The sequence below is a fragment of the Bosea sp. ANAM02 genome, from assembly GCF_011764485.1.
GTDB lineage: Bacteria > Pseudomonadota > Alphaproteobacteria > Rhizobiales > Beijerinckiaceae > Allobosea.
In genome coordinates this window covers 4,903,126-4,955,300 of record NZ_AP022848.1, presented here as the reverse complement: position 1 = coordinate 4,955,300, position 52,175 = coordinate 4,903,126, and the positions used below count along the sequence as shown (strand labels likewise).

At 67.3% G+C, this 52,175-nt stretch carries 53 protein-coding genes and 1 riboswitch (1 of these 54 running past the window's edge); of the genes, 25 read left to right on the top strand and 28 right to left on the bottom strand.

Going from position 1 to position 52,175, the window contains the following annotated elements; translation table 11 throughout:
• Positions 1–681: 681 nt before the first annotated feature.
• The 3 genes from rpsT to OCUBac02_RS23595 all read right to left on the bottom strand — a co-directional run bounded on the left by rpsT (position 682) and on the right by OCUBac02_RS23595 (position 3,006).
• Positions 682–948, bottom strand: a complete 267-nt coding sequence (rpsT, locus tag OCUBac02_RS23605) for a 30S ribosomal protein S20 (protein ID WP_047581773.1) — start codon at positions 946–948, stop codon at positions 682–684.
• A gap of 181 nt (positions 949–1,129) precedes the next feature.
• Positions 1,130–2,110, bottom strand: a complete 981-nt coding sequence (locus tag OCUBac02_RS23600; protein WP_173049168.1) for a threo-3-hydroxy-L-aspartate ammonia-lyase — start codon at positions 2,108–2,110, stop codon at positions 1,130–1,132.
• A gap of 122 nt (positions 2,111–2,232) precedes the next feature.
• A complete protein-coding gene (locus OCUBac02_RS23595; protein ID WP_173049166.1) occupies positions 2,233–3,006 on the bottom strand; it encodes an enoyl-CoA hydratase in 774 nt (257 codons plus the stop codon).
• A 189-nt stretch (positions 3,007–3,195) separates the two neighbouring features.
• On the opposite strand from OCUBac02_RS23595, the gene OCUBac02_RS23590 reads away from it, so the two are divergent.
• Positions 3,196–3,759 (top strand): lipocalin family protein, encoded by a 564-nt coding sequence (locus tag OCUBac02_RS23590; RefSeq protein WP_244639034.1) that lies wholly within the window; start codon positions 3,196–3,198, stop codon positions 3,757–3,759.
• A gap of 2 nt (positions 3,760–3,761) precedes the next feature.
• Here OCUBac02_RS23590 and mutM read toward each other — a convergent pair whose 3' ends face one another.
• A complete protein-coding gene (gene mutM / locus OCUBac02_RS23585) occupies positions 3,762–4,658 on the bottom strand; it encodes a bifunctional DNA-formamidopyrimidine glycosylase/DNA-(apurinic or apyrimidinic site) lyase (protein WP_173049826.1) in 897 nt (298 codons plus the stop codon).
• 114 nt (positions 4,659–4,772) lie between these two features.
• Here mutM and ubiE point away from each other — a divergent pair, with 114 nt between their 5' ends.
• Complete coding sequence (gene ubiE / locus OCUBac02_RS23580; RefSeq protein ID WP_173049164.1) at positions 4,773–5,534, top strand: bifunctional demethylmenaquinone methyltransferase/2-methoxy-6-polyprenyl-1,4-benzoquinol methylase UbiE; 762 nt, start codon at positions 4,773–4,775, stop codon at positions 5,532–5,534.
• Positions 5,535–5,664: 130 nt separating this feature from the next.
• Complete coding sequence (gene ubiB, locus OCUBac02_RS23575; RefSeq protein ID WP_173049824.1) at positions 5,665–7,221, top strand: 2-polyprenylphenol 6-hydroxylase; 1,557 nt, start codon at positions 5,665–5,667, stop codon at positions 7,219–7,221.
• A gap of 120 nt (positions 7,222–7,341) precedes the next feature.
• On the opposite strand, the gene OCUBac02_RS23570 is transcribed toward ubiB, so the two are convergent.
• Positions 7,342–8,796 carry an AMP nucleosidase gene (locus tag OCUBac02_RS23570; protein ID WP_047581417.1) on the bottom strand — a complete coding sequence of 485 codons (1,455 nt, stop codon included), beginning with the start codon at positions 8,794–8,796 and terminating at the stop codon, positions 7,342–7,344.
• A 155-nt stretch (positions 8,797–8,951) separates the two neighbouring features.
• Here OCUBac02_RS23570 and OCUBac02_RS23565 point away from each other — a divergent pair, with 155 nt between their 5' ends.
• Genes OCUBac02_RS23565 through OCUBac02_RS23550 form a run of 4 tightly spaced genes read left to right on the top strand, consistent with a single transcriptional unit; the run spans position 8,952 to position 10,886 of the window.
• Positions 8,952–9,299, top strand: a complete 348-nt coding sequence (locus OCUBac02_RS23565) for an ArsR/SmtB family transcription factor (RefSeq protein WP_173049823.1) — start codon at positions 8,952–8,954, stop codon at positions 9,297–9,299.
• A gap of 41 nt (positions 9,300–9,340) precedes the next feature.
• The gene (locus tag OCUBac02_RS23560) at positions 9,341–9,886 is read left to right on the top strand and encodes an SRPBCC family protein (RefSeq protein ID WP_173049162.1); all 546 of its coding nucleotides are present in this window, start codon (positions 9,341–9,343) and stop codon (positions 9,884–9,886) included.
• A 50-nt stretch (positions 9,887–9,936) separates the two neighbouring features.
• A complete protein-coding gene (locus tag OCUBac02_RS23555; RefSeq protein ID WP_047581413.1) occupies positions 9,937–10,419 on the top strand; it encodes a DUF1579 domain-containing protein in 483 nt (160 codons plus the stop codon).
• A 32-nt stretch (positions 10,420–10,451) separates the two neighbouring features.
• Positions 10,452–10,886, top strand: coding sequence for a VOC family protein (locus OCUBac02_RS23550; protein ID WP_052232575.1), 435 nt, complete (start codon positions 10,452–10,454; stop codon positions 10,884–10,886).
• Between the two features lie 122 nt (positions 10,887–11,008).
• Here the strand turns inward: OCUBac02_RS23550 and OCUBac02_RS23545 are convergent, their stop codons facing one another.
• From OCUBac02_RS23545 to OCUBac02_RS23525, 5 genes are all read right to left on the bottom strand, one after another.
• Positions 11,009–11,764, bottom strand: coding sequence for an SDR family NAD(P)-dependent oxidoreductase (locus OCUBac02_RS23545; RefSeq protein WP_173049161.1), 756 nt, complete (start codon positions 11,762–11,764; stop codon positions 11,009–11,011).
• Positions 11,737–12,777 (bottom strand): ketopantoate reductase family protein, encoded by a 1,041-nt coding sequence (locus tag OCUBac02_RS23540; protein ID WP_173049159.1) that lies wholly within the window; start codon positions 12,775–12,777, stop codon positions 11,737–11,739. Before OCUBac02_RS23540 ends, OCUBac02_RS23545 begins: the two co-directional genes overlap by 28 nt.
• Positions 12,778–12,936: 159 nt before the next feature.
• Positions 12,937–13,884 carry an isoaspartyl peptidase/L-asparaginase family protein gene (locus OCUBac02_RS23535; protein WP_173049157.1) on the bottom strand — a complete coding sequence of 316 codons (948 nt, stop codon included), beginning with the start codon at positions 13,882–13,884 and terminating at the stop codon, positions 12,937–12,939.
• Positions 13,885–13,960: 76 nt separating this feature from the next.
• Positions 13,961–15,553 carry an ABC transporter substrate-binding protein gene (locus tag OCUBac02_RS23530; protein WP_173049155.1) on the bottom strand — a complete coding sequence of 531 codons (1,593 nt, stop codon included), beginning with the start codon at positions 15,551–15,553 and terminating at the stop codon, positions 13,961–13,963.
• Positions 15,554–15,577: 24 nt separating this feature from the next.
• Positions 15,578–16,114, bottom strand: a complete 537-nt coding sequence (locus OCUBac02_RS23525; RefSeq protein ID WP_173049153.1) for a MarR family winged helix-turn-helix transcriptional regulator — start codon at positions 16,112–16,114, stop codon at positions 15,578–15,580.
• Positions 16,115–16,282: 168 nt separating this feature from the next.
• On the opposite strand from OCUBac02_RS23525, the gene OCUBac02_RS23520 reads away from it, so the two are divergent.
• The 8 genes from OCUBac02_RS23520 to OCUBac02_RS23485 all read left to right on the top strand — a co-directional run bounded on the left by OCUBac02_RS23520 (position 16,283) and on the right by OCUBac02_RS23485 (position 24,447).
• Positions 16,283–16,984: a creatininase family protein gene (locus tag OCUBac02_RS23520; protein ID WP_173049151.1), complete on the top strand. Its 702-nt coding sequence runs from the start codon at positions 16,283–16,285 to the stop codon at positions 16,982–16,984.
• 160 nt (positions 16,985–17,144) lie between these two features.
• Positions 17,145–18,119, top strand: coding sequence for an ABC transporter permease (locus OCUBac02_RS23515; protein WP_173049149.1), 975 nt, complete (start codon positions 17,145–17,147; stop codon positions 18,117–18,119).
• Positions 18,116–18,994, top strand: coding sequence for an ABC transporter permease (locus OCUBac02_RS23510; RefSeq protein ID WP_173049147.1), 879 nt, complete (start codon positions 18,116–18,118; stop codon positions 18,992–18,994). Before OCUBac02_RS23515 ends, OCUBac02_RS23510 begins: the two co-directional genes overlap by 4 nt.
• A gap of 127 nt (positions 18,995–19,121) precedes the next feature.
• Entirely contained in the window at positions 19,122–20,834 is a 1,713-nt protein-coding gene (locus tag OCUBac02_RS23505) for a dipeptide ABC transporter ATP-binding protein (protein ID WP_173049145.1), read from the top strand.
• 11 nt (positions 20,835–20,845) lie between these two features.
• Complete coding sequence (locus OCUBac02_RS23500; RefSeq protein WP_173049143.1) at positions 20,846–21,751, top strand: polysaccharide deacetylase family protein; 906 nt, start codon at positions 20,846–20,848, stop codon at positions 21,749–21,751.
• 984 nt (positions 21,752–22,735) lie between these two features.
• Positions 22,736–23,818 carry an OmpA family protein gene (locus OCUBac02_RS27395; RefSeq protein ID WP_244639033.1) on the top strand — a complete coding sequence of 361 codons (1,083 nt, stop codon included), beginning with the start codon at positions 22,736–22,738 and terminating at the stop codon, positions 23,816–23,818.
• 110 nt (positions 23,819–23,928) lie between these two features.
• The gene (locus OCUBac02_RS23490; protein ID WP_173049139.1) at positions 23,929–24,201 is read left to right on the top strand and encodes a hypothetical protein; all 273 of its coding nucleotides are present in this window, start codon (positions 23,929–23,931) and stop codon (positions 24,199–24,201) included.
• Positions 24,202–24,249: 48 nt separating this feature from the next.
• The gene (locus OCUBac02_RS23485; protein WP_047572967.1) at positions 24,250–24,447 is read left to right on the top strand and encodes a hypothetical protein; all 198 of its coding nucleotides are present in this window, start codon (positions 24,250–24,252) and stop codon (positions 24,445–24,447) included.
• Positions 24,448–24,498: 51 nt separating this feature from the next.
• On the opposite strand, the gene OCUBac02_RS23480 is transcribed toward OCUBac02_RS23485, so the two are convergent.
• The 3 genes from OCUBac02_RS23480 to OCUBac02_RS23470 form a co-directional block, all read right to left on the bottom strand.
• Positions 24,499–25,041, bottom strand: a complete 543-nt coding sequence (locus OCUBac02_RS23480; protein WP_173049137.1) for a hypothetical protein — start codon at positions 25,039–25,041, stop codon at positions 24,499–24,501.
• Positions 25,038–25,343, bottom strand: coding sequence for a hypothetical protein (locus tag OCUBac02_RS23475; RefSeq protein WP_173049135.1), 306 nt, complete (start codon positions 25,341–25,343; stop codon positions 25,038–25,040). The genes OCUBac02_RS23480 and OCUBac02_RS23475 overlap by 4 nt, the downstream gene beginning before the upstream one ends.
• Before the next feature lie 165 nt (positions 25,344–25,508).
• Positions 25,509–26,630, bottom strand: a complete 1,122-nt coding sequence (locus OCUBac02_RS23470; protein ID WP_173049133.1) for a helix-turn-helix transcriptional regulator — start codon at positions 26,628–26,630, stop codon at positions 25,509–25,511.
• Positions 26,631–26,779: 149 nt separating this feature from the next.
• A riboswitch (TPP riboswitch) is annotated at positions 26,780–26,884 on the top strand.
• 79 nt (positions 26,885–26,963) lie between these two features.
• Between OCUBac02_RS23470 and thiC the strand changes: the two genes are divergently transcribed.
• Together thiC and thiM are read left to right on the top strand one after the other, a co-directional pair.
• Positions 26,964–28,889: a phosphomethylpyrimidine synthase ThiC gene (gene thiC, locus OCUBac02_RS23465; RefSeq protein WP_173049132.1), complete on the top strand. Its 1,926-nt coding sequence runs from the start codon at positions 26,964–26,966 to the stop codon at positions 28,887–28,889.
• Complete coding sequence (gene thiM / locus OCUBac02_RS23460) at positions 28,886–29,626, top strand: hydroxyethylthiazole kinase (protein WP_173049130.1); 741 nt, start codon at positions 28,886–28,888, stop codon at positions 29,624–29,626. The genes thiC and thiM overlap by 4 nt, the downstream gene beginning before the upstream one ends.
• Positions 29,627–29,780: 154 nt before the next feature.
• Here thiM and OCUBac02_RS23455 read toward each other — a convergent pair whose 3' ends face one another.
• Positions 29,781–30,656: a hypothetical protein gene (locus tag OCUBac02_RS23455; RefSeq protein ID WP_173049128.1), complete on the bottom strand. Its 876-nt coding sequence runs from the start codon at positions 30,654–30,656 to the stop codon at positions 29,781–29,783.
• Between the two features lie 320 nt (positions 30,657–30,976).
• On the opposite strand from OCUBac02_RS23455, the gene dnaK reads away from it, so the two are divergent.
• Positions 30,977–32,890 carry a molecular chaperone DnaK gene (dnaK, locus tag OCUBac02_RS23450; protein WP_173049126.1) on the top strand — a complete coding sequence of 638 codons (1,914 nt, stop codon included), beginning with the start codon at positions 30,977–30,979 and terminating at the stop codon, positions 32,888–32,890.
• A gap of 134 nt (positions 32,891–33,024) precedes the next feature.
• Positions 33,025–34,161: a molecular chaperone DnaJ gene (gene dnaJ / locus OCUBac02_RS23445; protein WP_047582188.1), complete on the top strand. Its 1,137-nt coding sequence runs from the start codon at positions 33,025–33,027 to the stop codon at positions 34,159–34,161.
• A 212-nt stretch (positions 34,162–34,373) separates the two neighbouring features.
• Here dnaJ and OCUBac02_RS23440 read toward each other — a convergent pair whose 3' ends face one another.
• Together OCUBac02_RS23440 and OCUBac02_RS23435 are read right to left on the bottom strand one after the other, a co-directional pair.
• On the bottom strand, positions 34,374–34,565 hold the full coding sequence (locus OCUBac02_RS23440; protein WP_047582751.1) for a CsbD family protein: 192 nt from the start codon (positions 34,563–34,565) through the stop codon (positions 34,374–34,376).
• A gap of 79 nt (positions 34,566–34,644) precedes the next feature.
• Positions 34,645–35,460 carry a helix-turn-helix domain-containing protein gene (locus OCUBac02_RS23435; RefSeq protein ID WP_173049124.1) on the bottom strand — a complete coding sequence of 272 codons (816 nt, stop codon included), beginning with the start codon at positions 35,458–35,460 and terminating at the stop codon, positions 34,645–34,647.
• A gap of 127 nt (positions 35,461–35,587) precedes the next feature.
• Between OCUBac02_RS23435 and OCUBac02_RS23430 the strand changes: the two genes are divergently transcribed.
• Entirely contained in the window at positions 35,588–36,013 is a 426-nt protein-coding gene (locus OCUBac02_RS23430; RefSeq protein WP_173049122.1) for a hypothetical protein, read from the top strand.
• 70 nt (positions 36,014–36,083) lie between these two features.
• Positions 36,084–38,285, top strand: a complete 2,202-nt coding sequence (locus OCUBac02_RS23425) for an esterase-like activity of phytase family protein (RefSeq protein WP_173049120.1) — start codon at positions 36,084–36,086, stop codon at positions 38,283–38,285.
• Between the two features lie 341 nt (positions 38,286–38,626).
• Here the strand turns inward: OCUBac02_RS23425 and OCUBac02_RS23420 are convergent, their stop codons facing one another.
• From OCUBac02_RS23420 to OCUBac02_RS23400, 5 genes are read right to left on the bottom strand one after another with little or no spacing between them, the layout of a single operon-like run.
• Positions 38,627–39,427, bottom strand: a complete 801-nt coding sequence (locus tag OCUBac02_RS23420) for a MetQ/NlpA family ABC transporter substrate-binding protein (RefSeq protein ID WP_173049118.1) — start codon at positions 39,425–39,427, stop codon at positions 38,627–38,629.
• Positions 39,428–39,468: 41 nt separating this feature from the next.
• Complete coding sequence (locus OCUBac02_RS23415) at positions 39,469–40,134, bottom strand: methionine ABC transporter permease (protein ID WP_173049116.1); 666 nt, start codon at positions 40,132–40,134, stop codon at positions 39,469–39,471.
• Positions 40,124–41,242 (bottom strand): methionine ABC transporter ATP-binding protein, encoded by a 1,119-nt coding sequence (locus OCUBac02_RS23410; RefSeq protein WP_173049115.1) that lies wholly within the window; start codon positions 41,240–41,242, stop codon positions 40,124–40,126. The genes OCUBac02_RS23415 and OCUBac02_RS23410 overlap by 11 nt, the downstream gene beginning before the upstream one ends.
• A 7-nt stretch (positions 41,243–41,249) precedes the next feature.
• Positions 41,250–41,423: a hypothetical protein gene (locus OCUBac02_RS23405; RefSeq protein WP_173049113.1), complete on the bottom strand. Its 174-nt coding sequence runs from the start codon at positions 41,421–41,423 to the stop codon at positions 41,250–41,252.
• 7 nt (positions 41,424–41,430) lie between these two features.
• Positions 41,431–41,679: a hypothetical protein gene (locus tag OCUBac02_RS23400; RefSeq protein WP_173049111.1), complete on the bottom strand. Its 249-nt coding sequence runs from the start codon at positions 41,677–41,679 to the stop codon at positions 41,431–41,433.
• 412 nt (positions 41,680–42,091) lie between these two features.
• Between OCUBac02_RS23400 and OCUBac02_RS23395 the strand changes: the two genes are divergently transcribed.
• Together OCUBac02_RS23395 and OCUBac02_RS23390 are read left to right on the top strand one after the other, a co-directional pair.
• The gene (locus tag OCUBac02_RS23395) at positions 42,092–42,469 is read left to right on the top strand and encodes a hypothetical protein (RefSeq protein WP_173049109.1); all 378 of its coding nucleotides are present in this window, start codon (positions 42,092–42,094) and stop codon (positions 42,467–42,469) included.
• Between the two features lie 110 nt (positions 42,470–42,579).
• Entirely contained in the window at positions 42,580–43,059 is a 480-nt protein-coding gene (locus OCUBac02_RS23390) for a copper chaperone PCu(A)C (protein WP_173049107.1), read from the top strand.
• Positions 43,060–43,183: 124 nt separating this feature from the next.
• On the opposite strand, the gene OCUBac02_RS23385 is transcribed toward OCUBac02_RS23390, so the two are convergent.
• Entirely contained in the window at positions 43,184–44,113 is a 930-nt protein-coding gene (locus OCUBac02_RS23385; protein ID WP_173049105.1) for a dihydrodipicolinate synthase family protein, read from the bottom strand.
• A gap of 169 nt (positions 44,114–44,282) precedes the next feature.
• Positions 44,283–44,969 (bottom strand): fumarylacetoacetate hydrolase family protein, encoded by a 687-nt coding sequence (locus tag OCUBac02_RS23380; RefSeq protein ID WP_047581043.1) that lies wholly within the window; start codon positions 44,967–44,969, stop codon positions 44,283–44,285.
• A gap of 216 nt (positions 44,970–45,185) precedes the next feature.
• Here OCUBac02_RS23380 and OCUBac02_RS23375 point away from each other — a divergent pair, with 216 nt between their 5' ends.
• Positions 45,186–45,395, top strand: a complete 210-nt coding sequence (locus tag OCUBac02_RS23375) for a cold-shock protein (RefSeq protein WP_047581044.1) — start codon at positions 45,186–45,188, stop codon at positions 45,393–45,395.
• 304 nt (positions 45,396–45,699) lie between these two features.
• On the opposite strand, the gene OCUBac02_RS23370 is transcribed toward OCUBac02_RS23375, so the two are convergent.
• Both OCUBac02_RS23370 and OCUBac02_RS23365 read right to left on the bottom strand, forming a co-directional pair.
• Positions 45,700–46,998 (bottom strand): multidrug effflux MFS transporter, encoded by a 1,299-nt coding sequence (locus OCUBac02_RS23370; protein WP_465247744.1) that lies wholly within the window; start codon positions 46,996–46,998, stop codon positions 45,700–45,702.
• Positions 46,999–47,099: 101 nt separating this feature from the next.
• Positions 47,100–47,735, bottom strand: a complete 636-nt coding sequence (locus OCUBac02_RS23365; protein WP_173049101.1) for a glutathione S-transferase family protein — start codon at positions 47,733–47,735, stop codon at positions 47,100–47,102.
• 128 nt (positions 47,736–47,863) lie between these two features.
• On the opposite strand from OCUBac02_RS23365, the gene OCUBac02_RS23360 reads away from it, so the two are divergent.
• Positions 47,864–48,613 carry a hypothetical protein gene (locus OCUBac02_RS23360; protein ID WP_173049099.1) on the top strand — a complete coding sequence of 250 codons (750 nt, stop codon included), beginning with the start codon at positions 47,864–47,866 and terminating at the stop codon, positions 48,611–48,613.
• 127 nt (positions 48,614–48,740) lie between these two features.
• On the opposite strand, the gene OCUBac02_RS23355 is transcribed toward OCUBac02_RS23360, so the two are convergent.
• The 3 genes from OCUBac02_RS23355 to OCUBac02_RS23345 all read right to left on the bottom strand — a co-directional run.
• Positions 48,741–49,688, bottom strand: coding sequence for a lysylphosphatidylglycerol synthase domain-containing protein (locus OCUBac02_RS23355; RefSeq protein ID WP_197064338.1), 948 nt, complete (start codon positions 49,686–49,688; stop codon positions 48,741–48,743).
• A gap of 189 nt (positions 49,689–49,877) precedes the next feature.
• Positions 49,878–50,444: a hypothetical protein gene (locus tag OCUBac02_RS23350; RefSeq protein WP_197933293.1), complete on the bottom strand. Its 567-nt coding sequence runs from the start codon at positions 50,442–50,444 to the stop codon at positions 49,878–49,880.
• A 43-nt stretch (positions 50,445–50,487) separates the two neighbouring features.
• Positions 50,488–52,175, bottom strand: the 3' portion of a protein-coding gene (locus OCUBac02_RS23345) for an ABC transporter ATP-binding protein/permease (protein ID WP_173049097.1). 31 nt of this gene lie beyond the right edge of the window; the window shows 1,688 of its 1,719 coding nt (coding positions 32–1,719); the start codon falls outside the window, past its right edge; its stop codon occupies positions 50,488–50,490.

Here is a 52,175-nt window from a genome sequence, read left to right as displayed (position 1 = left end):
GACAGGCGCATGGCACCACGACGGGCTTCGGTTCCGGTTCTGCTGATTACGCTTGGAAGGCTCGCCGAGGGACGACGCCACCCTTCATCTCGATCAAGAAAGACAAAGGGTCACATCCTCCAACCTCCATGGTCGCGAGCCAAAACGCTGATCATCTCTGGAAATCCCGCGGCGGTCATTGCTGTCCGCCCGGCGATGAAGGGGACCTTACAGGGCGCTCTCGACGGGCTGCAACACCCCTTTCAGCCGGCTTCGGAGACTCGCCTTTTCGGAGCCGGAGCTGACGATAGGGCAGCCCGCCGCAATTGGTTGGGGAACTTAAGATTTTCTTCATGCTCCCTGCCCTGGGCTTGGCCGAATCTTTTTTTTCGGGCTGCCGGAAAGCCTGCCGCAGAGTCGCCGCGATTCCGTCTTCCAAAATCCTTTGCCCACTAAGATGATGAAAAATCACATCTTTTTATGAGCGACCAAGTCTCTCCCCGCGCGCGATTTCGCGCCCTGAACGGCACCCGAGAGTCAAGCCCGCAAGGCCGTGGAAAGCTTACGAAAATAGCTTGAATGCAGCATTGTTTTGTTCAGTCGAGGCCTGTGGCGAGGGCGCCACAGAGCCCATGAAGCCAACGAAAAAGCCCGGCCTTGCGGCCGGGCTTTCGGGTCGTCGAGACGACTAGAACTTTTGGCTCAGGAAGCCAGCGCACCGATGCGGTGAGCGAGACGCGAGACCTTGCGCGAGGCGGTGTTCTTGTGAACCACGCCCTTCTGCGCGGCACGCATGATTTCCGGCTGGGCGGCCTTCAGGGCCTCGGCGGCGACCGCCTTGTCCCCGGAGGCGATCGCCTCCTCGACCTTGCGCAGGAAGGTGCGCATCCGCGAGCGGCGCGCCTTGTTGACCTCGGTGCGGCGGGCGATCTTGCGCGTAGCCTTCTTGGCCGACGTCGTATTGGCCATCGAAACGTCCTCGTCTCTTCATCGCGACCGGGCGCCTGGCGTCATTGCCGGCGGGGCTGGCCGCATCCTTGCTGGAAAAACGTGCGCGGCGGCCGAGCTTGCGCGGGCCGCCGCGAGTGGTGGGGCTATAGTCGCTTGCCGGCGCTACGTCAACGCCGTAATTGCCGCAAGGCAGCCGATCTCACGCGGAGGGCGCGATAAAGCGCGCGAAGCTCGCCAGATCGACATTGCCGCCGGAGAGGATAATGCCGACCCGCTTGCCTTCGACCGGCACTGCGCCGGTGAAGGCGGCGGCCGCCGCCAGGCAACCGGTCGGCTCGACGACGAGCTTCATCCGTTCGGCGAAGAAGCGCATGGCATCGACGAGCGCGGCGTCGCTGACCGTGACGATATCCTCGACCTCGCGCTGGATGATCGGGAAGGTCAGGTCGCCGAGGAAGGCGGTCTGCGCGCCGTCGGCGATGGTCTTGGGCACGCCGATCGCGACGATCTCGCCCTTGCGCAGCGACTGCTGGCCGTCATTGCCGGCTTCCGGCTCGACGCCGAAGACGCGGCAGCCCGGGTTCAGCGCCTTGGCGACGAGCGCCGCGCCGGCGAGCAGCCCGCCGCCGCCGAGCGGCACGAGCAGGATGTCGAGCGGGCCGGCATCCTCGATCAGCTCCTTGGTCGCGGTGCCCTGGCCGGCGATGACATGCGGGTGATCGTAGGGCGGGATGATCGTCAGCCCGTGCTCGGCCGAGAGGCGTTTGCCGATCTCGAGGCGGTTCTCGGTATAGCGGTCATAGCGCACGACCTGCCCGCCATAGCCCTCGGTCGCAGCGACCTTCGCGGCCGGCGCGTCGTTCGGCATGATGATCGTGGTCGGCACGCCCAGAAGCTGGCCGGCATAGGCGATGGCCTGGGCATGGTTGCCGGAGGAATAGGTGACGACGCCGGCTTTCTTCTGCTCGGCCGAAAGCGAGGCGATCGCATTATAGCCGCCGCGGAACTTGAAGGCGCCCATGCGCTGCAGGTTCTCGGGCTTGAAGACGAGGCTGGCCTGCGTCCGCCGGTTGGCGGTGGCGGAGCTCATCGCCGGCGTGTGATGGGCGATGCCCTTGAGCCTGCCGGCCGCGGCCTCGACATCGGCATAGGTCGGGAGGGCGGGGCTGCTGGCGGTCATGGCGGGAGATCCTGCAGGGCGTCATGGTCGGGCTTGACCCGACCATCTCGTAAACCAGTGTCTTCTCGTCATGAGATTCTCGGGTCAAGCCCGAGAATGACGGAAAACCAAGACGGTGAAACTCAGCCGTTCTTGAAATCGGGCTTCCGCTTCTCGGCGAAGGCGGACATGCCCTCCTTCTGGTCGGCGGTCGCGAAGAGCGACGAGAAGACGCGGCGCTCGAAGCGCAGGCCTTCCTGCAGCGTCACCTCGAAGGCGCGCTCGACCGATTCCTTCGCCATCAGCACGGAGGGCAGCGATTTCGATGCGATCGCCTCGGCCGCCTTGAGCGTCTCGGCCAGGAGATCGGCGAGCGGCACGACGCGGGCGACGAGGCCGGAGCGTTCGGCTTCCTCGGCGCCCATCATGCGGCCGGTCAGGCACAGGTCCATCGCCTTTGCCTTGCCGACCGCCTTGGTCAGGCGCTGCGTGCCGCCGGCGCCGGGAATGACGCCGAGATTGATCTCGGGCTGGCCGAACCTGGCATTGTCGGCGGCGATGATGAAATCGCACATCATGGCGAGCTCGCAGCCGCCGCCGAGCGCGAAGCCCGCGACCGCGGCGACGATCGGCTTGCGGCGCCGGCCGATCCGGTCCCAGTCCTCGAACTTGTCGTCGAGATAGGTGCCGGGGAAGGTGCGGCTCTGCATTTCCTTGATGTCGGCGCCGGCGGCGAAGGCCTTTTCCGAGCCGGTGAGGACGACGCAGCCGATGCCGTCATCCTTCTCGAAGCCGTCGAGCGCCTGGTTGATCTCGCCGATGAGTTGGCCGTTCAGCGCGTTCAGCGCCTGCGGGCGGTTGAGCGTGATCAGCCCGACCTTGCCCTTCGTCTCGACGAGAATGGTCTCATAAGCCATGGCGGCCTCCCGGATGCTCTTGTGATGGCAGGTTTAGCGGGCCGTCGGGCCTCAAGTCCACGGGCAGGAGACGCAAGTTGGGATGCGTGAATGCGACCATCCCGGGATAACCGATGGATCCGGTGTCCGCTTCTGCGCGTACTGTTGGGCAAGTGTCGCATCCACGGTCATTCACAATGGGAGGCGGAAGTGAAGTCGATCTCGATCTTGCTGGTCACTGCGGCGATGCTTGCCGCGGCCGGCTGTGCTGGCGGCGCGGGAGTGGGAGTGGTTGATCAGGCGCCCGAGCCGCGTAAGCCCATCGATGTTGCACGCTTTTATTCCGGCATGTGGCACGAAATCGCGCGGCGTCCGATGGCGATCACGAACGGCTGCGTGGCCGGCGCAACCGAATATGGACGCAGCGGCAAGGGCAGCATTCAAGTGCTCGATTCCTGCCGCATGGGTAGCCCGCAGGGTGAGGTGAAGACTGTCGGGGGAGCCGGTCGCATTCTTGATCCGGGCTTCAACGCCAAGCTGCGTGTGGACTACAAACTTTATGGCTTTGTGCCCGTGCAGCGCGACTACTGGGTTCTGGATCGGGCTGACGATTATAGCTGGTTCATCTCGGCCGACCCGACGCTGCGCGATCTCTATATCTTCACGCGCGACCCACAGATCGGTGCCTCCCAGCGCCGGCGCCTGATCACTCGCGCAGCGGCGCTAGGCTACGATGTATCGAAACTGGAATTTCCGGAGCAGCCGCGCCGCTAAGATCAGCGGCGTGACATGGGCTGGCAACCCTCGCAATAAAACGTCGAGCGTCCCGACTGCACGAGCCGCTTCACCAGTTGCCCGCAGCCCGGCGTGACGCAGGTCTCGCCTTCGCGGTCATAGACCTTGAAACGGTGCTGGAAATAGCCGAGCGAGCCGTCGGCATGAGCGAAGTCGCGCAGCGTCGAGCCGCCGGCCGCGACCGCCTCCTCCAGCACCTCGCGGATGATGCGGGCGAGTTCGTGCGCGGTCTCGCGCGGCCGCCCCGTCGGCGTCGCGATCGTCCCGGCTTCCGCTTCCGGATGGAGCCCGGCCCGGAACAGCGCCTCGCAGACATAGATATTGCCGAGCCCCGCCACGAGCCGCTGGTCGAGCAGCGCGGCCTTCAGGGGCGCGAACTTGCCCGCGAACAGCTTCGCCAGCGTCTCGCCCGACAATTCGTTGCCGAGCGGCTCGATGCCCATCCCCGCGAAATGCTTCGATGTCGCCAGTTCGGCGCGGGGCACGAGATCCATGAAGCCGAAGCGGCGTACGTCGTTGTAAGTGACGCGCGCGCCTGTCCCCATCTCGAACACGACATGGTCATGGATCAGGTGCCGGCCGATCTCTTGATAATAGGAGCCGGGCTCGGTCGGCGGCGTGCCGGGCGCCTCGACGATGAAACGCCCGCTCATGCCCAGATGCATCACGAGCGCCGCGCCGTCGTCGAGATCGGCGATCAGGTATTTCGCCCGCCGCGACAGGGCCTCGATCCGCCGCCCGGTCAGGCGCTCGGTGAAGCGTTCCGGCAGCGGAAAGCGCAGGTTCGGCCGGCGCAGCTCGACGCGCTGGAAGCGCTCGCCCAGCATGGCGGGCTCCAGCCCGCGCCGGACGGTTTCGACCTCGGGTAGCTCCGGCATACCAACGACCTCAAATAAAGCCTGCGTCGAGAGGGCCCGCGACAAGCCCGCCGCCTTTGGCTATTGATCGGCTCAGGCGAATACAAGACAGATTTGCACAAGGCCGGCCCGACCGTGACAGCAGCTTCCGACACCACCCATTTCGGCTTCGAGACGGTGAAGCTTGCCGAGAAGCAGGCCAAGGTCGACGACGTCTTCCACAAGGTCGCCAACCGCTACGACCTGATGAACGACCTGATGTCGGGCGGCCTGCACCGGGCCTGGAAGAGCGCTCTCCTGACCGCGATCAATCCGGCGAAGGACAGGCCCTTCCACCATCTCGACGTGGCCGGCGGCACGGGCGACGTCGCCTTCTCGGTGCTGGAGGCCGGCGGCCCTGAGACCGACGTCACCGTGCTCGACATCAATGCCGACATGCTGCGTATCGGGCGCGAGCGCGCCGACAAGCGCTTCCCGAAAGATGATCGCATCCGCTTCGTCCAGGGCAATGCCGAGGCGCTCGGCCTGCCCGACAACCAGTTCGACTGCTACACCATCGCCTTCGGCATCCGGAACGTGCCGCAGATCGACAAGGCTTTGGCCGAGGCCTGGCGCGTGCTGAAGCGCGGCGGGCGCTTCCTCTGCCTCGAATTCAGCCATGTCGACGTGCCCCTGCTCGACAAGATCTACGAGACCTATTCCTTCAAGGTCATCCCGCCGATGGGCCGCCTGGTCACCGGCGAGGCCGAGCCCTACCAGTATCTCGTCGAGTCGATCCGCAAGTTCCCGAAGCCGCAGGCCTTCGCGAACATGATCGAGGATGCCGGCTTCCGCCGGGCGAAGTTCACGCCGATGACCGGCGGCGTCGTGGCGCTGCATTCCGGCTGGAAACTGTGATGGCTTTCCCCCCGTCATGCTCGGCCTTGTGCCGAGCATCCACGTCTTGCGACGCGGATGAAGGGAAGACGTGGATGGTCGGGACAAGCCCGACCATGACGGGAACGCCTCGCCTGCGAGCGAGCCGCGCATGATCTCGTCCTTCTTCCACATGCTGCGCGGCGCGCGCGTCGGCTTCGTGCTGGCGCGCGAGGGGGCGCTGGCGCTGGTCGACCCGTCCGTGCTGCCGCCGCTGGCGCGCGGCCTGATCCGCGTCGGCCGCCTGATCGAGCGGCGCGGCGCCGGCTCCTCCGCGACCCGCCTCGCGGCGGCGATGACCCGGCTCGGTCCCTCCTATGTGAAGTTCGGCCAGTTCCTGGCGACGCGGCCCGATGTCGTCGGCATGAAGATCGCGCAGGACCTCTCGGCCCTGCAGGACCGGATGCCCGCCTTCCCGATGGCGGAAGCCCGCGCCATCGTCGAGGCCGCCCATGGCGGCAAGCTCGAGGACATCTTCGTCGAATTCAGCGAGCCGGTCGCGGCCGCCTCGATCGCGCAGGTCCACCGTGCCCGGCTGAAGGATGGCCGCGAGGTCGCGGTGAAGGTTCTGCGACCCGGCATCCGCGACCGCTTCAACCGCGACCTCGCGGCGATGCGCTTCGGCGCCGAGCAGGCGGAGGCCCGCTCGGCCGAGGCGCGGCGCCTGCGCTTCACCGGCGTGGTCGAGACCCTGGCGCGCTCGGTCGCGATGGAGATGGACCTGCGGCTGGAAGCCGCTGCCCTCTCCGAATTCGCGGAGAATACCAGGGATGATCCCGATTTCCGCGTGCCGGAGCCGGATTGGCAGCTCACGGCGCGGGAGATGCTGGTCGACGAATGGATCGACGCTGTCCGCCTCTCCGATGTCGAGGGCCTGCGCGCCGCCGGCCACGATCTGCCGGATCTGGCGCGCAAGATCATCCAGTCCTTCCTGAAACATGCGATCCGCGACGGCTTCTTCCATGCCGACATGCATCCCGGAAACCTCTTCGTCGATGCGGAGGGGCGCCTTGTCGCGGTCGATGGCGGCATCATGGGCCGGCTCGGCCTGAAGGAGCGGCGCTTCCTCGCCGAGATTCTGCTAGGCTTCATCACCCGCGACTATGCCCGCGTGGCGCAGGTGCATTTCGAGGCCGGCTATGTCCCGGCCCATCACGACGTCGCCGATTTCGCCCAGGCGATCCGCGCCGTCGGCGAGCCGATCCACGACAAGAGCGCCGACCAGATCTCGATGGCGAAGGTGCTGACCCTGCTCTTCGAGATCACCGGCATGTTCGACATGGCGACCCGCACCGAGCTCGTCATGCTCCAGAAGACCATGGTGGTGGTCGAGGGCGTCGCCCGCACGCTCGATCCGCATTTGGACATGTGGGGCACGGCCGATCCGGTGGTGCGGAGCTGGATCACTCACAATCTCGGTCCGATCGGTCGGCTGGAGGAGGCCGGGCGCGGCGCCCGTTCGCTGCTCGGCTCGCTGGCGGCGCTGCCGGATACCGTCGTCCGCGCCGAACGCGTGCTCGGCCAGCTCGAGGACGCCTCGCGCCACGGCTTCTCGCTCGACGAGCGCAGCGTCGAGGCGATCGGCCGGGCGGAAGCCCGCCGCAACCGCTGGGGCAATATCGCGCTCTGGGTGATCGCGGGGCTCTTGGCCTACGGGGTGTTCGGCTAGGTCGAGCGCTTGCCGTCATTCTCGGGCGAAGCACAGCTTCGACCCGAGAATCTCATGCCGGATAAGGCGCCTTCTCGTCCCGGGATGCTCGGGTCAAGCCCGAGCATGACGTGCATTGATCTACCGGAACGGCGGCTCGTCGAAGCTCCTGAGCTTGCGCGAGTGGATCGTGGCACCCGCCTTCTTCAGCTTCTCCAGCGCGTCGAGCCCGATGCGCAGGTGCTCGCCGACGGCGCGCTCGTAGAAGGCGTTCGCTGCGCCGGGCAGCTTGATCTCGCCATGCAGCGGCTTGTCCGAGACGCAGAGCAAGGTGCCGTAGGGAACGCGCAGCCGATAGCCCTGGGCCGCGATCGTGCCGGATTCCATGTCGACCGCGATGGCGCGCGACAGGTTGATGCGCCGCCGCTCCTTGGTCCATTGCAACTCCCAGTTGCGGTCGTCCTGGGTCACCACGGTGCCGGTGCGCAGGCGCTGCTTCAGCCGGTCGCCTTTCTCGCCGGTGATGTCGGCAGCCGCCTGCTGGAGCGCGACCTGCACCTCCGCCAGCGCCGGAATCGGGATATCCGGCGGCACGAGATCGTCGAGGATGCGGTCCTGCCGGAGATAGGCATGGGCCAGCACGTAGTCGCCGATGATCTGGGTCTGGCGCAGGCCGCCGCAATGCCCGACCATCAGCCAGCAATTCGGCCGGAGCACCGCGAGATGGTCGGTGATGTTCTTCGCGTTGGAGGGACCGACCCCGATATTGACCAGCGTCACGCCCTCGCCGCCGGTCCGGATCAGATGGTAGGCCGGCATCTGGAAGCGGTGCCAAGGCGCCGACATCACCCGCTCGGCGGCCGAGACGTCGATCCCGTCCCTATCGATGCGGATGCCGCCCGGTGCGATCAGCGCCTCGGCCGTGCCGGCCTCGATCTCGGCGAGGCCGAGCCGGACGAACTGGTCGACATAGCGATGGTAGTTGGTGAGCAGCACCCAGGGCTGCACGGCCCGCCAGTCGGTGCCGGTATAGTGCACCAGCCGCCGCAGCGAGTAATCGACCCGAACCGCGTCGAACAGCGAGAGCGGGCGTGGCTCGCCCTCGATCAGATCATAAGTGCCATCGGCGATCTCGTCGCCGACCAGCGCCAAGAGCGGCGTCGGGAAATAGCGCGCCAGTTCCGCCGCGGTGATCTTGCCGCGCCCCAGTTCGTCGCCACCTTCGAGCGCGTAAGGATAGGGGATTTCCTGCGTGCTGATGCCCGTCTCGATCGTCGCGCCGTATTCGGCGGCGAGCGGCTCGAGCTGGTCGAGCAGATAGGCGCGGAACTCGGCCGGCTGCGTCACCGTGGTCGAGTAGATGCCGGGTACCGCGAATTTGGCATAGCCGCGCCGCGTCGCTTCCGGCAGCTTCGAGGGCTCGTAGGTCACGCGCAGCATCGGATAGCGATAGCGCTCCCGGTCCTCGTGCGTCGGCGCCTCGCCGGTCTCGAAGAAGCGCTGCAGGTCGCCGCGCAGGGCCGAGCGCGCCGCGTCATAGAGCCGTTCGAGCCGGTCCACGGCGGCTTCCGGTGTCGCTGCGGTCTCGAAGCTCATGAGCCCTCCTCGTATCGCACTGGTTCTAGCCGCGTGTCCGCGCTCCTGACAACAACCGGCGGGGGCTCGCGCCAGCTTGCGGCCCAACCCGATTGACAGGCAGGAGGAATGCAGTTAGTAAACCGATCAGTTAATTAACTGATCGGTTTTATATGATGTCGACGGACCCGCTCAGCCTGACCTTCGCAGCCCTCGCCGACCCGACGCGCCGTGCCATCCTGGACCGGCTGTCGCAAGGCGAGAGTTCGGTGAAGGAATTGGCCGAGCCCTTCGCGATGAGCCTTCCTGCGGTTTCCAAGCACCTCAAGGTGCTGGAGCGCGCCGGGCTGATCACGCGGGGAAAGGAAGCCCAGTGGCGGCCTTGCCGGCTCGACCCCGGCCCGCTGCAGGACGTCTCGCAATGGCTGGAGCATTACAGCCGTTTCTGGGACCAGAGCCTGGGGCGGCTGGACGAGATGCTCCGCGAGATCAAGGCGAAACCACCCGATAAGCCCGGCGTTTGACGCCAAAGCCATTCCTTCAAGCTCAGTTTCAGGTGCTCGTCATGCTCAAGACCATTCTTCTCAGCCTGCTCGGTATCGTCGCCACCGGCATCGTCGTCGTGCTGATCCTCGCCGCTCGCAAGCCCGACACGTTCCAGGTCACCCGCTCCATCGCGATCAATGCCGCGCCGGAGCGCATCTATCCGCTGATCGCCGATTTCCGGGCCTGGAGCGCCTGGTCGCCCTGGGAGAAGAAGGACCCGGCGATGAAGCGCACCTTCGGCGGGGCCGAGACAGGGGTCGGTGCGACCTATGCCTGGGCCGGCGACAAGAATGTCGGCGAGGGCAGCATGCGCATCACCGAGGCGCAGGCGCCTGGCAAGCTCGGGCTCAAGCTCGATTTCCTCAAGCCCTTCGAGGCGCATAACGACGTCGTCTTCGCGCTGACGCCACAGAACCAGGGTACGAACGTGACCTGGATCATGACCGGCCCGACTCCGTTCATCGGCAAGATCATGCATGTCTTCATGGACATGGACCGCATGGTCGGCGGCGATTTCGAGGCTGGACTCAAGGCCATGAAGGCCGCGGCCGAGCGCACCGCCTGAGGCGGGCATCACCTGATTACCCACAGAACGAAAACCGGAGGAGGGAGACCATGATGGGCGAACCGCAGAAGGAGCATGAGTGGCTCCAGCAGCTTCTTGGCGACTGGACCGCCGAGATGAACTGCTCGATGGGGCCGGACCAGCCGCCCTCAACCTCGAAGGGGACGGAAAGCGTGCGCTCGCTCGGCGGGCTCTGGACTCTCGGCGAGGGGCAGGGTGAAGGGCCCGACGGCAAGCCGGTCACCAGCCTGATGACGCTCGGCTTCGACCCGGCCAGGGGCCGCTTCGTCGGCAGCTTCGTCGCCTCGATGATGACGATGATGTGGACCTATGACGGCGCGCTTTCCGACGACGGCAAGTCGCTGGTCCTCGACACCGAGGGGCCGAGCATGGCGGGCGACGGCTCCATGGCGAAGTACCAGGACGTCATCACCTTCCTGTCGCCGGACCACCGCACCCTGACCTCGCGCGCGCTCGGGCCGGACGGTCAGTGGACCGAATTCATGGCCGCCCAATACCACCGCAAGCGCTGAGCGCTTCCCACAGGCACGCAGGAGGATATGCGATGAAACTGTCGACCTATCTGATGTTCGAGGGCAATTGCCGCGAGGCTTTCACCCATTATCACAAGGTTCTGGGCGGCACGATCCAGGCCATGATGGACCACAAGGGCACGCCGGCCGAGGAGCATGTCCCGGCGGAATGGCGGGACAAGATCCTGCATGCCTGCCTGGAGATCGAGGGCCAGTTGCTGATGGCCTCCGACGCCCCGCCCAACCAAAGCGACGGGCCGATGCGCTCGGTCTCGGTCAGCATCGGCGTGGCGACGCCGGAAGAGGCTGAGCGCATCTTCGCCGGCCTGTCGGAGGGCGGCGCCAAGATCAACATGCCGATGGCCGAGACCTTCTGGTCGCCGCGCTTCGGCATGCTGACCGACCGTTTCGGCACCAACTGGATGGTCGGCGCGGAAATGCCTGCGGATCAGGCGAATTGCGGTTGAGATAGGTGCGGCGTCATTCTCGGGCTTGACCCGAGAATCTCACGCAAAACAAGGCGCTGGAGCCTCCTTCGGGACGATATGCTCGGGTCAAGTCCGAGCATGACGGCGCGCTCCAGCCGCCCCTAAGACCGGCCGCCATCCACGGAGAGCACCTGACCGCTGATCCAGCCGGCCTGCTCGCTCAGGAAGAACAGCGTGGCGTTGGCGATGTCCTCGGGCGTGCCGAGCCGGCGGGTATGGATGCTCTCGACGAGGCGCTTCTGCCCCTCCGGCCCATAGCTCTGCCATTGCCGCTCGCTGGCGGGATTGGAGCGCACGAAGCCCGGCGCCACCGAGTTCACCGTGATGCCGTGCGGGCCGAACTCCCAGGCGAGCTGCCTGGTCAAGCCGACCAGCGCATGCTTGGCGCTGGCATAGGCCTGAATGCCGGTGAGGCTGGGCCGCAGGCCGGCGCCCGACGAGATCGTCACGATCCGCCCATACCCCGCCTGCTTCATCACGGGCGCCGCCGCCTGCGCCAGGAAGAAGGCGGCATCGACATTGGCGGCGAAGATCACGCGCCAGTCATCCTCGGAAATCGCCTCGATCGCCCGGCCGACCTGTCCGCGCACGCCCCCGGCGGCATGGACGAGAAGGTCGAGCCGGCCGTCGACTGCCACGATCTCGCGCACCAGCGCCTGCGCGGCTTCGGGCGAGCCGAGATCGGCGGCGTGCCCGGTCGCGCCAAGCTCTTTCGCGGCGGCCTGCACCCCGGCTTCGTCGATATCGGCGAGATGGACGCGGGCGCCCGCGTCCGCCAGCGCGGCGGCGATCGCGCGCCCGATACCCTGGGCTGCGCCGGTGACGAGGGCTACGCGGCCGTCGAAGCGGATCTGCATTGGTCGATCAATACCTTGAGCGTTTCGAAGGCCATCGGGCGGCGGCCGTCCTCGATGTCGTGGATCAGCGTGACCAGCGTCTCGATCGCGGGCGTTGCGATGCCGACCTCCCGGCCGAGCGTGGCGATGACCCCGATCTGCGGGTCGACCTCGGTCCTGCGCTTGCGCACCGCGAGATCGCGCCAGATGCCGGAATGGGTCTTGGCGGTCTGCGCGGTGTAATGCGCCAGCCAGCGGATCGTCTCGATCTGCGGGCCTTCGGGCCGTCCCGGCGCGAACACCATCGGATCGAACGCGCCGAAGCCGAGCGAGGTCACGCCGCGCTTCGTCGCGACCGCCCCGACCTCGCGCCCCAGCGCGAGCCAGACCGGCAGCCGCTGCGGATCGGCGAAATTCGCCGACATCGAATCGCCGGTCAGCGCCGTCCCGAACAGCATCGCGCCATAGGCGAGCTTGCCCCAGAGATAGCCGAAGATGTTGTCGGTCAGGATCGCATCGGGTTCGAATATCTGCATCAGGCGATGCATCTCGATGGCCCGCTCGCTCATCGAGCCGTCGACCTCGCCGACGACGGTCGCGCCGCGATTGCCGTAGAGGATCTCGCCCGGCCCGAGCCAGTCGGCGCCGAAATTGACGAAGCAGCCCATGGTGCGCCGCTCGCCGACGGCCCTGGCGATGGCGAGTTCGTTCAGCCCGTTCTGGGCGGAGAGCACGAAGCCGTCCTCCGCCAGATGTGGCTTCAGAGCTGCAAGTGCGGCCTCCGTCGCGCCGGCCTTCACCGCGAGCACGATGCGGCTATGGCGGCCGGTCAGTTCGGCCGGCGTCGCGGCAGGCACGACCTGCGTGAAATCCTCGACCGGCCCGGAAATCGCCAGGCCCTTGGTCCGGCAGGCCTCGACATGCTCCGCGACGATATCGACGAGCAGGACCGGGATACCGGCTCGCGCCCAATAGGCGCCGAGCGTGCCGCCGATGGCGCCGGCGCCCCAGATCAGGATGGGTTCAGCGGTCACAACAGAAGCCTTTCCACCACCAAGCCCTCATCCTGAGGAGCAAGCCGGAGGCTTGCGTCTCGAAGGATGCTCCAGCTATCTCCCGCGCCTCCCCGAACATCCTTCGAGACGCCGCTTCGCGGCTCCTCGGGATGAGGGCTGCGGAAGACGAAACCTGCGTCACGCCTGCCCCGCCAGCTCGACATGGTCATGCGTCGCGACATGGATCAGGCCGTCCGCCGTCACCCAGCCGCGATACATGCCTTCGGTATTGTAGGGCGCGACCACCGATCCATCGGAACCGACGGCGACGAGGCCCGCGCCGACCTTGTGCTCGGAAAGCTCGGCGAGGACCGCATCCGTCGCTCCCTCCAGCGAGAGGCCCTTATAGGCGATCAGCGACGCGATCTCGTGGCCGACGCAGTAGCGGATGAAATACTCGCCCTTGCCGGTGCCGGAGACCGCACAGCGCCCGTCGCGGGCATAGGTGCCGGCGCCGATGATCGGGGAATCGCCGACGCGGCCGACCGGCTTGTTGGTATAGCCGCCGGTCGAGGTCGCCGCGGCGAGATGGCCCTGCGCGTCGCAGGCGACGGCGCCGACCGTGCCGTGCTTTTCCGCCTCGCTCGCCTCGGCGGCGGTGCCGACGATCTCGCGCAGCTTCATCGAGGCGAGGTTCTTGCGCCGCCGCTCGGTCGAGAAATGCTCGTTCTCGACGGTGTCCACCCCCTCGTGCTCGGCGAAATCATCGGCGGCGCCGCCGGCGAGCAGCACGGGATCGCCGCGCAGCATCAAGGCCTTGGCGGCCGCGATCGGGTTGCGGATGCGCTTGGCGCCGCAGATCGCGCCGGCGGCCAGCGTCGCCCCGTCCATGATCGAGGCGTCGAGCTCGTGCTCGCCTTCGGTGTTGAAGGCGGCGCCGTGGCCGGCGTTGAAATGCGGGGAATCCTCCATCGCCCGAACGGCCGCCTCGACGGCGTCGACCGCCGCCCCGCCCTTGCTCAGGATCGCCCAGCCGGCCCGCAAGGCGCTGGCGAGGTCGGACCGGGCCTGGGCCCATTCGGCCTCCGTCATCTCGGCTTTCGGCAAGGTGCCGCAGCCGCCATGGATGGCGAGCGCGAGGGTCATGTCTTTATCCTGTCGGGTCTTGAGCGTGCGCGGCCATGGCCGGCCGGGACCGGCCATGGCGTTGAAGGCGGCCCCGTTACTTCTTGGCGGGCTTGATGTCCATCGCCAGCGTGTCCTCGTCGACGCGCGGGCTGATCGTCACCTTGTCCTTCTGCATCGCCCAGGCGGAACCGACGGCGGCGATCGGCAGGCGCGGCCGGTCCTTGGCGATGATCGCAGCCGCGTCGGACAGCATCTTGTTGCGCTTGGCCTCGTCCATCTCGACGGCGGCGTCCTCGATCAGCTTGTCGACCTCGGCATTCTTGTAGCCGAGCACGTTGAAGGCGCCGAGCTTCTTGGCCGGGTCGTTGGAATGGACCACGGAGGAGAGCGTATAGTTCGCCTCGCCCGTCAGCGTACCCCAGCCGGACATCGTCATCGAGAAATCGCCGCGCGTGCGGGCCGGGAAGAACACCGCGCCGGGCTGTGCGTTGGCGTTCACCTCGATGCCGATGCGCGCCAGCATCTGCGCGATCGAGGTGCCGACCTGCCGGTCGCCGGGCAGGCGGTCGCTGGTGAAGGCGAAGCCGACCTTGAAGCCGTTGGGATAGCCGGCCTCCTCCATCAGCTTCTTCGCCCTGGCGAGGTCGGGCTTGAGCGGCGGCAGGCTCTTGTTGAAGCCGGCGATCGTCGGCGTCACCAACTGGTTTGCGGGGGTGCCGAGCCCTTCCATCGCGATCTCCGCCAGCGCCGGCCGGTCGATGGCGAGATCGATCGCCTCGCGCACCTTCGGGTCCTGCATCGGGTTCTTCGGCAGGGCCGAGCCGTCCTTGGCGCTGACCTGCGGGGATTTGTCCCGCATGTCGAGCTCCATGTTGAAGAGATAGACGCTCTCGATCGTGCTGACGGTGAGCTTGGCGTCGCGCTTCAGCGTCGGCACGTCGGAGGCGGGCACGCGCACGATCAGGTCGACCTGGCCCGCCTTGAGCTGGGCGACGCGGGCGGCGTCGTTCGGCAGTTCCTTGCGCACGACCTTGGCCCAGGGCTGCTTGGCGCCCCAATAGCCGTCGAACCGGTCGAGAACCATCTGGTCCTTCGGCGTCCAGGAGACGAACTTGTAGGGGCCGGTGCCGACGGCCGCCTTGCCGGAATTGAAGGCTTCGTTGGCATTGTCCTTGGTCAGGCCGGCGGCGGCCTTGTGCGAGACGATGAAGAGCCGGATGAAATCGTTCGGCAGGTTCGGCGCCGGCCCGTCGGTGACGATATGCACCGTCAGCGGATCGACGATCTTCACCTCCTTGACGCGCCGGACATAGATCGTCGTCGGGTTCGGCCCCGCGACGACCGGGATACGCTCGATCGAGAACTTGACGTCCTCGGCGGTGAAGTCCGAGCCGTCATGGAACTTGACGCCGGGGCGCAGCTTGAATTCCCAGACCGTCGGCTCCAGCGTCTTCCAGCTCAGCGCCAGGCGCGGTTCGATCTGCAGCTTGTCGCCGGACCAGGTCAGCGTGTCGAAGACATGCTTGAGCGCTTCGGCATGGGTGCCGGTCGCGGTGAAATGCGGATCGATCGATTCCGGCCCGGCGCGGACGCCGATCGTCAGCGTCTGGGCGAGAGCCCCGGTCGAGACGGTGGCGCCGAGCAGGGCGGCGAAGGCGGCGAGGCGGAAGCTCTTCACGATTGTCATGACGGTATCCCCTGTTTTTCGTGGTTATGAAGCGAGTTCCTGAGGCCAGGCGGGCGAGGCGATCACGAGCTTGTCCATCAGGGCGCAGAGCTGGCGCTGCTCGCCCTCGCTGAGAGCGGCGAGCATCGTCGTCTGGTGTTCGAGCATCGGCACCATGGTCTCGTCGAAGATCTTGCGCCCGGCCGGCGTGAGATGGAGCACATAGCTGCGCAGGTCGTCCGGATCGGTCTCGCGCTTGAGCAGGCGCCGCTGCAGCAATTTCTGCACGGCGCGCGAGAGCGTGTTCTTGGGCAGGCCGGAGGAAGCCACGATGTTCTTGGCGGCGACGCCTTCCCGGAGGCCCACGGCATAGAGCGCGACGAATTCCGGGCGGACCAGGCCGTAGCGCGTCTCGATCCAGCGATAGACCGGGTCGTTGAAGCGGAAGGCGATGAAGTTCAGGCGGAAGGACAGCCAGCAGGGATTGTCCCAGAGCTTGGTCACGGTCAGCGGATCGAGCTCGGCCAGCGCGGTCTCGCGCTCCGGATCGGCGCGGGAAGGAGAAGTCGGCGCGCGTCGCATCGGGGAAATCTCTCGGCCGATTTAGTTCCAAATGGAACTTGACGCTCCCGAAGCCCAGAGTCAAGGTTGGCCTCGGCAGATGCTCCGCAGGGTCCCTAAAGTCCCTGTCGCGGACCGGCCTCTGCCAGGATTGTCTACCGCTTGTGAAAGCGAAGCAAGGATCGCGCCGTGCGTGTCGCCGATTTGAACTGGATGCAGATCGAGGCCCAGGCGAAGCGGGACGATCGCTGCGTGCTGCCGCTCGGCAGCGTCGAGCAGCACGCCTATCTCAGCCTCGCGACCGACGTGATCCTGTCGGAACGGGTGGCGCAGGAGGCGGCCGAGCCGCTCGGCATTCCCGTCTTCCCGGTCCTCGCCTATGGCCTGACGCCGGGTTTCCTGAATTTCCCAGGCAGCATCTCGCTGCGCTTGAGCACCTATGCCGCGCTGCTGGGCGACATCTTCGACGGCTTCTACCGCTCTGGGTTCCGGCGCATCGTCCTCGTCAACGGCCATGGCGGCAATTCGCCGGCGCTGAACTTCGCGACCGAATGGCTGGATGCGCATCCCGACGCCAGCATCCGCCTGCATAACTGGTGGGCGGCGCCGCAATTCCAGGCGGCGGTCCAGGCGGTCGATCCGGCCGCCTCGCATGCCTCCTGGATGGAGAATTTCCCCTGGACGCGGCTCGCCGGCGTCGCGATGCCGGACACGCCGAAGCCGCCCTTCAACGCCGCCCAGTATCAGGCCGCGAGCCCGGCGAACCGCCGCGAGATCATCGGCGACGGCAATTTCCATGGCCTCTACCAGCGGCCCGACGACGAGATGCTGCGGCTCTGGCAAATCGGCGTCGAGGAGACGCGGGCCGTGATGGTGGAGAACTGGCCGTGAGGCGGTTCATTCGCAACCCTCGTCCTGAGGAGCCGCGAAGCGGCGTCTCGAAGGATGGTCCAGTTCGCATTGATGGCGTTTCCTGGAGCATCCTTCGAGACGCGCCTGCGGCGCTCCTCAGGATGAGGGCTGTACCGCATGTTCTGCCAGGGCCTGCCGCATGCTAGGCCATGTCGCCGTCCGGCTGGCGCAGGCGTTCGTCGTCATGCTCGTCATGTCGGTGCTGGTCTTCGTCGGCGTCTATGCGATCGGCAACCCGATCGACGTGCTGATCGGCCCCGATGTCAGCCAGGAACTGCGCCTCCAGACCATCGCGCAATACGGGCTCGACCGGCCGCTCTGGGAGCAGTACCTGACCTTCCTCTGCCGCGTGCTGCAGGGCGATTTCGGTCGCTCCTTCGTCTTCGGCATGCCGGTGATGGACCTGATCCTGTCGCGTCTGCCCGCGACGCTGGAACTGACGCTGGCCGCAGTCTGCGGCGCGGCCCTGATCGGCATTCCCGCCGGAATCTATGCCGGCTACCGGCCGGACAGCGTCGCCTCCAAGCTGATCATGACGGTCTCGATCCTCGGCTTCTCCGTGCCGACCTTCTGGATCGGCCTCGTGCTGATCATGGCTTTCGCCGTGGAGCTGCAATGGCTGCCGGCCGGCGGGCGTGGCGAGACGGTCTCGATCCTCGGCGTCGAATGGAGCTTCCTGACGCTGAACGGGCTGAGCCATCTGCTGCTGCCGGCGCTGAACCTCGCCTTCTTCAAGCTCGCCCTGATGACGCGTCTCGCCCGCGCCGGCACGCGCGAGACCATGCTGTCCGACACCGTGAAATTCGCCCGCGCCGCCGGCCTCTCGGAATGGACGGTGCTGCGCCGGCATGTGCTCAGGCTGATCGCGATCCCGCTGGTCACCGTCTTCGGCCTCGAATTCGCCTCGACGCTGGCCTTCGCCGTGGTCACCGAGACGATCTTCTCCTGGCCGGGCATCGGCAAGCTGATCATCGACTCCATCCAGTCGCTCGACCGGCCGGTGATGGTCGCCTATCTGATGCTCGTCGCCTTCGTCTTCATCACCATCAATTTCCTCGTCGATCTCGCCTATGTCGGGCTTGATCCGCGGTTGCGGAAAGGGGGCGCGCGATGACGGACGCTTCTCCCGTCGCCCGCTTCTGGGCGGAGTTCCGCGAGAGCAGGACGGCGGTCATCGCGCTGGCCGTCGTCGTGCTGATCATCGGCATCGCCCTGCTGGCGCCGCTCGTCGCCCCGCAGAACCCCTACGACCTCGCCAATCTCTCGCTCTCCGATGCGCGCCGTCCGCCGGGCTATGTCGGCGAAGGCGGCTACACCCATTGGCTCGGCACCGATGCGCAGGGCCGCGACCTGCTCTCGGCCATCCTCTACGGCCTGCGCATCTCCCTGCAGATGGGACTGGTCGCCGGTGCGATCGCCTTCACGCTCGGCGTCGCGCTCGGCATCGGCGCAGCCTATGCCGGCGGGCGCCGAGAAGCCTTCATCATGCGCGTTATCGACCTGCAGCTCGCCTTCCCGGCGATACTGCTCGCACTCGTCCTCTCGGCTCTGCTGGGGCAGGGCAAGATGCAGCTCATCGCCGCGCTCGCCGCCGCGCAATATGCCTATTTCGCCCGCACCGCCCATGGCGCGGCCTCGGCCGAGCGCGGCAAGGACTATGTCGAGGCGGTGCTCTCGACGCCGTTGCCGGGTTGGCGCGTGGTCTGGCGCCATATCTTCCCGAATTGCCTGCCGCCGCTGATCGTGGTCGCGACCGTGCAGGTCGCCAATGCGATTGCGCTGGAGGCGACGCTCTCCTTCCTCGGCGTCGGCCTGCCGGTGACCGAGCCCTCGCTCGGCATGCTGATCGCCAACGGCTTCCAATACATGCTGTCGGGCCGCTATTGGATCTCGATCTATCCCGGCATCGCGCTGATCGTGCTGATCGTCGCCATCAATCTCGTCGGCGACCGCATCCGCGATCAGGTCAATCCGAGGCTGAAGCGATGAGGGTTCAGGAGGCGCTCTGTCCGTCATGGTCGGGCTTGTCCCGACCATCCGCGTCTTCATTGGTCGAGGGCGGTGTTCAAGACGTGGATGCTCGCCACAGGGGCGAGCATGACGGTGGAGGCGGGCGATGAGTGACGCGCCTCTCCTCGCCGTCACCGACCTCGCGACCCATTTCCACGCGCGTGCCGGCGTGGTGAAGGCTGTCGACGGCGTCTCCTTCGCGCTGAAGCGTGGCGAGGTGATGGGGCTCGTCGGCGAATCCGGCTCGGGCAAGAGCATCACCGGCTTCTCGATCATCGGCCTGATCGATCCGCCCGGCCGCGTCGAGCCCGGCTCCTCGGTGAAGCTGGAGGGCCGCGAGCTCACCGGCCTGCCGCCCGCCGAACTGCGCAAGGTCCGCGGCAAGCAGATCTCGATGGTCTTCCAGGACCCGATGATGACGCTGAACCCGATGCTGACCATCGGCACGCAGATCAGACTGGCCCTGGAAGCGCATGAGACTGTTTCCGGTGCCGAGGCGCGCCGCCGTGCCGTCGCGGCCCTGGCGCAGGTTCGCATTCCCGATGCCGAGGCCAAGGTCGATTTCTATCCGCATCAGTTCTCCGGCGGCATGCGCCAGCGCGTCGCCATCGCGATCGCCCTACTGCATCGGCCGAAGCTGATCATCTGCGACGAGCCGACGACCGCGCTCGACGTCTCCGTGCAGGCCGAGATCCTGTCCGAGATGAAGGAACTGGTCGCCGAGCTCGGCACGGCGCTGATCTGGATCAGCCACGATCTCGCGGTCGTCGCCGAACTGGCCGACCATATCTGCGTCATGCGCCACGGCAGGATCGTCGAGGCCGGGCCGACGCTGTCGGTGCTGACCCATCCGCAGCATGCCTATACGCGGGCCCTGCTCGATGCGCTGCCTTCGCGCTCGGAGCCCGGCGCGCTGCTCGCGGGTGGCGTCGGTTCCGACGTCGCTCCGCCGCCGCGCGCCGTGAAACAGGCACTGCCGGACGCGGCGGATACAGCGCATTATGTCCGCATCGAGCATGTCGCCAAGCGCTTCGCTCCCGCGCCCGGTCTCTTCCGCAAGCTGGCGCAGAAGGCCGGCCTGGCGAAGGCGCCGGCCGCGGTGCAGGCGGTCGACGACGTCACGCTGGTGCTGAAGCGCGGCGAGGCGCTCGGCCTCGTCGGCGAATCCGGCTCCGGCAAGTCGACGCTCGGGCGTGTCGCTGCCGGCATCTATGCGCCCGACAGCGGCTCCGTCCGCATCGACGGTGCGCCGGTGATGAGCGCGGGCGAGCCGCCGCACAAGGTCACGACGCGCGTCCAGACCATCTTCCAGGACCCCTTCGCCTCGCTCAACCCGCGCATGACGGTCGGCGACAGCATCGCCGAGGGGCCATTGGCGCATGGGCTGGTCGAGCGTGCGCAGGCGAAGACTTACGTCCGGCAATGGCTGGCGGCGGTCGGGCTCGATCCCGCTTTCGCGGACCGCTACCCGCACCAGTTCTCGGGCGGCCAGCGCCAGCGCGTCGCTATCGCCCGGGCGCTCGCGATGCAGCCCGATGTCGTCGTCTGCGACGAGCCGGTCGCCTCGCTCGATGTCTCCATTCAGGCGCAGATCATCAACCTGCTGATCAGGCTCCGGCAGGAACTGGACCTGACGCTGATCTTCATTTCTCACGACCTCTCGGTCGTCCGCCATCTCTGCGATCGCGTCGCCATCATGTATCGCGGGAAGATTGTCGAAAGCGGCCCGGCCGGCGCGGTCTACGACCATCCGCAGCATGACTACACCAAACGTTTGCTCGCGGCGGTGCCGGTGCTGCCGGGCGTTGCGACGACCTGAGGAGAGCCACCATGACGAGCCAGCCCGATGAACTCCTGCCCTGGCAGTGGCCGGAAGAGCTCTGGCGCGGCAAGGTGGAGCAGGTCCGCGCCGGCCGCAATCTCAAGCCCGCCACATGGAAGAACGGCGCGCGCTGTGCCGTGGCCCTCTCCTTCGACGTCGATCACGAGACCAATGAATTGCGCGACGGCGGCAAGTCGGTCGGGCGCCTCTCCTGGGGCCAGTACGGCAACCGCGTCGGCGTGCCCAAGATCCTCGACCTGCTGAAGCGGCAGGACATCCCGGCGAGCTTCTTCGTGCCCGCCGTCACCGCCCTGCTCTATCCGGAAGAGCAGCGCCGCATCATCGGTGCCGGCCACGAGATCGGCCTCCACGGCTGGATCCACGAGGTCAACACGGCCGTGCCGCCCGAAAACGAGCGCGAACTCCATCTGCGCTCGGCCGATACGCTGGAGAAGGTCACCGGCATCCGCCCTGTCGGCATGCGCACCCCGTCATGGGATTTCTCGGAGGTGACGCTCTCGATCGAGCGCGAGCTCGGCCTGCTCTACGATTCCTCGCTCTTCGCCGATGACGACCCCTACGAGATCGTCGAGAAGGGCGAGCCGACCGGCATCGTCGAACTGCCGGTCGAGTGGATTCGCGACGACGCGCCCTATCTCAGCATGAATCGCTTCCAGGCGCTCCGGCCCTACACCTCGCCGGAAGCGGTCTTCGACATCTTCCGCCGCGAATTCGAGGGAGCCTATGCCGAGGGCGGGCTCTTCCTGCTGACCATGCATCCGCATATCATCACCTATCGCTCGCGCTTCTGGATCCTCGAGGAGCTGGTCCGCCTGGCCAAGGCGAAGGGCGATTGCTGGTTTGCGACCCATGCCGAGATCGCGGCTTACGTGAAGCAGGAGGCCGGCCTCTAAAAGGCCGCGGCAGCGGAACCGCTGCCCGATTCCCGCCGTTTTCGCTTCATCGGGGGTTCAGGCCGTAAGCGGCCTGATACCCGCAGGTTGAAACGAACGACGGGAATAGAGATGCGCACGAAACGCTGGTTGCTGGTCGGGACCGTCCTGCCGGCCCTCGTCCTTTCGCAAGCCGGACAGGCCTTTGCTCAGGCCGGATACCGGGTCGCACAGGCCCCCGCCGCGGGAGACAGGGATGATCCGCGTGGACCGCAGCGCCCGCAGCCGCCGCAAGACGCGCAGCCCGGCCAGCAGCGCGGGCCGGAACGGCCTGCCGCTCCCGCCCGGCCCGAGGCGCCGCGTCCGCCGCAGGCACAGCCCGCCCCGGCTGCCCCCCGGCCGCAACCGCCTGCCGCTCCGGCCCCGCAGCCGCGCGCCGAGCCACCGGCCGCACGTCCGCAGACCGAGCGCCCGGCCACGCCGCGAGAGGCGCCCGCTGTGCCGCGCGCCGCACCGTCTCCAAGCGAGGCTCCCGCTGCCCGTCCGACACCGCCGCGTCCGCCGGCCGCGCCAACCGCGCCGACGGCCCCGCGTGCTGCGCCTCAGCCGGGCGCCGGCGCGCCGCCCTCCGCTGCGCCGCCCCAGTCGCGTCCGACCGGAGCGCCACCGGCGACGGCGCCAGGCGCTCCGTCCCAATCCGGCGCCGGCGCTGCGCCTTCCGCCGTTCCGCGTGGCGGCCCCGCCGTTCCGCCTTCGGCTCAGCCGCCTCAGCAGCGTCCGCCGGCTGCGGCGCCGCAGCCCGGCGCTCCCGCAGCAGCGCCCGCACAGCCGGGAACGGCGGCCCCGACGCCACCTCCACCTACCGGCGCCGCTCCGGCCCGGCCTTCGCGTCCCGCTCCGGGAACGCCTCCGGCCGGTACTCCGGCTCCGACTCAGCCCGGCACGACGGCTCCGACGCCGCCCGCAAGTGCCGCGCCGGTTCAACCGAACCGGCCGGCTCCCGACATGCCCTCCGGCGGCGCGCCCGGTACGGCGCCGCAGCCCGGCGCAGCTCCAGCTCCCGGCCAGCCCCCGGCAGGGGCTCCTGGCCAGCCGCCCCAGCGTGAGGGCCGCCGCGGCGGCGTCTCGCCGGGCGTGGCCGGCGCGATCGGTCTCGGCGCGGGCGTCATCGGCGGCATCATGGCGGCGCAGGGCGCGCAGCGCTTCGAGGATATCCGCAACCGCCGCGAGGAGCGGCGCGAGGGCGACGTCACCATCATCCGCGAGCCCGGCCGCACCATCATCCGCGACGATGACGGCCGCGCCATCATCCGCCGCGACGAGGACCAGCGCTTCCGCGACCTGGGCTGGCAGGGCCGCTCCGAGCGCCGCGGCGACGAAACGCGTACGGTCTTCGAGCGGCCTGACGGCACGCGGATCGTCACCGTCACGGACGAGCAGGGCCGGCTGATCCGCCGCACCCGCATCGACCGCGACAACCGCGAGGTGATCATCATCGACAACACGTTGCGGGACCGCCCGGGCCGCTTCGCCGACGATGTCGTCGTGCTGCCGCCGCCGCCGCTGCGAATCCCGCGCGAGCGCTATATCGTGGATGCGGACCAGGCCGACGAGGACCTGATCTACGAGACGATCACCGCTCCGCCGATCGCCGCGATCCCGCGCCGCTACACGCTGGACGAGGTCCGGTATTCGCCGGATCTGCGTGCCCGGATGCGCAGCGTCGATATCGACACGATCAACTTCGACTCCGGCTCCTGGCAGGTCGGGCAGGATCAGGCGCGGCGCCTCGCGGTGATCGCGGATTCGGTGAAACGCGCGCTGCAGCGCTCGCCCAACGAGGTCTTCCTCGTCGAGGGGCACACCGATGCCATCGGCGCCGATGTCGACAACCTCTCGCTCTCCGACCGGCGAGCCCAGTCGGTTGCGGAAATCCTGACGCGCGACTTCCAGATCCCGCCCGAGAACCTGACGACCCAGGGCTATGGCGAGCAGTACCTGAAGGTGAACACGCAGGAAGCCTCGCGCGAGAACCGGCGCGTTACGCTCCGGCGCATCACGCCGCTGCTGAGCGGCCAGAACCAGTAACGATCCGGCAGGGCGGCTCCCGAAGCAGCCCTGCTCTTCCGCAGGCGCAGGGAACACTCGTTCCCTGCGCCTGTTTCGTTCCCGGGGGATGGTCGAAGGGAGATGCCGCCATGAGGACGCTTGCTCCGATCCTTGCCGGATTGCTCGCCGCGAGCCTGACGGGCGCGTTCGTCGCGCGGGCGCAGACCGTCTCGTCTCCGGCCAAACAGCGGTCCCCCAACGTGCCGATGGCGCCACGAGCGGAAGAGACCGCCCGCCCGGCGTCTCCCAGCGGCGTGGCACCCCGCGAAGAGAAGCGCGGCGGAACCCAGGACAGGGCGCAGGTCCGTCCCGAGCGCGATCCGCCGATGCCGAAGCCGGTGCCCTCGATCATCGCACCTTGAAGGGTCGGATTGAGGATTTGGTAGGGTTGCGGGACTAGGGTGCGCGCCATGAGCGACGCCGTCTCCCTAGCCACCAGCATTCTGACGATGCAGGCCGCCTCGACCCAGCAGGCGCTTTCGATCGAGATGCTCAGGCAGAATGCGCAGGCCGAGCAGGGCCTCCTCGCCATGCTCCAGCAGAGCGCCGATCAGGCGAAGGCGATGTTGCCGGCCGGGCAGGGCGGAAACGTCGACGTCAGCGCCTGACACCTCGCTGATGCCCGTCCTGGACAATCGAGGGCGAGTGCGCGCTGTCGCTCAGAAGGCCTCCTTGCTGCGGCATTTGGGGTTTTTCTTGGACAGGCTGGAGAAATGCGTCAGCGCCGCTTCCAGCCGCGAGAATATCTCCGCCTCCTTTTCGAACGAGAACGGGATGTAGGCGTCGCCATCCCATCGCTGATCCGTGCTGAACTGATCTATCTGGTCGACCTTGACGGTCTTCCTGGTCGTGGCGATGTAGAGCATGCAATAGGAGCTGGAGTTGGCCCCGAGTGGCTTGCGCCGGACAATCCTGAGGTCCCGCATCGGGATCGCATACGTCGTTCTGATCTTGTCGCCATCCAGCCAGACATTGGTCGTCACGACAAGGCGGCACTCGTCGGCCGCAGCCCGCACTGTTTCCGCGTACTCGCCTTCCGATGAACCGTATTTCTGCTTCTTGCCGTTCCTGATCAGTTTGTCGACGATCCAGTCGACGGTTTCCTTGAGGCTGGGAGATGCACCGGCCGGCCCCGGCAGGAGAGCCAGCCCGACCAGCAGCGCGGCGCATAGCCGCCTCGACAGGCGCGCCACCTTCGTCACCAGCTGCCGATCGGCGAGCCGAACGGCTTGCCGAAGGCGCGGTCGACATTGTCGCAGACGCGCGGGTTTCGGAGGCTGGACGTCAGCGACAGCCGCTGGATCGGCGCCCATCGGGCCGGCCGGTCGCGGCGGGGCGGCAGGCAGCGATACTGATAGAGCGACTTCGCGAAGCACAGCGTGCTCCCATGCGAGTAGCGCGCCCCGTTGCTGATGCAGGCGGCGGCCGCCGGAGCCGTCGAAAGCGCCATCGCGCCAGCGATGAAAGCCAGTGAAAGAGCCGAGCAGGCGAGATGGCGATGCATGGTGTTGGACCTTCGGTTGACGGCCGGGCGCGGCCTCGTGCCGCACGTCTCGCGACCGCACGATCGGCCTGCCCCGGGACCGGCCGATATCGCCCTGAAGGGACTTGAGCTCGACCACGCCCCCGGAGCGGGCTTCGCTCAGGCTAGGTCAGGCGGTCGGCCGTTTCATTCCCCAACCAGGGAATGGCGGGCGTGAATTGCCGGCGCGTCCCCGACCATCCGATAGCGCTCGAACATCCTGTGCAACTGCCTTTGCGAGCCCACGTCCAGCTTGGCCAGCGCGGATTTGAGCTGCTTGCGGACGGTGTCGAGATTGACGCGCCTCGTTTCCGCCAGGGCCGCCAGGCCGGTATCCGTCAGCGAAGCATGGATGGCCTGCGCTTCCGCCGGCGTGATACCGCTGCCGCCGCAGAACTCGCGGACATCCGCGAGGGAGACCGGCGACCGGGCCTCGCTGCGCATGACGGACAGGACGAAGCCCCGGGCCGACCCGACCGCCCGGCCTGAAGGCGCATGGCGGCGCAGCAGGTAGCTGCGTCCGCCGCGCGCATCGCGGATGGTCAGCGCATCGATGTCGTCGCCCTGCGCCAGCCGCTCGATCGCCGCGGCTTGGGCGCGGTTCGAGCAGGCGAGCCTGCCCTGCTGCAGGTACAGGAAGCCCTCGCAGAAGATCGCCTCGGCAGCAGCATTGGTCGACACCGCCTCGCCGTCTTGGAAGACGACGATCCCGACATCGACGATGTCCTGCGCATCCCGCGCCCGCTGCCCGGCGAGCGCGAGGTCGCGCTGCGACTTCGCGATCCTGAGCGCGCGGTGGATATGCGGGGCGATCAGCTGGAGCAGGCTCATCTGGCGCTCGCTGAAGGGGGTGTCCCTGCGCGGTGTCGAGATGCCGAACCAGCCGAAGCAGTCGTCGACCCGCATGTTCGCGCCGGCGATGTTGTGGATTCCGAACCGGGGCAGGAACTCGTTATGAATGATGCTCGTCCTGGCGTCTTCGGCGGAAACGTAGCTGCGCTCGTCCCTCATCAGGCCCGGCTGAGCCGGCAGGACGCGGGGCGCCCGGAAATCCGTTGCCGCATAGTCGCGCAGATATTCCTCGGCTCCCGCAGGATCGCTTCGCAGCAGGACGTTGACGTATTGCGTATCGGTCCGCAGATCCGCCAGAACAAGATGCGTATGGCAGCCGCCGACGATCTCGGCGAGCGTCGTCAGTACCTCGGACCAATGATCCTGATCCAGGGAAGCTTCATATATCGCGTGAATCAACCGGTTCACGTCTTCCATGAAGAGGCCTCGTGGTGTCGCGTGGCGTGATCTCCACAATCGATGATCCGGTAGTATTCATCTTGATTCGGGCGATGCAACCGCCGGCGGGATGCCGAGCCCTCCGGGACAGGCGTCTTGTCAGCGCGACCGTCCGCATCTACCTTCCACGCTGTTCCGAGGGGTGCCCGCAAGGGCTGAGACGGCTTTCGAAGCCGAACCCATCGAACCTGATCCGGGTCATACCGGCGGAGGGACTGGAACGCGGTGCAGCCTTGGCCTGCACCCGCATCACAGCGCTTGAACCGCTTCGACGCCGGATCTCCTGACCTGTACCAAGGAGGAGATCCCCTGATGAATGCCCATTCCGAACCCCAGAAGAACAGCGTCAAGACCGCTCCCAGGTTCTCGGCCCCGACCGGCGTCACGACCGGGCCGATCATCGGATCGCGCAAGATCTATGTCGCCGCGCCCGAACACCCCGAGATGCGCGTGCCCTTCCGCGAGGTCGTGCTCACGACCGATGCCGAGCAGCCGGTGCGCCTCTACGACCCCTCCGGCCCCTTCACCGAGACCGATGCGAAGATCGACCTCAATGCCGGCCTCGTCCAGCCGCGCCGTGCCTGGCTCGACGCGCGCGGTTTCGAGCAGGTTCCGGGCCGCGCCGTCACGGCGGCCGATAACGGCAACATCTCGGCCGAACAGCTCGTGCCGGCCTGCCCGGCGCAGCGCCCGATCCTGCAGGCGAAGCCCGGCCAGCTCACGACGCAATACGAATTCGCCAGGGCCGGCATCGTCACGCCCGAGATGATCTATGTCGCCCATCGCGAGAATCTCGGCCGCGCCGCCATGCTCGAAGGCGCGCGCGAGCGCCATGCCGATGGCGAGAGCTTCGGTGCGAACGTGCCGGAATTCGTCACGCCGGAGTTCGTCCGCGAGGAGATCGCCCGTGGTCGCGCCATCATCCCGGCGAACATCAACCATCCCGAGCTGGAGCCGATGGCGATCGGCCGCAATTTCCTGGTCAAGGTCAATGCCAATATCGGCAATTCCGCCGTCACTTCCGGCGCCGCCGAGGAGGTCGAGAAGCTGGTCTGGGCGGTCCGCTGGGGCGCCGACACGGTGATGGACCTCTCCACCGGCCGCAACATCCACAACATCCGCTCCTGGATCCTCCGCAACTCGCCGGTCCCGATCGGCACCGTGCCGATCTATCAGGCGCTGGAGAAGGTCGGCGGCGATCCGATCAAACTCGACTGGGAGGTGTTCAAGGACACGCTGATCGAGCAGGCCGAGCAGGGCGTCGACTATTTCACCATCCATGCCGGCGTGCGCCTCCCTTACGTCCCCCTCACGGCGAACCGTGTCACCGGCATCGTCTCGCGCGGCGGCTCGATCATGGCGCGCTGGTGCCTCGCCCATCATCGCGAGAGCTTCCTCTACGAGCGCTTCGACGAGATCTGCGAGATCATGCGCCGCTACGACGTCTCGTTCTCGCTGGGCGACGGTTTGCGTCCGGGCTCGATCGCCGATGCCAATGACCGCGCCCAGTTCGCCGAGCTGGAGACCTTGGGAGAGCTCACCAAGATCGCCTGGGACAAGGGCTGTCAGGTCATGATCGAGGGCCCAGGCCATGTGCCGATGCACAAGATCAAGGAGAACATGGACAAGCAGCTCCGCGAGTGCGGCGAGGCGCCCTTCTACACGCTCGGACCGCTGACCACCGATATCGCGCCGGGCTACGATCACATCACCTCGGGCATCGGCGCCGCGATGATCGGCTGGTATGGCTGCGCCATGCTCTGCTACGTCACGCCGAAGGAGCATCTCGGCCTGCCGAACCGCGATGACGTCAAGACCGGCGTCATCACCTACCGCATCGCGGCCCATGCCGCCGATCTCGCCAAGGGCCATCCCGCCGCGAAGATCCGGGACGACGCGCTGTCGCGCGCCCGTTTCGACTTCCGCTGGGAGGATCAGTTCAATCTGGCGCTCGATCCCGATACGGCGCGGGAATTCCACGACGAGACCCTGCCGAAGGACGCCCACAAGGTCGCGCATTTCTGCTCGATGTGCGGGCCGAAATTCTGCTCGATGAAAATCACGCAGGATCTGCGCGCCGAGGTGCTGGCGATGAGCGACAACGAGCAGGCGAACCTTGAAGCTATGGCGCGCGATCAAGCGGCGGCGCAGATCGAAATCAGGGAACAGGGCATGGCTGCGAAATCGAAGGAATTCCTCGACAAGGGCGGGAGTATTTATCTACCTGCTGCCGGATGAGCGGTTTCAACGAAAAGCTCGACGCAGGCCGCGTCGCATCGATCCTCGCGCGGGTGGCCAGGCGCCGCCCGCGCGTCCATTGCCTGACCAATACGGTGGCACAGAACGTCACCGCCAACATGCTTCTCGCTCTCGGGGCCGTGCCCTCGATGGCGAGCCATCCCGACGAGGTCGAGGCCGTCGCGGCGGGAGCCGGCGCGATCCTGATCAATCTCGGCACGCTCAGCCTCGAAGGTGAACGCGCCATTCCCAAGCTTGTCGGTGTCGCGCAGGAGCGCCGCATCCCGCTGGTGCTCGACCCGGTCTTCGTCGAGCTCTCGCCCTTGCGGCTGCGGCTGGTCGGCGACGTGCTCGCGCTGTTCGACGTGCTGGTGCGCGGCAACGCCACGGAAATGGCGACGTTGGAGCCGCTTTTCGCGCTGCGGCGCGACATCGTGCGCGTCACCACCGGCGCGGTCGACCGCATCGAGACGGAGGAGCGCAGCCTGTCGCTCGCGCATGGCCATGAATTGATGAGCAAGGTGACCGGCCTCGGTTGCGCATCGAGCGCGCTGATCGCCGCCTGCCGGGCGATCGAGCCCGATCCTGTGATCGCGGCCGCGGCGGCGCTCACCGCCTACGGCATCGCCGGCGAGATCGCGGCCGAACGAGCCGCCGGCCCCGGCAGTTTCGCGATGCACCTGGTCGATGCGCTGGCCGGGCTCGACGAGGCTGCGCTCGCGGTACGGATGGGTTGAAGCTGTCATCCCGCACGCGCTGCGGCACGCAGTGCTGCTGCGCAGATGCGGGACCGTCCTCCGGAGAGGGCGCCTTCTCGTCATGCGGTCCCGTGTCTGCGCAGCGGCATGTCATGCCGCAGCGCGCACGGGATGACAGCGCTTTATGACCCCGCTACTGCGTCGGTGTCAGCGGCAGCGGCGCGGATTTCGGGCGCGGCTTCGGCTTGGCGGCCGCCGGCTTCGGTTCGGTATTGAGCCCGAGCCGGGCGCGCAGCGAAGCGGCCCGCGCCTCGGTGATGCGGGCGCCGCAGAAACCGAACTGGCCCTCGCGCTGGAAATCCCGGCAGATCATTTCGCGCTCGGCGGAAAAGCCGGCCTGTTCGCGGGCGATCACGCGCTGCTCGACGGCATCGGATTTGGCGGTCAGCGTCCGATAGCCCTCGCGCACGGCGCGCTCGGCGCCGCCGCGCGCCTTCTCGATCTCCTTGGCCTGCCCGGCGACGGTGCGGGCATCAGGCCCCCAGAGCCCGCGCGGGTCGATCCGGCACTGCGCGGCCTCGACGATGCAGGGCTCCGCCGGCTCGACCACGAGGAAGGCGCCGTCGAGCACGTCGAAGACGATCGGGCAGATCGGCGCCTCCAGCTTGTAGCGGGGGACGCCGGCCGGTCGCCCGAGCGGGGTGACGGGGACGGGGGCATCGCCGAAGGAGACGGCGCAGGGCTCCATCAAATTCGTGCTCTGGAAGCCGTCGAGACCAAGCTTGAGGCCGTAGCCGGTCGCCGTCTTCGCGAAAACCGCCTCGCCGTGATGGCCGTGGCGATGCAGGATCCTGCCGAGGATGGCGTCCTCGCCCGCGACCTTGATGGCGGGCATGCTCGGCGGCCGCGGGGCCGCCGGCGCGCCGGCCTGGGAGGGCGGCGCCGCCTGCTGGGTTCCCGGCGCGTTGAAGGGCTGGGCGCCCGGCAATTGAAGCGGCTGCGCATGCGCAGCCGTCACGGCGGCGGCGAAGGCGGCTGAGGCGAGGATGAGGCGCGTCGGTCTTGTCATGGCGGCCCAGTGAAGCCGGAACGGCCTTTCTGCATGCAGGCGCGGGCGGGCTGACGCAAGGACGGGAAGGTCACACCGGGTTAGAAAGCACGTTGCGGTGGCGGTCCGGCCGGAACTCCCGATTCTTAATCGGCTCGCCTGTCTTGCAAGGGGTGGAACACCCTCACTATATACGCCGCCAAGGGGCGGTTTAACCACCGTCAAACGTGGAATGCCGGTTTCGTTCGCCGCTGAAGCGGGGGCGATCCGGTCCATGGGCCGGCAGGCGGCGCACAAACGTCGCAGGTCGGCGATCTGCTCAATCGAAAGGGATCCCATCCATGGGTAAAGTCATTGGTATCGACCTCGGCACGACCAACAGCTGCGTAGCAGTGATGGAAGGCTCGACGCCCAAGGTCATCGAGAATTCGGAAGGCGCGCGCACCACGCCTTCCATCGTCGCCATCACGGATGACGGCGAGCGTCTGGTCGGTCAGCCTGCGAAGCGCCAGGCCGTCACCAACCCGGAGCGCACCTTCTTCGCGATCAAGCGCCTCATCGGCCGGACCTTCGAGGACCCGATGACGCAGAAGGACCTGAAGCTGGTCCCCTACAAGATCACGAAGGCCTCGAACGGGGACGCCTGGGTGTCCGCCGACGGCAAGGACTATTCGCCGTCGCAGATCTCGGCCTTCACGCTGACCAAGATGAAGGAGACGGCGGAGGCCTATCTCGGCCAGCCCGTCACCCAGGCCGTCATCACGGTCCCCGCCTATTTCAACGACGCCCAGCGCCAGGCCACCAAGGACGCCGGCAAGATCGCCGGCCTCGAAGTGCTGCGCATCATCAACGAGCCGACCGCGGCTGCGCTGGCCTATGGCCTCGAGAAGAAGTCCTCCGGCACCATCGCGGTCTATGACCTCGGCGGCGGCACCTTCGACGTCTCGATCCTCGAGATCGGCGACGGCGTCTTCGAGGTGAAGTCGACCAACGGCGACACCTTCCTCGGCGGCGAGGATTTCGACATGCGCCTCGTCGAGTATCTCGCCGACGAGTTCAAGCGCGAGCAGGGCATCGACCTGAAGAAGGACAAGCTCGCGCTCCAGCGCCTGAAGGAAGCGGCCGAGAAGGCCAAGATCGAGCTGTCGAGCGCGGCCCAGACCGAGATCAACCTGCCCTACATCACGGCGGATGCCTCGGGTCCGAAGCACCTCGCCATCAAGCTCTCGCGCGCCAAGTTCGAGAGCCTGGTCGACGACCTGATCCAGCGCACCATCGAGCCCTGCAAGAAGGCGCTCAAGGATGCCGGCCTGTCGGCGGGCCAGATCGACGAGGTCGTCCTCGTCGGCGGCATGACCCGCATGCCGAAGGTGCAGGAGGTCGTGAAGCAGTTCTTCGGCAAGGAGCCGCACAAGGGCGTGAATCCTGACGAGGTCGTCGCCATCGGCGCCGCGATCCAGGCCGGCGTCCTCCAGGGCGACGTCAAGGACGTGCTGCTGCTCGACGTGACCCCGCTTTCGCTCGGCATCGAGACGCTGGGCGGCGTGTTCACGCGCCTGATCGACCGCAACACCACGATCCCGACCAAGAAGAGCCAGGTCTTCTCCACCGCCGAGGACAACCAGAACGCGGTGACGATCCGGGTCTTCCAGGGCGAGCGCGAGATGGCGGCCGACAACAAGCTGCTCGGCCAGTTCGACCTGATGGGCATTCCGCCGGCCCCGCGCGGCATGCCGCAGATCGAGGTGACCTTCGACATCGATGCCAACGGCATCGTCTCCGTGACGGCGAAGGACAAGGCCACCAACAAGGAGCAGCAGATCAAGATCCAGGCTTCCGGCGGTCTCAGCGAGGCCGACATCCAGAAGATGGTGAAGGATGCCGAGGCGAATGCCGCCGAGGACAAGAAGCGCCGCGAGGTGGTCGAGGCCAAGAATCAGGGCGAGAGCCTCGTGCACTCGACCGAGAAGTCGCTGAAGGACTATGGCGACAAGGTCTCCGAGGCCGACAAGGGCGCGATCGAGTCCGCCGTCGAGGCGCTCAAGACCGCGCTGACCGGCGACGATGCCGAGGCCATCCAAGCCCGCACCAACGAGCTGATGCAGGCTTCGATGAAGCTCGGCGAAGCGATGTATGCGGCGAGCCAGGCCGAGGGCGCTGCTCCTGAGGGCGAGCAGCCTGAGGAGGCCAAGAAGGACGACGTCATCGACGCCGACTTCAAGGACGTCTCGGACGACAAGAAGAAGAGCGCGTGATCGCGCGCTCGTAACGCAAGCGACGTTGTGGCCGGGCTCGATCCGGCCATCTCGTCCTGGAATTGCAGGCTATACGGATGGCCGGGCTCGCTGCCCGGCCATGCCGCGTCAAAGCTGCGGGGACAGACATTTCGATGTCGAAGCGCGATTACTACGAGATCCTCGGCGTCAGCCGGACCGTGACGGAGGTCGAGCTCAAGACCTCGTTCCGCAAGCTCGCGATGCAGCACCATCCGGACAAGAATCCCGGCAACAAGGAAGCCGAGATCAAGTTCAAGGAAATCAACGAGGCCTATCAGGTCCTCTCCGACGGCCAGAAGCGCTCCGCCTATGACCGCTTCGGCCACCAGGCCTTCGAGAATGGCGGCGGCGGGGGCCCCGGCGGCAATGCCGATTTCTCCGACTTCATGTCGGATATCTTCGATTCCTTCTTCGGCGATGCCCGCCGTGGCGGTGCACGCGGCGCCAATGGCCGCGAGCGCGGCGCCGACCTGCGCTACAACCTCGAGATCGGGCTGGAAGAGGCCTTCACCGGCAAGAACGAGTCGATCCGGGTGCCGACCTCGGTCTCCTGCGAATCCTGCTCGGGCACCGGCGCCAAGCCCGGCTCGAAATCGCGCCAGTGCCCGACCTGCGGCGGCCATGGCCGCGTCCGCGCCAACCAGGGCTTCTTCTCAGTCGAGCGCACCTGCCCGACCTGCTCGGGCCGCGGCGAGGTCATCGACGACCCCTGCAAGAACTGCCAGGGCGCCGGCCGTGTCACGCGCGAGCGCACGCTCTCCGTGAACATCCCCGCCGGCGTTGAGGACGGCACGCGCATCCGGCTCGCCGGCGAGGGCGAGGCTGGCCTGCGCGGCGGGCCTGCCGGCGATCTCTACATCTTCCTTTCGATCAAGCCGCACGCGATCTTCCAGCGCGATGGCGCCGACCTGTTCTGCCGCGTGCCGATCGGGCTGGTCTCGGCCGCGCTCGGCGGCGAGATCGAGGTGCCGACGCTCTCCGGCGAGCAGGCGCGGGTGAAGATCCCCGAGGGCACCCAGACCGGCAAGCAGTTCCGTTTGAAGGCCAAGGGCATGAGCGTGCTGCGCTCGCGCGAGGTCGGCGACCTCTACATCCAGGTCGTGGTCGAGACGCCGCAGAAGCTGACGGCCCGCCAGCGCGAATTGCTGGAGGAGTTCGAGCGCGAGAGCTCGCACAGCAACCATCCCGAGACGGCCGGCTTCTTCGGCCGGGTCAAGGATTTCCTCGGCGGCCTCGGCGGCACAGCCTGAGCCCTTGGTGCAAGCCTCCCAACAAGCGCGGGTCATCCCGGGCGACCGAAGGGAGACCCGGGATCCATGCCTGAAGCTTTGTCGGAGGCGCTCCGGAATGGATCCCGGATCTCCGCTTCGCTGCGTCCGGGATGACACCGTGGTTTTGCATATCGAATCATTAAAGGGCCGCCCGATGGGCGGCCCTTTTCATTTCGAGAGAGGCGGATGCCTCAAACCTTGTCGACGGCCTTCTTCACGGCGTCCTTGCCCTTGCCGAGCGCCTGCTGGGCTTCGCCCTTCAGCTCCTGGGCGGCGCCTTCGGCCTCCCATTCCGGCTTGTTGAACGCCTTGCCGGCGGCCTGCTTGACGTTGCCGGCGGCCTCGTTGGCCATGCCCTTGATCTTGTCGGTCGTGCTGCCCATCGTGCTGTCCTTCCTGAAGAGACGGCCCCCGGCCGTTTTCCGCTGAAAGAACCGGCGCTTCAGGGAAAGGTTCCAGGCCTTAGGCTTTGCCGTCAGCGTGTGCAGCGAGGGCCCGCAAAGCCTCGCCCGTCGCCGCATCGGCAGGAAAGAAGGTCTCCAGCGCCAGCTCCGAAAGAGTGATGTCGACAGGCGTGCCGAACACGGTCGTCGTCGAGATCAGCGACAGCACGGTCTCGCCCAGTTTCAATTGCATGGGTACGACGATGGCCGCTTCCGCCTCGGCTTCATGGCGCGTGCCCGTGCCGGGATGGGGATAGCTCATCAGCTCGCCCAGCAACTCGCCGAGGCGCGCGTCTGCCGTCGCGCGCACCTGCTGGCGCAGCCTGGCGAGCAGATGGGCGCGCCATTCCGCGAGATTGAGGATGAAGGGCGCGAGCCCGTGCGGATGCAGCGACAGGCGCAGCACATTGACGGGCGGCTTGAGCAGCTCCGCATCCGTGACGAGCTCCAGCAGCCGCGTCACCGCGTTGTTATAGGCCAGCAGCGACCAGTGCCGGTCGACGGCGACGGCCGGATAGGGCTCGTGCCCCCTGAGGATCAGGTCGATCGCGCCGCGGGCGGCGTCCAGCGACGGGTCTTCCAGCGAACGCTCCGGATAGATCGGGGCATAGCCCGCCGCCAGCAGCAGCGCGTTGCGCTCGCGCAGGGGCACGCCGAGATGCTCGGCCAGGAGCAGGACCATCTCGCGGCTGGGCCGAGAGCGGCCGCTTTCGATGAAGCTCAGATGCTTCTGCGAGATCTCGGCTTCGAGCGCGAGATCGAGCTGGCTGAAGCGGCGGAGCTGGCGCCAGTCGCGCAGCAGCGCGCCGATCGGGGGAGGCTGATGTGTGTTCATGGCGCAGACGCTAGCGATCCCGGCGGTCGGTTCCAATTACCTCCCGCTTAATCGACGGGCCGACGCGGTTCCGTCAGCATTCCCCTCATCGAAACGGGCTTGAGGCCCATAAAACCGGGAGAATGCCATGTCGCTCATCCAGTCCTCGCCCCTTCTGCGCAACGCTCTCGCCCTCGATGCAGCCGCCTGCGCCGGCTTGGGCCTGATGCTCGCCGCGGCCGCCGGACCGCTCGCCGCCCCGCTCGGCCTGCCCGCGGAATTCCTGCGCGGCGCCGGGCTCGTGCTGCTGCCCTGCGCGGCGCTGCTGGGTTGGTTCGCAGGCCGCAAGAGCCTGCCGCGCCTCGCGGTCTGCGCCGTGATCGGTGTCAATCTGCTCTGGATCGCCGACAGCATCGCGATCCTGCTGATGGGCTGGTTCGCACCGACCGGGTTCGGCATCGCCTTCGTCCTGGCCCAGGCGGCCGCGGTCGCGATCGTGACCGAGCTGGAAGTCATCGGCTTCAAGCGCTCGGACGCGGCCCTGCCTTCAGGCGACGCTGCCGCCCTTCGGTGAAAACCGTCATCTGACTGTCGCATGGGCTGACTAGCCGACGGGTCTCTGTCCCCGTCAGCGGTGAGCACCCATGCGCCAGCCTCTCGTCCTCGCGGCTCTTGCCGCTGTCCTGCTCAGCGGCACGGCCATGGCCGAGCCGCTCTTCAACCGGATCGCCACCTTCTCCGTGCCGCAGAATCTGCCGGCCGATCGCGATCCCAAGAAGAAGACCGTCTCCGAGATCATCGCGGCCAATGGCGACGGCACGCTGCTCGCCTATACCGACGCGGAGCAGAAGGCGCTGGGGATCATCGACATCGCCGACCCCGCCGATCCCAGGCCCGCCGGCTTCGTGCCGCTCGAAGGCGAATCCACTTCGGTGACGATTCTCGGCGACAAGGCCTTCGTCGCCGTCGTCACCTCCGGCGACAATTTCAAGGAGCCGGCCGGCCATCTCGCCACCGTCGACCTCAAGACGAAGCAGGTCGTGGCGAAATGCGATCTCGGCGGTCAGCCCGACTCGGTCACGCTGACCAGGGACAAGGGCAAGATCGTCATCGCCATCGAGAACGAGCGTGACGAGAAGCTCAACAAAGGCGCCCTGCCGCAGCTCCCCGCCGGCAACCTCACCCTGATCGGCATCAAGGACGGCGCCATCGAGTGCGCCACCCGCCAGGTCGTCGACCTCACGGGCATCGCGGCGGTCGAGCCGACCGATCCGGAGCCGGAATTCGTCGACGTCAACCAGGACGGACTCGTCGTGGTGACGCTGCAGGAGAACAATCACCTCGCCATCGTCGACTCGAAGACCGGCAAGCTCGTGACGCATTTTTCCGCCGGCTCGGTCGATCTCAAGGCCATCGACAAGACCCGCGACGGCAGGATCAGCCCGACCGAGGAGCTGAAGGGCGTCGCCCGCGAACCCGACGCGGTGCGCTGGCTCGACAATGACCGCTTCGTCACCGCCAATGAGGGCGACTGGAAGGGCGGCTCGCGCGGTTTCACGATCTTCCGCAAGGATGGCACGGTCGAGTTCGATTCCGGTTCCGATGTCGACCATATCGCCATGCGCCTCGGCCATTATCCCGAGAAGCGCTCGGCCGCGAAGGGCAGCGAGCCCGAGGGCATCGAGGTCGCGACCTATGGCAACGATCGCCTGATCTTCGTCGGACTGGAGCGCGCCTCGCTGGTGCTGGTCTACAAGGACGAGGGGGCGGGCAAGGCGCCGCGCTTCCTGCAGGCGCTGCCGACCGGCATCGGTCCCGAGGGCCTGCTGGCCATCCCGCAGCGCGACCTCTTCGTCTCGGCCTCCGAGACCGATGTCGGCGCAAAGGGCGGTGCTCGCTCGGCCGTGATGATCTATCGCCGCGCCGAACAGGCCGCCGCCTACCCGACGATCCAGTCCGCCGACGAGAACGGCCTGCCGATCGGCTGGGGCGCGCTCTCCGGCCTCGCCGCCGATCGTACGGCGCCGGGCAAGCTCTTCGCGATCACCGACAGCGCCTATTCGCCCTCGCGTATCCTCCAGATCGACGCAACGCAGAAGCCTGCGAAGATCACCGGCGCGCTCACCGTGACAAGGGACGGCAAGCCGGCCTCTTACGATCTCGAAGGCATTGCGACCCGCGAGGGCGGCGGCTTCTGGCTCGCTTCCGAGGGCAATCCCGAGAAGAAGGACGCGGTGCTCGCCGACAAGCTGCTGCGGGTCTCGGCCAAGGGCGAGGTCGAGGAGGAGATCGTCTTGCCGGAGGCGCTCGCCAGGCACGCGGTCCGCTTCGGCTTCGAGGGCGTGACGGTGACCGGCACGGGCGCGGACGAGACCGTCTGGCTCGCCGTCCAGCGCGAATGGAAGGACGACCCCAAGGGCAAGGCCAAGATCCTCTCCTACAAGCCCGCGACCAAGGAATGGGGCGTGCTGCACTATCCGCTGTCGCAACCGGCTGCGGGCTTCTGGATGGGCCTGTCGGAACTCGTGGCGCTCGGTGACGACCGCTTCGCCGTGATCGAGCGCGACAACGGCTTCGGCGCCAAGGCGGTGAAGACGCTGCAGACCTTCTCGGTCAAGAGCCTGAAGCCGGCGGCGATCGGGGCGGCGGAGATCCCGACGGTGACCAAGACCCTGCTGCGCGACCTGACGCCCGACCTGATGAAGGCCGGCGGCTACGGCCTCGACAAGGTCGAGGGCATGACGGTCGACAAGGCCGGCAACCTCTTCGTCGTCACCGATAATGACGGCGTCGACGATTCCTCCGGCGAGACCCAGTTCTTCGCCTTCGGCCCGCTGCCGCGCTGAGCTGCCAGAAGAACCGCGCAGTCATTCCGGGGCGGCCCGCAGGGCCGAGCCTGGAACCCATGGACACGACGGTTTCAGGCGACTCTCCTCGTCATGGTCGGGCTTGTCCCGACCATCCACGTCTTCGTTGGTCCAGGGGCGTGTTCAAGACGTGGATGCTCGCCACAAGGGCGAGCATGACGAATTGGAGCTGCGTCGTGTTCATGGGTTCCGGGCTCTTCGCTAACGCGAAGCCCCGGAATGACGTCGTGGTTCCCGGCAAAAGAAAAGCCCCGGATGCGATCTGCATCCGGGGCAAGGCGCCTGGCTATGTTGACTGGAGAGCCAGGTGGGAGGAGCGGTTACCAGCCGGCGAGCACGGCGCCCTTGAAGCGCTCGGCGACGAAGGCCTTGATCTCGGGCGTGTGGTAGCTTTCGACCAGCGTCTTGACCCAGGGCTTGTCCTTGTCGGCGCTGCGCACGGCGATCAGGTTGACATAGGGGCCCTTGGCGTCCTCGCGCAGGATCGCCGAGGCCGGATCGATCTTGGCATCGACGGCATAATTGGTGTTGATCGCGGCGGCGGCGACATCGGCCAGCGAGCGCGGGGTCTGCGCGGCCTCGATCTCGATGATCTTCAGCTTCTTCGGGTTGCCGACGATATCGGCCGGGCTCGGCTTGAAGCCGACGCCGTCCTTCAGCTTGATCACGCCCTTGTCCTGCAGCAGCAGGAGCGAGCGGCCGCCATTGGTCGGGTCGTTCTGGATCGCGACGGTGGAGCCATCCGGCACCTGCGACCAGTCCTTGTACTTGGCCGAGTAGATGCCGAGCGGGAAGTTCACGGTCAGGCCGACGCTCTCGATCTTGAAGCCGCGATCCTTCACCTGGTTGTCGAGATAGGGCTGGTTCTGGAAGGAGTTGGCCTCCAGTTCGCCGGCATCGAGCGCCTGGTTCGGCACGACATAGTCGGAGAACTCGATGATCTTGAGGTCGATGCCCTTCTTGGCGAGGATGGGTTTCACCTTCCCCAGGATCTCGGCATGCGGGCCGGGCGAGACGCCGATGCGGACCACCTGGTTCTGCTGGGCAAGGGCGGGCACGGCGGAGAGCGTCAGGGTGAAGCCGGCGAGCAGCGCGGCGCGGCGGTTGATGAGGGTCGTCATGGTGTCGTTTCCTTCAATGGATGCGGATGAACGGGTCAGCGTCAGGCGTGGCGCAGGCGCTTGTTGAGATGGCGGGCGAGCCGGTCGCCGATGCTCTGGACGAGCTGGACGAGGACGATGAGCACGGCGACGACCGCCGCCATCACGTCCGGCATGAAGCGCTGGTAGCCGTAGCGGATGCCGAGATCGCCGAGCCCGCCGCCGCCGACCGCGCCGACCATGGCCGAGAAGCCGATCAGGCTGACCAGCGCCAGCGTCAGGCCGAGCACGATCGCCGGCAGGGCCTCGGGCACCAGCACCTTGCGCACGATCTGGACGGGTGTGGCGCCCATGGCGCGCGCGGCCTCGACCAGCCCCTGGTCGACCTCGCGCACCGCGCCTTCGATCAGGCGGGCGATGAAGGGCGTCGCCGCGACGGTGAGCGGCACGATCGCGGCACCGGTGCCGATCGAGGTGCCGGCGATCAGCCGTGTGAACGGGATGATCGCGACGACGAGGATGATGAAGGGCGTCGAGCGCGTGGCGTTGACCAGCGTGCCCAGCAGAAGGTTGGCGGCCGGCGCCGCGAAGAGTTCGCCGCGCTTGCTGGTGGCGAGGAAGACGCCGAGCGGCAGGCCGAACAGCGTGCCGAGCCCGGCTGCGACCGCGACCATGGCGAGCGTGTCCAGCGTCGACTGCGCGATCAGGCGGATGATCTCAGGAGACATGGCCGATCACCTCCGCCTTGAGCCCGAGGTTCCTGAGGGCGCCGAGCACGGCATCGCTCTCCGGCGCGCGCGCGGGCACGCAGACGAGCAGGCTGCCGAAGGGTTGGCCGGCGATGGCGTCGATCCGCCCGGCCAGGATGTTGACGTCGACGCCGACGATGGCGCTGAGCCGGCTGATCACCGGCGCCGTCGCGTTCTCGCCGAGGAAGGTGATGCGCAGCACGATATTGTCGCCGGGACGCGCGTCCTTGCGGATGCGGTGAGTGAGATGTTCCGGCAGTTCGACGCCGGTGACCGTCTCGACGAAGCTCGCCGTGGTCGGGTGCTGCGGGTTGGTGAAGACTTCGAAGGTCTCGCCCTGCTCGACGATCCGCCCGCCCTCGATCACCGCGACGCGGTCGCAGATCTCCTTGATGACGGGGATCTCGTGGGTGATCAGCAGGATGGTGATGCCGAGCTCGCGATTGACTTGGCGGAGCAGGGCGAGGATCGAGCGCGTCGTCTCGGGATCGAGCGCCGAGGTCGCCTCGTCGCAGAGCAGCACCTTCGGATCGGTGGCGAGCGCACGGGCGATGCCGACGCGCTGCTTCTGCCCGCCCGACAACTCGGCCGGATAGCGCGCGCTCTTGTCGGAGAGCCCGACCAGCGCGAGCAGCCGCGCCACCTTCGCGGCGATCTCGGCCTTACCGGCGCCGGCGATCTCCAGCGGCAGCGCGACATTGTCGAAGACCGTGCGCGACGAGAGCAGGTTGAAATGCTGGAAGATCATGCCGATCCGCCGGCGCTGCTGGCGCCAGCCGGATTCGGTGAGACCCGTGACATCGGTGCCTTCGATCAGGATGCGCCCCTCGGTGGCGCATTCCAGCCCGTTGACGAGGCGAATCAGGGTGGACTTGCCGGCGCCCGAGCGACCGATCACGCCGAGGATCGTGCCGGCGGGGACGTCGAGATCGATTCCGGCGAGCGCGCCGACCGGCAACTGGCCGCGGCGGCCCGGATAGGTCTTGCCGACCCGCTCGAAGCGGATGGCCGTCTCGGGCGACGATAGGGGCAAGGCGACGGAAGTCGCGCCGGCACCGAGCGTGCCGGGTCTGACGGGGGCGTTCATCATGTCCTCAGAAATGCGTGTGGCAGGACCAGTGGGCGATGCCGAGCTGCTCGATGGTCACGTCATGGACCGAGCGGCGCTGGTCGTCCGCGGTCGCGGCGTCGAGCGGGTCGAAACTGGCGGGGACGGCCTGGACGAACCACGCCGCGAGACCGTTCCAGAGGGTGGAGAGGAGCTGCATCGCCGCCTCACGAAGCCAGCAGCAGCGGCGCGCGCCGCTGCGAGCGGAAGAGCCGGCGCGCGGCGGTCTCGGCAGCGCCGGGCGTTGCGAAGCGCTGCCCGTCCAGCGCCCGGAAGGCGGCGGAAGCCGAGACGAATGTGAAGTCGCGCTCGTCGGCGCGGCGGCTCACGAGCCCGATCTGGGCCTCGCCGAGCTCGATGACATAGGCCTGCTGCGCCGGGCGGGCCCGGGCGGGAAGGGAATGAAGCTGGGACATGGAACTGCCTTCTGCCGTCGATGCGGCACGTGTCGGAACGATCGGATGGGAAAGGCCTCTCGGCCTCGCGATCTCAGCGTCGACAGCGGCAGGACATCAGGCGGAAGCAGGATTGGCTTCGGCTGGCTTTCACAATGGTCATGTCAGTCTCCTCGATCTGGAGCCCACGACCCAGTCGTGGCGCTTTAGCGTTTGGTGACGCGGCGCAAGCTGCTGCTCAAATCTCCGCGGCTCCCCGATTGCTCCGGGAACACCTGCAATCTGATCGGGATCGTCCTCTTTGTCAACCGGATCGTTCTTCTGAAGAAACGATACGGCGGAGAAGAATATTCTCCGTGCGCTCTTTGCACCGCGCCAAGCATGCGGCAATGCGCGGCTTGACGAAGCCGGGAAAGCGGCGCCATTTGCGGCCATGCAGGCTCGCGCCGCCCTTCTCGATCGTCTTCGCCGTTCCGGGCTCGGAGCCTGGCTGGCGACGGCCTATGCGCTTTGCGTCATGGCCCTGGCGCTCGCGCCGGCTCCCGCCATGGCGGCGTTCGGCAGTTCGGATGGCGTCGTGCTTTGCTCGGGCGCGCCGGTGCCCGACGGGGGCCAGCCGGTGCCGCGGGGCGAGCTCACCCATTGCAAGGGCTGCCCGCTCAATCCGGTGCTCGCCGGCCCGCCGGTTGATCGCGCGCCGGAGCCGGGGCGGCTCGCCGTTCACCTGCCGGCGCCCTTGCCGGTGGCCGAAGGCCTCCCGCATCGTTTCGCCGCCGGGCTCGCGCAATCGCGCGCGCCGCCGGCAGGCTGAAACCTCAGCCTGCCCATCCGCATCCAATTCCAGCCTGTTTGCTTCGCTTGGGAGCGACGGCACCTCGTCACGAGGCTGCGCCAGCGGCCCTTTCGTTCGGGACATCCATCATGAAGCTTTCCCATTCGCTCGCCGCCGCGGCTCTTCTGGTCTCCGCCGGCTTCGCTTCCGCCCATGAGTTCAAGGCCGGGCCGCTGAAGATCGGCCATCCCTGGTCGCGCGCCACGCCGGCCGGCGCCAAGGTCGGCGGCGGTTATCTCTCGATCGAGAACACCGGCTCGGCTGCCGACCGGCTCGTTTCGGTCTCGGTGCCCTTCGCCGCGCGTTCGGAAATCCACGAAATGGCGGTGAAGGACGGCATCATGACGATGCGGCCGCTGGAACAGGGCGTCGAACTGCCCGCCGGCAAGACGATCGAGTTCAAGCCCGGCGGCTACCACATCATGTTCATGGAGTTGAAGCAGCCGCTCAAGCAGGGCGAGATGATGAAGGGCACGCTGACCTTCGAGAAGGCCGGGACCGTCGATGTCGAGTTCAAGGTCGACTCGATCGCCGCCAGGGGCGGCGCGAGCGAGCACAAGGGGCATTGAGGCGGTCGTTGCCGCCTGCCGTCATGGTCGGGCTTGTCCCGACCATCCACGTCTTCATTCGTCGAGGGTCGTGTTCAAGCCGTGGATGCTCGCCACAAGGGCGAGCATGACGGTCGTGGCGCCCTTAGAGCTTCGCGCGCGGGTCGTGCTTGGCGATGCGCGCCAGCAGGTAATCCACCTCGGCCTTCGCCGCAGCGCTGAGGGTCGAACCCGGCTTGCGTTGGGCGTCGTGGCTGAGGATGCCGCGCTTCATCATCGTGTACTTGCGCACGGCGAGCCCCACGCCCTGCTGCTGCTCGTAGCGCATCAGCGGCAGATGCGCGTCGAAGATGTCATGCGCCTCGTCGCGCTTGCCGGCCTTCTGCAGGCGGACCACGTCGATCAGGAGCTCTGGGAAGGCATAGCCGGTATTGGCGCCGTCGGCGCCACGTTCCATCTCGAAATCGAGGAAGAGCCCGCCATTGCCGGTCACGATGGAGATCGGGCGCAGAGAGCCTTCCTTCTGGAACCTGCGCAGCGTCGAGATCTTCTCCAGCCCCGGCCAGTCCTCGTGCTTCAGCATCACGCAGGACGGGTTGTCCATGACGATCTTGCGGATCACCGCCGGCGTCATCACCACCGAGAGCGTCAGCGGATAATCCTGGATGACGAAGGGGATGTCGCTGCCGATCGCCTCGACGGCCTGCGCGTAATAGCCCGTGATCTGGTCGTCGGTCCGCAATGAGGGCGGCGGGGCGATCATCACGCCGCCGGCGCCGAGATCCATCACCTGCCGGGCGAGCGAGCGCATCGCTGCGAAGCCGGGTGCGGAAACGCCGACGATGATCGGCTTAGCCCCCATCCGGGCGACGCAGCGCTTGACCAGCTCGACCGATTCCTCGGACTCCAGCTTGGGCGCTTCACCCATGATGCCGAGCACGGTGACGCCGTCCGAGCCGATGTCGTGATAGAACTGGAACAGCCGGTCGGCCGAGGCCCAGTCGATGCTGCCGTCGGGATTGAACGGGGTCGGCGCGATCGGGAAGACGCCGGAAGCGTCGGGGGTGAGGCGCATGATGGTGTCCTTCAAGATGGCTGAAGATTGTTGTCCCACTCAGCCCTCATCCTGAGGAGCCGCGTCAGCGGCGTCTCGAAGGATGCTCCAGATGGTCCCGGAGCCTCCTGGACCATCCTTCGAGACGCAAGCCATCGGCTTGCTCCTCAGGATGAGGGCTGGGAAGGCTTCAGGCGATGCGGGTGCGGACGGTGCCCACGCCGGCGATCTCGCCTTCGAGCACGTCGCCCCTGCTCACGGCGGCAACGCCCTCGGGCGTGCCGGTGAAGATCAGGTCGCCCGGCTTCAGCTCCACGAGGCCGGAGAGATAGGCGATCGTCTCCTCGACATTCCAGATCTGCTTGGCGAGGTCGGAACTCTGGCGCACGACGCCGTTGACGGTGAGCTCGATCTTGCCGGCGCTGGGATGGCCGGCATGGCTCGCCGGGACGATTTCGCCGATCGGGCCGGACAGGTCGAAGCCCTTGGACATGTCCCACGGGCGCCCGGTCTTCTTCGCGACGTTCTGCAGGTCGCGGCGGGTCATGTCGAGGCCGGCGGCATAGCCGTAGACATGGGCCAGCGCCTCGGATTCCGGAATGTCCCTGCCGCCCGAGCCGATGGCGACGACGAGTTCCATCTCGTGATGTAGATCGGCGGTCTTGCTCGGATAGGGCATGTCGGCGCCGTTGATCAGCAGAGCGTCGGCCGGCTTGGTGAAGAAGAACGGCTCCTCGCGGTCGGGATCGCCGCCCATCTCGCGGGCATGCTCGGCGTAGTTGCGGCCGACGCAGAACACGCGGCGAACCGGAAAGGAGCCGCCACCCGCGACCGGAACAGCCGTCACGGCAGGCGGGTCGATCACATAATTGCTCATCGTATTGCTCCCTCGCTCACAGGCTTGCGCCGTTCATGAGCGAGCGGCGTCCGGACCGCAAGCGGCTTGCGTCGGCGGCGGGCCTGCGCGGGAGACATTGCGGCACGCTTTTCGCAAGCGCGTCACGGGTTGTGCGGCGCGTCGTTGCAAGGGAGACGATTTGCTCCTTACACTGCCCCGCCGGGGGAACCGGCGAGCCTATGGAAGGAACGGCATGTGAGTACGGGAACCGTGAAATGGTTCAACGAGACCAAGGGTTACGGCTTCATCACCCCTGATGGCGGCGGCAATGACGTCTTCGTCCATATCAGCGCGGTGACGCGGGCCGGCCTGCGTGGCCTGAACGAGGGGCAGAAGATCAGCTACGATCTCGAGCCGGATCGCAAGACCGGGAAGAACTCGGCCGTCAACCTGCAGACGACCTGAGCGCGTGATGCGTTCCGCGGGAAGGCGATGGCGGCGCCCTTCCCGAGCCTAGGCGGGCCGCTTTCGGTCTCGATGGGGCCGAGGGCGGATTCCAGGCATGCCCGTCGCCTCAGGCGGCGGTGTGAGGGCAAGGCGCCTTCGGAATTCGAGCTGAAACTCCAGCCCTCACCCTGAGGAGCCGCGGAACGCGGCGTCTCGAAGGAGGGTCCGATGGTTCCGGAGCCTCCGGGAGCATCATTCGAGATGCCATTTCTGGCGAAATGGCTCCTCAGGATGAGGGCTCAGGGGATTTTTTGCCGGACTCTCAGGCCCGGCCCGGCGCCGGATGGAACAGCCGGCCTCTTTCCACGATCAGCACGACGATGAGCGCCGCGATGCCGCAGAGCGCGAAGCCGAGCGTCAGCGGCACGACCGTGCCGTTGAAATGCTGCCCGATATAGAAGCCGAGCAGCGCGCCGATCACCGTGGTGACGAAGCCCTGCACCGAAGAGGCGGTGCCGGCGACATGACCGAGCGGCTCCATCGCCATCGCCCCGAAATTCGGACCGATCAGCCCGAAGCAGAACATCGCCCCGCCCTGCAGGATCGCGAAGCTCCAGAGCGATTCATGGCCCGCCAGCGCGACCAGCGCATGGAGGCCGGTCAGCGCGATATAGCCGAGCAGGGCGCCATGCGAGACGCGGCGCATGCCGAGCTTGCCGACGATGCGCGAGTTCAGCAGGGAGGACGCCGCCATGAACATCGCGATCAGCGCGAAGATGGTGGTGAACAGCTCCGGCGCCTTGAAGACGTCGACGAAGACCTGCTGCGCCGAGTTGATGAAGCCGAACAGTCCGCCGAGTACGAAGGCCATGGCCAGCATGTAGCCGACGCCGATGCGGCTGGTCAGCGTCGTCCGGAACGAAGCCAGCACGCTTGCCGGCTCGATCGGCTTGCGGTCCTCCGGGCGTTGCGTTTCGGGCAGCTTGAGCAGGGCCCAGATCATGACGACGGCGCCGAAGCTGGTCAGCACGCCGAAGATCCAGCGCCAGGGCGCGACCCAGAGGATCGCCTGGCCGATCGATGGCGCCAGGATCGGCACGGCCAGGAAGACGATCATGGCCAGCGACATGACGCGCGCCATCTCGCGGCCGGAATAGCAGTCGCGCACGATCGAGACGACGAGCACGCGGGTCGCCGCCGCTCCGACGCCCTGCAGCACGCGCGCCGCCATCATGGCCTCGAACGAGCCGGCGAAGGCGGCGGCGATGCTGGCGACGACGTAGATCGCAAGGCCCGTGAGCAGCACCGGGCGCCGGCCATAGCGATCGGAGATCGTGCCGTAGAAGATCTGCGAGACGCCGAAGCCGAGCAGATAGGCGGTAATGATCCATTGCCGCTGGTTGGCCTCGGCGATGCCGAGCGCCTCGGCCATCTGCGGCAGGGCCGGCAGCATCGAATCGATGGCGAGCGCATTCGTCGCCATCAGCGCGGCTGTCAGGCCCACGAAGGGGTAGAAGCCCATGCCGTGGCGCGGCCGGGCAATGGCGGACATGTCGTTCATGGCGATCGCGAAACTGGCTGGCGAGACCCGGCGGCTGCGGTCATCCGGCAGCGCGGGCAAGATTCTGCCAGCAGGATTAGCTCTGCCGGTTGCGCGCGGCAACCGGTCCAATCGGCCATGTGCCATGCGCGGGGCGCGTTTCCCGGCACATGCGGTGGGCCTCATCCCTGCTTCTGCATTTCGGCCATCAGCGCGTCGTCGATCTCGGCGGCGCGGCGTGCCGCGGACCGCGCGGCGAGCCGGGCCCCATAGCTCTCGAAGGCCGGCCGCTTCTCGATCGTGCCGAACTGGAGACCCCACAGCACCTGGGACCCGACATAGACATCGGCGGCGCTGAAACGGTCTCCGGCGAGGAACTCGCCGCGGGTCACAGCGTATTCGAGCGTGTCCATCGCGTCGGCATAGGTGCCGTAGCCGATGGAGCGCGCCCGGTCGGCCGGCACTTCCATGCCGAAGGCCTTGTGGCTGACGGCAGCCTCGACCGGGCCGGCGGTGAAGAACAGCCAGCGGTAATAGGGGCCGCGCAAACGGCTGCCCGGCTCGGGCGCGAGCCCGGCCCGTGGGAAGGCATCGGCCATATAGGCGCAGATCGCGGCGCATTCGGTGACGACGGTATCGCCATGGACCAGCGCCGGCACCTTGCCCATCGGATTGATCGCCGTGTAGGCCGCGCTCTTCATCGGGGCGCCGAAGCCGACGATCTCGGCGCGGTAGGGCTGGCCGATCTCCTCCATCATCCAGCGGGCGATGCGCCCGCGCGACATCGGGTTGGTGTAGAGCACGAGTTCGTCTGCCATCGTCGTCTGCCTCCTTGATCGGCCGAGGATGCCCTTATCCTGCGGCATCGACGTGACGCTGTCAGGAGCCTCCTTGCCTGACGCAGCTTGCCCGACCTGCTATCGTCGCTGCGAAACAGGACGAGGATATGGACGAATCACGCGTGGCGCGCAGCGTTTCCGTCAATGACGGGCGGATGGCGATCGAAGGCCTGTCGACCCGTTACGTGCAGGATGCGGCCCGGCGTTTCCGCCTCTCGGCTTCGGGCCTGCGCTTTGTCGGCGGCTTTGAGAGCCGCGACGGCCGGCTGGAGGACGACCGGCGCTTCCTCGCCGAGGCGATGGTCGTCGATGGCGGCTTGCGCCGCGCCGGATTCGAGGGCGAGGCCGGCACGATCGGACTGACCTTGCGCCCGCTCTCGCAGGCTGGCGAGCAGCCGCGCCTCCTCCTGCTGCTCGGGTATCGCGACGAGGCCGGCGAGGCGCTGCCATTCGCCGAAGCGTTCCTGGCGCCGGCCGTGTTCGAGGCGCTCAAGGCGGACCTTCTTTCCGGTCTTGCGCATGACATTTCGCTGAGCGCCACCACCAGCCTGTGGATTCGCGAGGAGGATCGCGTCCGCCCGGGCGGCGAGCCGCTCGATTGGTATCTCGGCCTCGATACCGACGGCCGCTCCAGCCAACCCGCGCGCGGCTTCATCGAGAGTATTGAATGGGGTCCGCGCCCGCTTCAGACGGTCGTCGGGACCGTGCCGGCGCCCGATCCCGTGCCGGCGCCCGCCCAGCAGGCCGAGGAGGATTGGGAGGAGGGCGCCGCCGATGAACTGCGCCGGATCAACGGAAGCTTCCGCCTGCTCCTGCTGATGCTGGCCTTCCTGCTCATCATCGTCGCGATGAAATGAGCGCCGGGCGCGGGTGCCGCCGCCGTTTGATCGGAGCGGCTTCGAGCGAAACGCTTGTCATTCCGGGCCGCGCCGAAGGCGCGAACCCGAATAACAAGGGGTTAGCCAGAGCTATGCCGGCAATCGCCTAAGTCTCGTGGCGGCGGATGCGGCGGATCATCTCGTTCAGCGCCAGCAGCACCAGCGCCAGGATGAAAGGCAGGATGTAATAGACCACCCGGAAGATCAGCAGCGCGCCCAGAACCTGCTCGTAGGGGAAGCGGTTGAGCGCGACCAGCATCGTCGCCTCGAACACGCCGAGCCCGCCCGGGGCATGGCTGGCGATGCCGATCAGGCAGGCGAAGATATAGGCGGCGAGGAAAGTCGGGTATTCCAGGCCATAGCCGCCGGGCAGCAGCACGAAGAGCACGGCGGCGGCCGCGCTGACCTCGCAGGCGCCGAGCGCCATCTGGCCGAGCGTCGTGCCGAGGCCCGGCAGATGGAGGTTCCAGCCGCGCACGCGGATCGTACGATCGTCGGTCGCGATCCAGGCGAGATAGCCGATGATGCCGAGGCCCACGAGCCCGCCGACGACCTGGACGACGAGCGGCGTGGTCCGCGCCAGCATGGCGACAGCGTCGGAGGCATAGATCAGGCTGGCGCAGAGGATGGCGCCCAGCCCCAGCCAGAAGGTGATGCCTGCGATCACGGTCAGGCTCGCGACCTCCGAGGCCCTGACGCCCTTCGGCGAATAGATCCAGTAGCGCACGGTGCCCCCCGTCACGATCGGGAAACCGAGCGTGAACGAGACGGAATAGCTGGTGAAGGAGGCGAGCGCGGTCGTGCGATAGGGGATCGAGAGGCCGAGCCGGCGCAGGGCCAGCGCATCGTAGCCGGTGAGCAGGACGTAGCTCAGCGCGGTGAAGGCGACGGCGAGGCCGAGCTGGCGCAGGCTGGCATTCTCGAAGGCGCCGGCGAGCTGGCCGGGCTCCATCCCGCTGATGATGTGCCAGAGCACGACCAGCGAGGCGCCGAAGATGGCGATGCTCGCCAGCGGACCGAGCCACCACCAGCGACTGCGCTTGCGCGGAAGCATTCCGGGCTCATGCTGGCCGAAGGACATGCGCTCTCGGGGTTGCGCGCCGCTGCGGGATGCGGCGGCGCGGTGGCGGGCAGGGCTCGGGCGAGCCCCGTCCGACAGATAGCGCCTCGGCGGCAATGCACAAGCCGTTGCGGCGAATAGGCCGCATGAGGGAACCCGGTTTCAGGTGCAGCGGGAAGAGGTTCAGGCCGTCTTGCGGAAAATCCGCAGCGTCTTGAAGCCCTCGACCTCCTCGACCGGCATCGCCTTCATCCAGTCCGGGATCAGCCGCTCGGCCACGTCATAGGCATAGGAGCCCCTGTAGAACAGGATATGGCCGCCTTTGTCGGTCTGCGCGGTGAAGAGATCCATCACCTCGCGGTCGGTCAGCGCGCCATAGGCGTCGTTGGCCTCGCCGCGGAACTCGCCGCTATGGAACAGCGTCACGATGTCGAAGCACGGCAGCAGGCGGGCATTGCTGGTGTAGATATCGCCGAAATAGGCGCTGTAGGTCTTGGTGACGTTCGGGTTGTCGGTCGCGAGCTTGATGAAGGACTCGTATTCCTGCGGCGAGGCGGTGATGCCCAGCACCGTGTTGTCGAGATGCGGCTCGGCGCAGCGCAGGCCGACATAGTGATGCCCGCCAGTGCCGAAATGATAGATGCGCTTGCCGCGGAGCTTCTCCTGCTCCAGCCATTCGACGAAATGCACGTCGCAGGGGCATTGCTCGATCTCCAGGCCCCAAAACGCATCCCAGATATTCATTTTCACGGTGTTTCTCCTCTCCGAACGGGCTTTCTCGTTGTGATGCCGGTCAGCGGGCTTCGCTGGTCGCGGCGATGCGGGGCTCGGCGAAGCCCTCGCGCTCGACGATTGCGGCGACGCCCCTGATCCGGCGCAGCACGATCCGGTGGCTGGCGCTTTCCGCCAGGCCCGGACTCTGGCCGAAGGCGATGACGATCGCGCGCGGCAGGGCAGCGCGCAGCTCGGTCAGGACTTCCAGCGCCGCCTCGGTCTCGAGCGCGCTCGTCGCCTCGTCGAGCAGGACGATCGCGGGATCGGCCAGCTCGGCCCGGGCGAGCGCGAGCCGCTGCCGCTCGGCCCGGGTCAGGCTCCGGTTCCAGTCCTCCTCGCCGTCGAGCCGCGCGGTCAGGGTCGAGAGGCCGTAGCGGCGCAAGGTCGCGGCGATTTCCGGCGCGGGCCGCGGCCGGTCGCTCAGGAGGAGATGGCGCAGGCCGATCCCCGGCAGTTGCAGATGCTGGGGCACGGTGGCGACGCGCGCGCCGCGCGGCAGCACGATCGTGCCCTCACCCTGCTGCCAGAGCCCGACGACCGCCTGCATCAACGCGTTCTTGGCGAAGCCGGCATCGCCGGTGACATGGAGCACGGCTCCCGCCGGCAGCACGAAGTCGATATCGGCCGCAAGCGCGTGGCCGGCGCCGTCATGCAGCGTCACCGCCTCCAGCCGCAGGCTGTCATGCGGGCCGTCCTCGATCGCGAGGCCCTGCGCCGGCGGCTCCTGCTCGACCTCTTCCAGCGCGTCGGCGAGCTCGTTGACTCGCCTTGCGGCCGCGAGCCATTCGGCGATGCGCATGAAATTGTCGAACAGCCAGTTGCAGGCGTTCTGCACGGCGACGAAGGCGGCTGCGACCTGCACGACGCCGCCCAGCGTCATCTCGCCGGCGAGATATTTCGGAGCGGCCAGCAGCAGCGGCACGACCGGCACCAGCGCGCTGCTGCCATTGGTGATCCAGGTCAGGCGCGCCCGCTGGGTGATCACCGAGAGCCAGCGCAGCACCAGCACGCCATGGCTCTGCGCCACGGCCTGGCGCTCGCCGGTCTCGGTGCGGGCGAGCGCGATCGCCTCGCCATGGTCGCGGATGCGCATCAGCGCGAAGCGCAGTCCTGCCTCGCTCTCCGTGCGCTGGGCGATGAGCCCGGCGAGCCGCCGTCCCACGGCCGTGACCAGCAGGGTGACGATCACGGCATAGAGGATCGCGGCCAGCACGAGATAGGCGGGGATGGTGATCGTGCTGCCGTCCCAGTTCAGGCGCAGGCTGCCGCCGATCTCCCAGAGAATCTCGATGAACATTACGATGGTGATGACCGAGGAGAGCAGCCCCATCGCGAAATCGACGATCGGCTCCGTCGCCCAGCGGACATCGTCGGCGATCCGGTATTCCGGGTTGGCCGGCTCCTTTCCGGAGAGGCTGAGCCGGAAGAAGCGCCGGTCGCCGACCCAGCCATCGACCAGCTTGGCGGTGAGCCAGCGCCGCCAGTGGACCTGGAAGGTCTCGCGCGACTTCAGGATGAGGACGCCGAGCCCGGCGACGACCAGCACGATCACCGGGAACACCGCCATGGCGACGAGCGCGCTGTGCCCGTCCTTGCGCTCCAGTGCGTCGAAGAACCAGCCGTTCCAGCGGTTCACCGTGACATTGGCGAAGACGGTGAGGATGACGCCTGCCGCCAGCAGCAGCGTCCAGAGCCAGGCGCAGCGCG

Excerpts from the sequence above, each read along its gene's own strand:
- rpsT (WP_047581773.1), bottom strand. The coding sequence starts at position 948 with ATGGCCAATACGACGTCGGCCAAGAAGGCTACGCGCAAGATCGCCCGC.
- OCUBac02_RS23600 (WP_173049168.1), bottom strand. The coding sequence starts at position 2,110 with ATGACCGCCAGCAGCCCCGCCCTCCCGACCTATGCCGATGTCGAGGCC.
- OCUBac02_RS23595 (WP_173049166.1), bottom strand. The coding sequence starts at position 3,006 with ATGGCTTATGAGACCATTCTCGTCGAGACGAAGGGCAAGGTCGGGCTG.
- mutM (WP_173049826.1), bottom strand. The coding sequence starts at position 4,658 with ATGCCGGAGCTACCCGAGGTCGAAACCGTCCGGCGCGGGCTGGAGCCC.
- ubiB (WP_173049824.1), top strand. The coding sequence starts at position 5,665 with ATGATCTCGTCCTTCTTCCACATGCTGCGCGGCGCGCGCGTCGGCTTC.
- OCUBac02_RS23570 (WP_047581417.1), bottom strand. The coding sequence starts at position 8,796 with ATGAGCTTCGAGACCGCAGCGACACCGGAAGCCGCCGTGGACCGGCTC.
- OCUBac02_RS23565 (WP_173049823.1), top strand. The coding sequence starts at position 8,952 with ATGTCGACGGACCCGCTCAGCCTGACCTTCGCAGCCCTCGCCGACCCG.
- OCUBac02_RS23560 (WP_173049162.1), top strand. The coding sequence starts at position 9,341 with ATGCTCAAGACCATTCTTCTCAGCCTGCTCGGTATCGTCGCCACCGGC.
- OCUBac02_RS23555 (WP_047581413.1), top strand. The coding sequence starts at position 9,937 with ATGATGGGCGAACCGCAGAAGGAGCATGAGTGGCTCCAGCAGCTTCTT.
- OCUBac02_RS23550 (WP_052232575.1), top strand. The coding sequence starts at position 10,452 with ATGAAACTGTCGACCTATCTGATGTTCGAGGGCAATTGCCGCGAGGCT.
- OCUBac02_RS23545 (WP_173049161.1), bottom strand. The coding sequence starts at position 11,764 with ATGCAGATCCGCTTCGACGGCCGCGTAGCCCTCGTCACCGGCGCAGCC.
- OCUBac02_RS23535 (WP_173049157.1), bottom strand. The coding sequence starts at position 13,884 with ATGACCCTCGCGCTCGCCATCCATGGCGGCTGCGGCACCTTGCCGAAA.
- OCUBac02_RS23530 (WP_173049155.1), bottom strand. The coding sequence starts at position 15,553 with ATGACAATCGTGAAGAGCTTCCGCCTCGCCGCCTTCGCCGCCCTGCTC.
- OCUBac02_RS23525 (WP_173049153.1), bottom strand. The coding sequence starts at position 16,114 with ATGCGACGCGCGCCGACTTCTCCTTCCCGCGCCGATCCGGAGCGCGAG.
- OCUBac02_RS23515 (WP_173049149.1), top strand. The coding sequence starts at position 17,145 with ATGCTAGGCCATGTCGCCGTCCGGCTGGCGCAGGCGTTCGTCGTCATG.
- OCUBac02_RS23510 (WP_173049147.1), top strand. The coding sequence starts at position 18,116 with ATGACGGACGCTTCTCCCGTCGCCCGCTTCTGGGCGGAGTTCCGCGAG.
- OCUBac02_RS23505 (WP_173049145.1), top strand. The coding sequence starts at position 19,122 with ATGAGTGACGCGCCTCTCCTCGCCGTCACCGACCTCGCGACCCATTTC.
- OCUBac02_RS23500 (WP_173049143.1), top strand. The coding sequence starts at position 20,846 with ATGACGAGCCAGCCCGATGAACTCCTGCCCTGGCAGTGGCCGGAAGAG.
- OCUBac02_RS27395 (WP_244639033.1), top strand. The coding sequence starts at position 22,736 with ATGCCCTCCGGCGGCGCGCCCGGTACGGCGCCGCAGCCCGGCGCAGCT.
- OCUBac02_RS23490 (WP_173049139.1), top strand. The coding sequence starts at position 23,929 with ATGAGGACGCTTGCTCCGATCCTTGCCGGATTGCTCGCCGCGAGCCTG.
- OCUBac02_RS23485 (WP_047572967.1), top strand. The coding sequence starts at position 24,250 with ATGAGCGACGCCGTCTCCCTAGCCACCAGCATTCTGACGATGCAGGCC.
- OCUBac02_RS23475 (WP_173049135.1), bottom strand. The coding sequence starts at position 25,343 with ATGCATCGCCATCTCGCCTGCTCGGCTCTTTCACTGGCTTTCATCGCT.
- OCUBac02_RS23470 (WP_173049133.1), bottom strand. The coding sequence starts at position 26,630 with ATGGAAGACGTGAACCGGTTGATTCACGCGATATATGAAGCTTCCCTG.
- thiC (WP_173049132.1), top strand. The coding sequence starts at position 26,964 with ATGAATGCCCATTCCGAACCCCAGAAGAACAGCGTCAAGACCGCTCCC.
- thiM (WP_173049130.1), top strand. The coding sequence starts at position 28,886 with ATGAGCGGTTTCAACGAAAAGCTCGACGCAGGCCGCGTCGCATCGATC.
- OCUBac02_RS23455 (WP_173049128.1), bottom strand. The coding sequence starts at position 30,656 with ATGACAAGACCGACGCGCCTCATCCTCGCCTCAGCCGCCTTCGCCGCC.
- dnaK (WP_173049126.1), top strand. The coding sequence starts at position 30,977 with ATGGGTAAAGTCATTGGTATCGACCTCGGCACGACCAACAGCTGCGTA.
- dnaJ (WP_047582188.1), top strand. The coding sequence starts at position 33,025 with ATGTCGAAGCGCGATTACTACGAGATCCTCGGCGTCAGCCGGACCGTG.
- OCUBac02_RS23440 (WP_047582751.1), bottom strand. The coding sequence starts at position 34,565 with ATGGGCAGCACGACCGACAAGATCAAGGGCATGGCCAACGAGGCCGCC.
- OCUBac02_RS23435 (WP_173049124.1), bottom strand. The coding sequence starts at position 35,460 with ATGAACACACATCAGCCTCCCCCGATCGGCGCGCTGCTGCGCGACTGG.
- OCUBac02_RS23430 (WP_173049122.1), top strand. The coding sequence starts at position 35,588 with ATGTCGCTCATCCAGTCCTCGCCCCTTCTGCGCAACGCTCTCGCCCTC.
- OCUBac02_RS23425 (WP_173049120.1), top strand. The coding sequence starts at position 36,084 with ATGCGCCAGCCTCTCGTCCTCGCGGCTCTTGCCGCTGTCCTGCTCAGC.
- OCUBac02_RS23420 (WP_173049118.1), bottom strand. The coding sequence starts at position 39,427 with ATGACGACCCTCATCAACCGCCGCGCCGCGCTGCTCGCCGGCTTCACC.
- OCUBac02_RS23415 (WP_173049116.1), bottom strand. The coding sequence starts at position 40,134 with ATGTCTCCTGAGATCATCCGCCTGATCGCGCAGTCGACGCTGGACACG.
- OCUBac02_RS23410 (WP_173049115.1), bottom strand. The coding sequence starts at position 41,242 with ATGAACGCCCCCGTCAGACCCGGCACGCTCGGTGCCGGCGCGACTTCC.
- OCUBac02_RS23405 (WP_173049113.1), bottom strand. The coding sequence starts at position 41,423 with ATGCAGCTCCTCTCCACCCTCTGGAACGGTCTCGCGGCGTGGTTCGTC.
- OCUBac02_RS23400 (WP_173049111.1), bottom strand. The coding sequence starts at position 41,679 with ATGTCCCAGCTTCATTCCCTTCCCGCCCGGGCCCGCCCGGCGCAGCAG.
- OCUBac02_RS23395 (WP_173049109.1), top strand. The coding sequence starts at position 42,092 with ATGCAGGCTCGCGCCGCCCTTCTCGATCGTCTTCGCCGTTCCGGGCTC.
- OCUBac02_RS23390 (WP_173049107.1), top strand. The coding sequence starts at position 42,580 with ATGAAGCTTTCCCATTCGCTCGCCGCCGCGGCTCTTCTGGTCTCCGCC.
- OCUBac02_RS23385 (WP_173049105.1), bottom strand. The coding sequence starts at position 44,113 with ATGCGCCTCACCCCCGACGCTTCCGGCGTCTTCCCGATCGCGCCGACC.
- OCUBac02_RS23380 (WP_047581043.1), bottom strand. The coding sequence starts at position 44,969 with ATGAGCAATTATGTGATCGACCCGCCTGCCGTGACGGCTGTTCCGGTC.
- OCUBac02_RS23365 (WP_173049101.1), bottom strand. The coding sequence starts at position 47,735 with ATGGCAGACGAACTCGTGCTCTACACCAACCCGATGTCGCGCGGGCGC.
- OCUBac02_RS23360 (WP_173049099.1), top strand. The coding sequence starts at position 47,864 with ATGGACGAATCACGCGTGGCGCGCAGCGTTTCCGTCAATGACGGGCGG.
- OCUBac02_RS23355 (WP_197064338.1), bottom strand. The coding sequence starts at position 49,688 with ATGCTTCCGCGCAAGCGCAGTCGCTGGTGGTGGCTCGGTCCGCTGGCG.